Source organism: Pseudomonas sp. Irchel 3F3, from assembly GCF_900187545.1.
Classification (GTDB): Bacteria; Pseudomonadota; Gammaproteobacteria; order Pseudomonadales; family Pseudomonadaceae; genus Aquipseudomonas; species Aquipseudomonas fortuita.
Window position 1 is genome coordinate 1 of sequence record NZ_FYDS01000010.1, and the last position, 55828, is coordinate 55828.

Sequence of the window (55828 nt, forward strand, 5' to 3'; positions counted from 1 at the left end):
ACTCACCTTTTCGCCCTTACGGCGAGTCACTTTTTGTCAGACGCGACAAAAAGTAACCAAAAAACGCTGCGCTCCGATCATCCGGCCCCTGCGCTGCGCTCCGGGGTCCCCTCACTCCGGCCTCGCTCCCGGGAGGATGGCGCTGCAGGCCCCATCCTGGGGCCCAGCGCTTGACGGGCATCCATGCCCGTCACCTCCCTTCGCAAGGCCTGCGTTCGGCCTCCTGAAGTCGCGAAGATCCAAGATCAAGATCAAGATCAAGAGCTGGGCCGGGGGGGGCGCAGCTGGGCATTTCTCAAGCGGTGCTTGGACCGCGTCGCGCTATGCGCGACAATGGCGATCATTTTCGGAGCCCCCCATGACCGATTTCACCCCCGACGCCATCCTCGATGCAACCGGCCTGAACTGCCCGGAACCGGTGATGATGCTGCACCAGCACGTGCGTGGCCTGGCCGCTGGCGGCCTGCTGAAGGTCATCGCCACCGACCCGTCGACCCGCCGCGACATTCCCAAGTTCTGCAACTTCCTCGGCCACGAACTGCTGCAACAGCAAGAGGACGCCGGTACTTTCTTGTACTGGATCCGCAAGAAAGCCGACTGAAGCGCTCTGGAACACGCCCGACGTTGCGCCTACACTGCGTTCCCCAGACAGGAGAGCGCCATGCTGATAGTTGCCGACGAGAACATCCCGCTGCTCGATGCCTTCTTCCAGGGTTTCGGTGAAATCCGCCGTTACCCCGGCCGAAGCCTCGATGCCGCCAGCGTCAAGGACGCCGATATCCTGCTGGTGCGCTCGGTAACCAAGGTCGACCGCCAGTTGCTCGAAGGCAGCCGTGTACGGTTTGTCGGCACCTGCACCATCGGCACCGATCACCTGGACCTGGACTACTTTGCCCAAGCCGGCATTCGCTGGAGCAGTGCGCCGGGCTGCAATGCCCGCGGTGTGGTCGATTACGTGCTAGGCAGCCTGCTGACCCTGGCCGAGCTGGATGGAGCAGCACTGCCCGAACGCGTGTACGGGGTAGTGGGTGCGGGTGAGGTGGGTGGCCGCCTGGTGCGGGTGCTGCACGGCCTGGGCTGGAAGGTGCAGGTGTGCGACCCGTTGCGCCAGGCCGCCGAGGGCGGCAACTACGTTAGCCTGGAAACCATTGTGCAACAGTGCGATGTGATCAGCCTGCATACCCCGTTGCAGCACGGTGGCGAGCACCCGACCTGGCACCTGTTGGGCCAGGCGCAGCTCGCGCAGTTGCGCCCGGGTGCCTGGCTGATCAATGCCAGCCGAGGCCCGGTGGTGGACAACGCCGCCTTGCGCGAGCTGCTGCTGGACCGTGAAGATGTGCATGCGGTGCTGGATGTGTGGGAGGGCGAGCCACAGGTCGACCTGCAATTGGCCGACCTGTGCACCTTGGCCTCGCCGCACATTGCCGGCTACAGCCTCGACGGCCGCCAGCGTGGCACGGCGCAGATCTACCAGGCGCTGTGCCGTTTCCTGGGGGTGCATGAGCAGGTGCAGCTGGCAGACTTGCTGCCCCGACCGCCGCTGGCGCAGATCGAGCTGGATGCCAGCACTGACCCGGCTTGGGCATTGGCGACCCTGTGCCGCGCCGTGTACGACCCACGACGCGACGATGCCGACTTCCGTCGCAGCCTGAGTGATGCCCCGCAGCAGCAGCGTGCGGCGTTCGACCAGTTGCGCAAACAGTACCCGCCTCGGCGCGAGATCGAAGGGCTGGCGGTGCGCTTGCGTGGGGAGTCGCCGCAGTTGGCGCAGCTGGTCAGTGCCTTGGGGGCTGAGTTGGTCTGACAAGTTGGCAATTCCCCAGGTTTTTGCAGTCCCCTGTAGGCGCGGCGTACACCGGCTGTCAGGCAATAAAAACCCGGCGCATGCGCCGGGTTGCAAAAAATCCGCCGATTAACCTTTGCGTACGCGCTCGACCCGGCTTTCTTCCAGAGCCTTGCAGGCCTGCTGGATCATCTGCTCGGTGATAGGCACTTCGCGCCCCTTGCCGTCGATGATCGAACCGCACGCCTGTGATTGCGGGATGGTCTGGGGCTTCTGGTTGTCATTGCCATGCTGCAAGCTCATGCACTGTCTCCTCTTCAGGTTCAAGGTCAGGGTAGCCCTGCGCCGTGACTGGCCTGTGACAGCTTCTGTGTCACGGCAGCAACAGTCCAACAGAAACCCTGTGAAAGCTCCATGATCTGTTTAGACCAATGCGTTATAGCAACCTGCGTACACTCCACCGACCCGGATGAATGATAGTCTGCGGTTTCCCCGCCATTGTGGTCGCTGCCATGCCAGAATCGGTTTCTCCTCGCCAACGCCGTGCCTTGCGCCTGGCTTGGCAGTTCGTCCGTCCGTACCGCCGCCAGGTGCTACTGGCCTTGTTGGCCCTGGTGGTCACTGCCGCCATCACCCTGTCCATGGGCCAGGGCATCCGCCTGCTGGTAGACCAGGGCTTCATGACCCGCTCCGCGCACCAACTCAACCAGACCATCGGGCTGTTCCTGCTGCTGGTGCTGGCTTTGGCAGTGGGCACCTTCAGTCGTTTCTACCTGGTGTCGTGGATTGGCGAGCGCTGCGTGGCCGATATCCGCCGTGCCGTGTTCGACCACCTGATCGGCCTGCACCCCGGTTTTTTTGAAGACAACCGCAGCTCCGAGATCCAGTCGCGACTGACCTCCGACACCACCTTGCTGCAATCGGTCATCGGCTCCTCGTTGTCGATGTTCCTGCGTAACGCGCTAATGGTCATTGGCGGTGTGGTGCTGCTGTTCATCACCAACCCCAAGCTCACCAGCATCGTGGTGGTGGCCCTGCCGCTGGTGCTGGCACCGATCCTGTTGTTCGGCCGGCGGGTGCGCAGCCTGTCGCGCCAGAGCCTGGACCGGGTGGCCGATGTGGGCAGCTACGTGGCCGAGACCTTGGGGCAGATCAAGACAGTACAGGCCTACAACCACCAGGCACATGACCGCGAGCGTTTCGCCGACACGGTCGAAGCCGCATTTGGCGTCGCCCGCAAGCGGATTGCCCAGCGTGCCTGGCTGATTACCTTGGTGATCGTGCTGGTGTTGGGGGCGGTGGGGGTGATGCTGTGGGTCGGCGGCATGGATGTAATTGCCGGGCGTATTTCCGCAGGCGAGCTGGCGGCTTTTGTGTTCTACAGCCTGATCGTCGGTAGCGCGTTCGGCACCCTGAGTGAGGTGATCGGCGAGCTGCAACGTGCGGCGGGTGCGGCCGAGCGTATCGCCGAACTGTTGGCGGCGCGCAGCGCGATCCTGCCACCCACCGTGGCGCAGGCGCTACCGCAGCAGCGGGCCAGCGGGCATATCGAGCTGCAGCAGTTGGTATTCGCCTACCCGTCACGGCCCTCGGTGGCGGCTGTCGATGGCCTGAGCCTGGTCATCGAGCCTGGGCAGACCGTGGCCTTGGTTGGCCCTTCGGGGGCGGGCAAGTCGACCCTGTTCGATTTGTTGCTGCGCTTCTACGACCCCCAGCAAGGGTGCATCCTGCTCGATGGGCTGCCGGTTACCGAGCTGGATCCCGACCAATTGCGACGGCAGTTTGCCCTGGTGGCGCAAAACCCCTCACTGTTTCGTGGCACGGTGGAGGCCAATATCCGTTATGGCCGGCCCGAGGCGACCCTGGCGGAGGTCGAAGCAGCGGCGCATGGCGCCTATGCCGACGAATTTATCCGGCAGCTGCCGCAAGGCTACCAGACGCCCTTGGGCGAGGGCGGCATCGGCCTTTCCGGTGGCCAGCGCCAGCGCCTGGCGATTGCCCGTGCGTTGCTGGTCGATGCACCGATCCTGTTGCTGGATGAGGCCACCAGCGCGCTCGATGCGCAGAGCGAGCACCTGATCCAGCAGGCATTGCCCAGCCTGATGGCCGGGCGTACCACGCTGGTGATCGCCCATCGCCTGGCCACGGTGCAGCACGCCGAGCGCATCGCGGTCATCGACAAGGGGCGGGTGGTGGCGGTGGGCACCCACCGCCAGTTGATCGAGGAAAGCCCACTGTATGCGCGGCTGGCGGCCTTGCAATTCACAAGCGGCTAACGCGTCGTAAGCTTGTAACAATTTTGTAGCAATTGCCTGAGAGTATCTGGCTCAACTGTTGCGTAAGTGCTCGACCTGGCTGCCATTGCTTGATGGCAGCTTTTTTTTGGCCTGCCAACAAGGACATGGAATGTCTTACCTGGTGTTGCGGATGCGCGCCATTCCTTTCCTTCCGGTTTCGAGATCCACGATGTTGCGTAAATCCCTCAGAGTGCAAATTCTCTCGCTGCTTGGCGGTAGCCTGGTGGCGATGCTGCTGATCGCACTGGTGTGTTTCCAGTTTTTGTCGTCCAGCGTGCGCGGTTATGCTGAGTTGGTCGACGGGCCGCTTCGGGCCTCGCAACTGATTGACGAAGCCAACCTGCAGTTCAAGATCCAGGTGCAGGAATGGAAGAACGTGCTGCTGCGCGGGCGTCAGCCGGCTGAGCTGGACAAGTACTGGCAGCAGTTTCAGGCGCGCGAGCAACAGGTGCAGCAACTGCTCGGGCAATTGATCGACAGCAGCGACGCCAGGCTCAAGGCGCCGTTGCAGCAATTGCGTGATAGCCACCGACAGTTGGGCCAGGCCTATGCGCAGGGCCGTCAGGCCTTCGTCGCCGCGGGTGGCGACCCGGTCGCCGGCGATCGGGCGGTCAAGGGCGTGGATCGCGCCGCCAGTGAGCAGATGAGCGAACTGGTCGAGCAATTGCGTGCCGATGCCCGCCAGCGCGCGGCCAGTATCAGCGCCAGCGCCGAGCGCACGGTATGGCTGGGCCTGCTGGTGATGCTGGCCTCGGCGGTGACAGTGGGGCTGCTCAGCCTGTGGCTGGTGAACCGCAGCCTGATCGAGCCGATCCGCCAGCTGATCGAGTATGTTGCGCAGCTGAGCCAGGGCCGTTTTGCCGCCCGGGTGGACAGCCGCCGGGAGGATGAACTGGGGCGCCTGGCGCGGGCCGCCAATACCCTGCGCGACTTCCTCGCCGACACCGTCGGCCGGCTGAAGGACAATGCCCAGGAGCTGGAAGGTGCCAGCGGCCAGTTGCGCAGCATTGCCGGCGACATGGCCCGCGGCACCCATGACCAGTTCCAGCGTACCGACCAGGTGGCCACGGCCATGCACGAGATGTCTGCCACCGCTCAGGAAGTTGCCCGCCATGCTGCAGAAGCTGCCCGTGCGGCGGATGACGCCGACCACAGTGCCCAGGCCGGTGAGCAGGTCATGCAGCAGACTATCGACATCATTGGCGTGGTCAACCGCGAAATCGCCGGTACCGCAGCGGTGATCCGCGACCTGGAGCATGACAGCACCCGTATCGGCAAAGTACTGGAAGTGATCCGCGGTATTGCCGAGCAGACCAACCTGCTGGCGCTCAACGCGGCGATCGAAGCGGCCCGCGCTGGTGAGGCCGGGCGGGGCTTTGCGGTAGTGGCCGATGAGGTGCGCAGCCTGGCCCAGCGCACGGCAGCCTCGATTGCCGAGATCCATCAGATCATCGAAGCGGTGCAGTCGGGCGCGGTGGAAGCGGTGAAGGCCATCGAAAGCGGCCAGCAGCGAAGCGAAGAGGGGGCCGAGCAGGTGCAGCAGGCCGGGCAGATGTTGCAGCGCATCACCCTCGCGGTAGAGGCGATCCGCGACATGAACCGGCAGATCGCCACGGCGGCCGAAGAACAGACCAGCGTGGCCGAAGACATCTCGCGCAACCTCATCGAAATCACCCGTATTGCCACGGCCAACCAGGCGTCTGTGCAGTACACCGAGCAGGCGGGGCAACGCCTGCATGGGTTGTCGGGGCAACTGGGTGAAGTGACCTCGCGCCTGAGCGCCTGACAATTTCAGCGCAACAAAAAGCCCGCGCAAGGCGGGCTTTTTAAAAGGATCTGGTCGGAGAGACAGGATTCGAACCTGCGGCCTTCTCGTCCCGAACGAGACGCGCTACCTGGCTGCGCTACACTCCGATGAACAAAATCCTACTGCATCCGGTTTTTGCCCGCAAGCCCTTGTTGTTTAAAGGGCCATTGGCAAAAAAAGGTGTTTTTCACAGCTCTTTGACGGTGCGGATCTGGTCCTTGTTCAGGCGCGTGCGCTTACCGTCGAGCTGCTCGAATTCGTAGAAACCGGAGTCTTCGTCAAAGGACGGTTTGTCGGTTGCCTGGATCTCCCGGCCATCGTTCAGGGTGATGACGGTAGGGGTCGAGCAGCCAGCGAGGGCGCCCAGGCCCAGAGCGAGCAGGAAGGCGGGTAGGGTCCGTTTGATCATCGTGTTTCTCCAAGTGCGATGGTGCTAGATGACATTTATGACGCAGGACTTTAGTGCAAGTTCACTGCAAGTGCAGCATAGCGACAAATCTGTCCCCTTGATCCAGGGCAAGGCTGATGGGCGCAACGCCGGAAAAGGTACGCTGTGATATAACTGCGGCCATCTCATCCTGTTGTGACGGACACCCATGAAAGCCAAGGCAGATACCCCCTTCGTGGCGCTGAACATCGCCGTGCTGACGGTCAGCGACACCCGTACCTTCGACACCGACACCTCTGGCCAGCTGTTCGTCGACCGCCTGAGTGCCGCGGGCCACCACCTGGCCGAGCGTGTGCTGCTCAAGGACGACCTGTACAAGATTCGCGCCCAGGTCGCCACCTGGATTGCCGATGACAGCGTGCAAGTGGTGCTGATTACGGGCGGTACTGGCTTTACCGGCCGTGACAGCACGCCCGAGGCGGTGGCCTGCCTGCTGGACAAGCAGGTCGATGGCTTTGGCGAGCTGTTCCGGCAGATCTCCGTGGCCGATATTGGCACCTCCACCGTGCAATCGCGCGCCTTGGCCGGGCTGGCCAACGGCACGTTGGTCTGCTGCCTGCCGGGCTCTACCAATGCGGTGCGCACGGGCTGGGATGGCATCCTGGCCGAGCAGCTCGATGCACGCCATCGCCCCTGCAACTTCGTGGCACACCTGAAGCAGGCAGCGGCCTGTGACAGCCGTGGCTGAGGTCAGCCAGGCCCGGCCGCTGATGCCGGTGGAGCAAGCCCTTGGGCAACTGCTGGCGCTGGCCGAAACGGCGCCAATCCGTGACATCGAGAACCTGCCGTTGGCCGAGGCCGAGGGCCGCGTACTGGCCACCGGACTGGTGGCCTCGCTCGACCTGCCGCCCTGGCCGAACAGTGCCATGGACGGCTATGCCTTGCGCAAGGCCGACTGGCAAGGCGAGCCTCTGCCGGTCAGCCAGCGGATCTTCGCCGGCCATGCGCCGCACCCGCTGCAGCCAGGCACCTGTGCGCGCATTTTCACCGGGGCGCCTGTGCCCGAAGGTGCCGACTGCGTCGAAATGCAGGAAAACACCGAAGTGGTCGACGGCGGTCGGGTGCGCTTTCTCGCACCTTTGCAGGCTGATCAGAACATTCGCCCCCAGGGCCAGGAAACCCGCAAGGGCGAGCAGGTGATGAGCGCCGGTACCCGGCTGGGGCCGATCGAACTGGGCTTGGCGGCGACGCTGGGTCACGGCCGCCTGGACGTGGTGCGCAAGGTGCGGGTGGCGGTGCTGTCCACGGGAGACGAACTGGTCGAGCCTGGTCTGCCCTTGGGGCCGGGGCAAATCTACAACAGCAATCGTCGGCTGCTGGTCAGCTGGCTGCAGCGGCTGGGCTGCGATGTTGTGGATGCAGGCATCCTGCCGGATGACCTGGCGCTGACCCGCGCATGCCTGGCTTCGCTGGGCGACGTTGATTTGATCTTGTCTACCGGTGGTGTTTCGGTGGGCGAGGCCGACTACCTGGGCGCGGCGCTGCGCGAAGCCGGCGAACTGGCCTTGTGGAAGCTGGCGATCAAGCCGGGCAAGCCACTGACCTTCGGCCACTTCCAGGGCGTACCGGTGATCGGCCTGCCGGGTAACCCGGCCTCGACCTTGGTCACCTTTGGCCTGCTAACCCGGCCTTACCTGTTGCGCCGCCAGGGTGTGCCGGATGTCACGCCGCTGCGCTTCGACATGCCGGCAGGCTTTGACTGGCCCAAGCCTGGCACCCGGCGCGAGTACCTGCGTGCACGCATCGAGCACGGCCAGGTGCGTATCTACAAGAACCAGAGCTCCGGCGTGCTGCGTAGCGCGGCGTGGGCCGAGGGGCTGGTGGAAGTGCGTGAGGGCAGCACACTGAAACAAGGTGACAGCGTGCCGTTCATTCCCTTCAGCGAGCTACTTGGCTGAGCGGCCCAGCCAGGCACTGCCCAGTGGGGCAGCCTCTGACGGTGCTGCCTGGGTCAGGCGCATGTGCACATTCTCCAGCTGCTGTGCGGCTACGCTCCAGTCATGACGCTGGCGGGCCAACTGGCGCCCGGCAGCGCTCAACTGGCTCATGCGCCAGGGCTGGTTGAGCAGTTGGGTGATCAGCAGGGCCAGCTGGTCGCCGTCATCACTGCCCAGGTAGTGCTCACCATTGTTTGCGCTCAGGCCCGATACGCCTTTGCCGGTTGTGATTACCGGTAGGCCTGCTGCCATGGCCTCGAGGATTTTTACCTTGGAGCCGCCGGCATAGCGCAGCGGCGCGAAGAACAGTGCCGAACGTTTTTGCAACTCACGCAGGTCAGGGCGGTAGCCGAACCATTCGATGCGCGGGTCGTTCCAGTGCAGTTTCCAGCTAGCCGGCAGGGCGTGCCCGGCTATTGCCAGGCGCACTGCCGGGTTGCTCATCCACACCTGCGGCATGATGTCCTCCAGCGCCCACTCGATGGCCTCCAGGTTGGCGCCATATTCGAAGTTGCCGACGAACAACAGGCGCTGGCTGTGTAGCGCGGGTTCCACGTGCTGGTAGAAATCACAGTCAACCCCATTGACCACTACGTTTACCGGCCGTCCGCTGATCTGCGCGATCAGCTCGGCATCGTGGGCGCTGACTGCCACCAGTTCGGTGGGCTGGCGGAGCACCCTGTGTTCCCAGCGGCGGTAGCGCCAGCGGTCGAAGGCGTTGAGAGGACGCAGCCACAAGGGCAGCCGGTCGTGGCAGGCCCCGCCCATCACCGACTCCAGCGTGTGTTCGCTTAGCATGTAGGGCAGCCCGCGGGCCTGCAGCGCTTTTTCGAAGGGTTGAAAACTGTAGCTGTGCTCGATCTGGATCACGTCCCAGGGTTCGTCCAGCAATTGCTCGAAACGGTGCCGCAGACAAGGCGAAAGGCCGTTGATGATGGCCCGCATGGGGTAGTCGATGATTGGCGAAGCCAGCAGGTTCAACGGGCTGTGCAATGGCCGACGGGGTATTACGATCAGGCGTTCGAGCAGTGGCTCCAAGGCTTCGCGGGCTGCGTAGCTGAGGGGTATTTTTGACTGCGCCAACAGGGTAATGCGATGGCCCTTCTGCGCCAGTGCGCGTATCAGGTGGTATTGCCGGGTCTTGCTGCCACTGGTGGTTGGCCAGGGTAGATAGGGCAGTGTCCAGAGAATGCGCATGACCCGGAATCCTCGCTAAAGGCCGCGGATGTAAAGACGCGCCCATCGCCAGTGTGCTGAGTACCACTGCCGGGGCGCGTCCATGGCTAGGGTTCGGAGCCCCACACACAAGCGTCAAAAGACTGACTTGCCAGGGGGCGTTGTTTGCCTAGGTCAAAAACTTGTCAAATGTTCATTTTCTGAGCATAGCGCGCATTGTCGGGTGTGGGAAAAAGACCACGCACGCTTCGGTATTTTTTTGTGGGCATGCAACGATCCGCGGCCGTGTGTGGTCGAGATCTGGGTCGGTCAATTTCTCGGAGACGCGCGATGCAAGGGCGCAAGGCAATGCTGATTCTGCACGGCAAGCAGGCGATGAATGAAGAGCTGCGCAGCGCCGTGCTGGATCTGCGTGATACAGGCTGGGTGCTGGATGTGCGGGTCACCTGGGAGGCAGGTGACGCGCAGCGCCTGGTCGGCGAGGCGCTGACGGCTGGCTACAGCCATATCGTCGCTGGCGGTGGGGATGGCACTTTGCGGGATGTGGCCGAGGCCATGGGGCTGGCGGGCGCCGAAGCCAGCCTGGCGTTGTTGCCGCTGGGCACGGCCAACGATTTCGCCAAAGCCGCCGGCATACCCTTGGAGCCCGCTGCGGCACTGGCGCTGCTGAATGCGCCCGCGCAGGCCATTGACCTGGGCCAGGCCGGCGACCAGTTGTTCCTCAACATGGCCACGGGTGGGTTTGGTAGCCAGGTCACCGCCAACACCTCCGAAGACCTGAAAAAAGTGCTGGGTGCTGCGGCCTACCTGTTCACTGGCTTGTCACGTTTCAGCGAATTGCAGGCCGCTTCTGTTGAGCTGCAGGGGCCTGACTTCCATTGGCAGGGGAGCTTGCTGGCACTGGGTATCGGTAATGGTCGTCAGGCTGGGGGCGGTCAGGTGCTATGCCCCGACGCGGTGGTGAACGACGGCTTGCTCGACATCGCCATCCTGCCAGCGCCACAAGAGGTGGTTGGGGCGCTGCGTGACCTGCTGGCGGGTGACGGCCTGTTCGTTCGGGCCAGGTTACCTTGGGTCGAGATCAAGAGTGCCCAAGGGCTGGACATGAACCTTGACGGCGAGCCTTTGCAGGCCGACAACCTACGCTTCCAGGCCAGGCCTGCCGCGTTACGCCTGCACCTGCCGGCCGGGTCGCCATTGCTTAGTCATCCAGGCTGATGATTTTCTCGCGTACGGCGAACAGCACAAGCCCGGCCACGTCATGAATCTGCAGGCGCTTCATGATTTGCGAGCGGTGGGTTTCGACGGTCTTGATCGACAGGCCCAGGCCAGTGGCGATTTCCCGAGTGGCCTTGCCGCGTACGATCAGGCGCAGGATTTCCAGTTGGCGAGCAGTGAGGTTGTGCCGCTCGCCAGCAGCTTGCTTGCCATTCTTGGTGTGCCGTAGGGCCTGGTTGATGACCGTATGGGCGATGGCCGGGCTTAGGTAGCGTTCGCCGTTGCGTACCGCACCAAGGGCTTGTTCCAGCTCGGTGGCACTGGTGTCTTTGAGCAGGTAGCCGTGGGCGCCGCTTTCCAGAGCTCGCATGATCAGGTCCGGGTCAGTGTGCATCGACAGGATCAGTACCTTGCACGGACTGCCGCTTGCCCGCAGTTGGGTAAGTGCATCCAGGCCGCTGGTCGAACGCATGGAGATGTCCAGCAAAACGATGTCGGGCGCCAGCGCGCGCACGTTGTCGAGCAGTTGGCTGCCGTCGTCTGCTTCCCCGATGACGTCATACCCAGGAATGTCGCAGACCAGTGCGCGCACACCGGCGCGGATCAGCGAGTGGTCGTCTACCAGCAAAAGTCTACAGATCATGGGTGTTCGTACTCCCGGCACGTTGCTGAGTACGCGCAGGCCAAGGGAACACTGCCTCGATACGCGTGCCAAGGCCGCGCTGGCTGGTGATGTCGAGGCTACCCTGCAATGCGGTGACCCGCTCCTGCATGCCGGCCAGGCCACGCTGGCCAGCTGCGGCGGGGTGCCGCGTCGGGACGAACCCACAGCCATCGTCCTGAATCGACAACGCCAGCCCCTCTGGGGTGCGCTGCAGCTGGATGATCAGGTTGCCTGCCTGGGCGTGGCGCAGCATGTTGGTCACCGCTTCCTGGGTAATGCGAAACACCGCCATGGCCACTGCCTCGTCGATGCCGCCCAGGCGTTGGTTGCACGCCAGGCTCCAGTGCACGTCGCTGTTGGCCAGGGTGCGCACCAGGTGCGCGCGCAGGCTGGCTTCAAGGCCAAGACTGGCCAATTGCCGAGGGTTGAGCAGGGCGGACACGTCGCGCACGTTGCCCAAGGTGTCATCCAGTGTGCTGCGCAGGGTGTTGCAGTGGCTCTGCAGTTCGTCTGGCATGCGCCGTTGCAACCACTGCAGTTGCAGCTTGGCAGCGGTCAGCATCTGACCGATGTCGTCATGCAGTTCGCGGCTTAAGTGCTGGCGCTCGTCTTCCTGGACCTTGAGCATGCGCTCGGCCAGTTCCGCCGGGCGCAGGCTGATCGACCTTGCGCCCAGGGCCAGATAGGCGACAGTGGCCAGCGTAGCGGCCAGTTGCAGAGCCAGCAGGCTGGCCGGGATTGCCTGCTGGGTAAAGTAGAGCACCAGATTGGCGACCAGCGAGGCCACGCATAGCGCGGCCGTGGCCCAAGGCAGCAGGGCAACGCGGGACCAGCAACGCAAAGAAGTCTTCAAGCGTGGGAGCATAGGTAGGGAAGCCACTGAAGTATTGCTGATGGAGGCCTTGCACAATGCTGCTCAGAGGCTTTGGCGCAGTACTTTCGATTTCTTTTCTGACACGTGATCGTTCAACCTTTATTCAGGTTGCAAGCGTTTGTGGGGGCGCATATTACCACTTCGCACTGTATCGGTCGCGGCTGGGTAACGCCTTGAAACGCCTGCGGGTGGGGCATTTGGCGGGTAGCAAAGTGCCACCCTTTGATCGCGCACTATGCACTTGTCGCTTAACTCGTGCGGTAATCATTCAACGTCGCCCCCGAGCATTTTTAGAACTATTCAAGTTTGATCTTGGCGGGGCCTGAACGAGCAGGCTTAGTTGCCTTTTGTGTCTGGTTAATACGGTGGATTCGACCGGCCGGGGCGTGTGCCGGCTGCCACAGTGGTGTGCGAGTGCAGGCACACGCTGCCTTGCTCGTCGCAGGAAGCACAGGATGGCGCAATGGGTTGCTGCACGACCTCGGCCAGGTTTTTCAGCAACACCAGTTGTTCGCCGATGTCCAGGTTCAGCCGCCCGGTACGGGCATCGACCAGTTCCAGTTGCCAGGCCAGCAAGGTCAGGCAGGCCTCTAGCGCGGGCAGGGCTTCACGTTGCAGGCGACCGCGGTGACAGGCGGGGGCGAGCAACTGTTGCAGGGCGTTGGTGTAATGGGCGACTTCACGCAGGCCCAGGCGCGTGGCCTGCCGGGCAAGGTTATCGAGGGTACTGTCCAGGCAGCGGCAGGCATCCGGATCATTGTCGATCAGTTCCAGATGCTGCAGGCATTCCTGAGCCTGGGTCAGCAATATCTGTGCATCCAGCAGGTAATTCTGCAGGGCTTCATCGAACGATAAGGCAGTGTCCATGATCAGGTCCCCGCGCGTGGTGCAGGCGCAGGGGGCGGGCACGCCGAAACGATAGCTAGCAAAAGCCTGACTCCATTCATGCATTGAGAATGGCGTCACATTAATGGCTAAAGGATATCGCGAACATCAGGTTACACCCGATTGCAGCTAAGGGTTTCCCTGATGCCGGGCTAAGGTGGGGAACTTTTGTAGCACCCGCTGAATTCCCATGGAATGCCCGCAGTAAAGCATGATGGTAAAGTGATATCAATTGCCTTCACGGCATTTTCCCGCAAGGGTCAAGGTGCACGTGAAGCCGCCGATACAGGGTGGATGTTTTCACTTTTTTGACTCAAGCCTGGGGGTTTTCCAATGGCTGGCATTCTCGACACAGTAGACCAACGCACGCAACTGGTGGGTGAGAACCGCCTGGAAATTCTGATGTTTCGCCTGGCCGGCCGCCAGTTGTTCGCGATCAACGTGTTCAAGGTGCAGGAGGTGCTGCAAATGCCCAAGCTCACCCTGATGCCCCAGCGCCACGCCTTCGTCTGCGGGGTGGTCAACCTGCGTGGCCAGACCCTGCCGGTGATCGACCTGTCCCAGGCGATCGGCATGCGCCCGCTGCAGCCGGGGCCGGACAGCACCATCATCGTCACCGAGTACAACCGTTCGGTTCAGGCCTTCCTGGTGGGCGGTGTCGACCGCATCGTCAACATGAACTGGGAGTCGATCATGCCGCCGCCTGCCAGCGCCGGGCGCCAGCACTACCTGACTGCCATCACCAAGGTCGATGAAAAGCTGGTGGAGGTGATCGACGTGGAGAAGGTGCTGGCCGAGATCGTGCCGTACAACGCCCGGGTCTCTGGCGATAAACTCGCCGACCCGGTGCTGGCCCGTGCCCGTGGCCGCGAGGTGCTGCTGGTGGACGACTCCAGTGTGGCCCTGGCGCAGTTGCGTGACACCCTGTCCCAGCTGGGCATGAAGCTACATGTGGCCAGCGATGGCCTGAAGGCGCTGCGCATGCTCAAGGCCTGGGCCGATGCGGGTGAGGACGTGTGCGAGAAGCTGCTGATGGTGTTTACCGACGCCGAAATGCCGGAAATGGACGGCTACCGGCTGACCACCGAGATCCGCAGTGATGCGCGGCTGCGCCAGCTCTATGTGGTGCTGCATACCTCACTGTCAGGCAGCTTCAATGAATCCATGGTGAAGAAGGTGGGGTGCGACAACTTCCTGTCCAAGTTCCAGCCCGACCGCCTGGTCGATGTGGTCAAGCAACGCCTGCTGCTGGATACCGCCACTGCGTGAACGTTGGGCCGGCCAGGTATAAGCTTGGTGTTTGGCATGATGCGAGGCTGCAGGGATGTTTCTCAGTGAGTTGTATCGATACCCGGTGAAGTCGGGGCAGGCGCAAAGCCTGCAGGCTTCACGGGTGGGTTTGCTGGGGTTGCAAGGCGACCGCCGCTGGATGGTGGTCGAGGAAGAAAATGGACGCTTCCTGACCCAGCGGGCCTGGCCGCACCTTGGCCAGCTCCAGGCGTGCGACGACGACGAGGGCCAGTTGTTGCTGCAGGCGCCCGGGCGGGTGCCGTTGCGGGTGCCCGTGCCCGCTACCGATGAGGCCCTGCGCGGCGTGACGATCTGGCGCGACACCCTGCGGGTGCCGGATGCCGGCGACGCGGCAGCCGCCTGGTTGACCGCGTTGCTGGGCAAGCCCGTGCGCCTGGTGTATTGCCCGGAGCAGCGCGCACGTTACCTGCCCAATGGTTATGGCTTCAACAGTGATCGGGCGGCGTTTCCCGACGGTTTCCCCTTGCTGCTTATCGGGCAGGGCTCGCTGGACGAGCTCAACCGGCGTATTGGCCGGCCCATGGAAATGTTGCGCTTTCGACCCAACCTGGTGGTGCGGGGGGCTGAACCATTTGCCGAGGATGGCTGGAAGCGAATCCGCATCGGCAACCTGGAATTTCGCGTGCTCAAGCCCAGTGTGCGGTGCATCTTTACCACGATAGACCCGGCAACCGGGCAGCGCAGTGCGGACCGCGAGCCGATGGTCACGCTCAAGACCTTTCGCGAGAAGGAGGGGGATGTACTGTTTGGCCAGAACCTGGCAGTGGATGGCAGCGGGTGGCTTGAAACAGGAATGCAGGTGGAAGTTCTGGAGTGAATGTGCCGCCTGAACCGGCCCTATCGCTGGCTTGCCGGCGATAGGGCCGGTTCAGGTTCAGCAGGCCTTACATGTCATCGAAATACCGCTCATGCCAATCTACCAGCGGCTGCGGCGAATTCAGCTTCTGCCCGTAGATCACCGAATACGACAGCACGTTCTGCACATATTGGCGCGTTTCGTCGAACGGGATCGATTCCACCCACACATCGAAGCTCAGGTGTTTGGCGCCTTTCAGCCACTGCCGAACGCGCCCGGGCCCGGCGTTGTAGGCCGCCGAGGCCAGCACCCGGTTGCCGTTGAACTGGCCGTGCACCTGGCTCAGGTAGGCCGCACCCAGCTGGATATTCTTGTCCGGGTTCAGCACCTGCGCCGGTGATGCCAGCGGGATGCTGAACTTGCGCGCGGTTTCTTTGGCGGTGGCCGGCATAAGCTGCATCAGGCCGCTGGCGCCCACCGGCGAGCGCGCATCCTCCATGAATGCGCTCTCTTGGCGGGTGATGGCGAATACCCAACTCGAATGCAGGCCGCGGACTTTGGCTTCGCGCACCAGGGTGTCGCGATGGGCCATCGGGAAACGGATGTCCAGGTCGTCCCAGTATTGCGCCTGGCTGATCGTGCGGATGGCCGGGAAGTACCAACGCAGCTCATAGCCCAAGCGAGCCTGGGCAACCATTTCGTCGCGGGTGAAGTGGCGGCTGACGTGGTACCACTCGCGACGGCCCTCCACGATCTGGCCGCGGGCGTGGAACTCCAGGGCACGCTGAATGCCGGGTGTGTTGCGGACCTTCTTGACCAGTTGCGGGCTCAGCAACAACGGCTTGTTGTTCAACTGGTACGGCGTCTGTGCCCGGTCGGCGGCGAGGAAGCCGTAGAAGTCCCGCTCACGTGCCACGGTCTTGTACAGCAGGGGGATCTGCGGGTTGTTCGGCTGGGCCAGTTCCAGGCTGCGTGCCTGCCAGTATTTCCACCGGCTGCTGCTGGCCAGGTCCTGGGGCAGGCGCTTGGTCAGCTCGTAGGCGTCTTCCCAGCGGCCCAGGCGCAGCAGCAGGCGCAGGCGCCATTCGCTGACGGTGTTGTCGCGAAGCTCGGGGTCGTAGCGGGTCATCAGGTCGAGCGCGCGCGGGTCGTAGCGACGTGCCAGGGTCAGGCCGATCTCGCGGGCGATGGCAACCTTCTCATCGCGGGAAAAGTGCATGCGCTGGGCGTAATCGTCGAGCAGTGCCATGGCCCGGTCCGGGTCTTGCCGTGCAAGACGGCGCAGGCCGAGGCTGACGACGTCGGACATGGCGTCGTTGGCCGGGGTAAAGCGCGACGGCTGGCCGAGCAGCTCAGGCTTCTGCGCCACATCGACCAGCAGGCGCCCCTGCGGGCCGAGCGTGGTCAGCGTCTTGACCAGGTTGTTGGCCAGGGCGTAGTTGCGGGCCTGGGCCGCCAGCTTGGTGCGTTCCCAGCGTTTGGCCTCGGTCAGTTGGCCTTCCGCCGCCCACATGCCGAACAGCGTGTCGCAGGCGGCAGGCTGGGACTTGCCGACGTTCCACAGTTTGTCGGCTGTGGCGTAGCCCTCGGCGCGCAGGCCATGGCTGAGCTGATACTGGCCATTGAGGCAGTCCAGTTCGGTGAAGTTGAGTTTTGGATCGTAGTATTTGACGAAAGTATCCCATTCGCCGCGTTCGGCCAGCCAGCGTAGCCAGCGCAGTTTCATCCAGTTGGCCTGGGGCAGGTCGCCATGCTTGGCGAGAAAGCCTTCGATCTCCTGGTTGCTGGCGCTTTTGAGGCGGGCGGTAAGCTCGTCGTAGGCCAGGTACGGTGTGAGCGGGTAGTCGCTCAGGGCTTGCGCATAGCGCAAGTACGGGCCTTTGTCGCCTTTGGCCAGCGCACGCTTGGCCTCGTCGTAGTACTGGCGTTGCTGGGTGAGGTCGGTGGCCTGCGCCGCGCAGGTGGCAGCGGTGAGCAGCAGGCATGATGCGATGTGTAACAGGCGGCTGCGCATGATACGTCCGGGCAGTAGAACCATGGGGAAGTGACGGCGGAGCCAGCACTGTTGGAAGCGATTGCCCTTAGCTTAGCTGTTTGCCGGCGGCGGGTGAAAGCACTGTGCTTGTATCGGGATATTAACTTCGACCAGATGTCGCAAAGCGGTCGCCGGGTGGCCAAGCGGATGCCGTCGAGGGCCAAGTCAGGTAGAATGCGCGCCCGATTTATGGAGACCAACATGACCCTGCTCAAATTCAGCGATGTGTCCCTCGCATTCGGCGCCATGCCGCTGCTGGACAAAGTGTCCTGGCAGATCGCTCGTGGTGAGCGGGTGTGCATCATCGGCCGCAACGGTACTGGCAAGTCCAGCATGCTGCGCCTGGTCAAGGGCGAGCAGAAGGGTGACGACGGTGAAGTCTGGCGTGCCCCGGGCCTGAAGATCGGCGAGCTGCCGCAGGAACTGCCGGTGGCCGACGAGCGCACGGTGTTCGATGTGGTTGCCGCAGGCCTGGATGGCGTCGGCGAGCTGCTGGCGCAGTTCCACCACCTGAGCATGAATATCCAGAACGACGAAGACCTGGAAAAACTCATGCACGTCCAGCACGAGCTGGAAGCCCGTGATGGCTGGCGCCTGCAACAAGTGGTGGAGAGCACCCTGAGCCGCCTGCAGTTGCCGGCCGACAAGACCCTGGCCGAGCTGTCCGGTGGCTGGCGCCGCCGTGTGCTGCTGGCCCAGGCGCTGGTGTCCGAGCCCGACCTGCTGCTGCTCGACGAGCCGACCAACCACCTGGACATCGGTGCGATTGCCTGGCTCGAAGAGGCCCTGCGCAGTTTCAACGGCGCGGTGTTGTTCATCACCCACGACCGGTCCTTCCTGCAGAACCTGGCCACCCGCATCCTTGAACTGGACCGCGGCGGCCTGATTGACTGGAACGGTGACTACGCCAGCTTCCTGGTGCACAAGGAGGCCGCACTGGCCGCCGAAGAAACTGCCAATGCGCTGTTCGACAAGCGCCTGGCTCAGGAAGAAGTGTGGATTCGCCAAGGCATCAAGGCACGCCGCACCCGGAACGAAGGGCGTGTGCGGGCATTGAAAGCCTTGCGTGTGGAGCGTGGCGAGCGCCGCGAGCGCCAGGGCAAGGCCAACATCCAGATCGAGGCGGCGGAAAAATCCGGCAAGCAGGTGATGGTGCTGGAAAACGTCAGCTTCCATCACGCCGACGGGCCGATGCTGGTCAAAGACTTTTCCATGGTCTTGCAGCGTCAGGACCGGATCGGCCTGCTGGGGGCCAACGGCACTGGCAAGACCACCCTGCTCAAGCTGATGCTCGGCGGCCTGGAGCCCACTTCGGGCAAGGTCGAGCGCGGCACCAAGCTGGAAGTGGCCTACTTCGACCAGATGCGCCACCAGCTCGAGCTGGAAAAGACCGTGATCGACAACCTGGCCGAAGGCCGTGATTTTATCGAGATCGACGGCCAGAACCGCCACGTGCTGAGCTACCTGGGCGACTTCCTGTTCAGCCCTCAGCGTGCCCGCACGCCGGTCAAGGCACTGTCGGGTGGCGAGCGTGCCCGCCTGCTGCTGGCAAAGCTGTTCAGCAAGCCGGCCAACCTGCTGGTACTCGACGAACCGACCAACGACCTGGACGTGGAAACCCTCGAGCTGCTCGAGGAAGTGCTGTCCAACTACAAGGGCACCGTGCTGATGGTCAGCCACGACCGGGCCTTCCTCGACAACGTCGTCACCAGCACGCTGGTGTTCGAAGGCGAGGGCAAGGTGCGTGAGTACGTGGGCGGCTACGAGGACTGGATTCGCCAGGGCGGCTCGCCAAAGCTGCTGGGCGTGACCGAGAGCAAGGGCGGCAAGTCCGAACTCAACAGCGCAGTGGTGGAAAAAGTCGAGGACAAGCCCGCGCCTGTTGCTGCGCCGGTGGCGGAAGAGGCGTCGAAGAAGAAGCTCAGCTACAAGCTGCAGCGTGAGCTGGAGATGCTGCCAGGGCAGATCGACGAAGTTGAGCAGCGTATGGCTGAGGCCCAGGAAGAAGTGAATGCGGCGGGCTTCTATCAGCGGCCGATTGCGGAAACTTCGGCAGTGCTTGCGAAGATCGAGAAGCTACAGGGTGAGCTGGATGCGCTGGTAGAGCGCTGGGCCGAGCTGGAAGGCTGATCGGCTTTAACCTGTACCGGCCTCTTCGCGGGGCAAGCCCGCCCCCACAGGTATCGCGGCGCGGTCACTGTGGGAGCGGGCTTGCCCCGCGAAGAGGCCGGTACAGGTTAAGTCATTCTTTCTTCTGCAACCGCACCGCCAGCACATCGCACGGCGCACCATGCAGCACGTCATTGGCGGTGGAACCCAGCAGCAGCGCCAGGCCATGGCGGCCATGGCTGCCGACCACGATCAGGTCGCAATTCTGTTCCTTGGCCAGTTGGTGGATTTCCTGGCGCGGTTGGCCGTAGGTCAGGTGGGAATCGCCGCGCTGGATGTCCGGGTATTTGTTGAACAGCCGGTCCATGCGCTCCTTGGCCTGGTCGAACTGTTGCTGTTGCAACTGCGACAGGTCCATCGGTACGTCACCGCCGAATGCCATGGCCATCGGCTCGACGATGTGCACCAGGGACACCTTGGCGCCTGAGGGCTCGGCGAGCTTCATGGCACGCTTGATCACCGGGTCGCATTCTTCGGTCAGGTCGACGGCGACCAACAAATGTTCATATTGCATGAGCGGTACTCCTGGCAATCGCGATAGAAGAAGTATGGTCGCTTTCGGGCGGGTCTACCGTGAAAAATGGCTAACCAGCTCATTTGCAACGCTTTATGGGAACTACTGATATGACGGTATTGCTGGTGGTGTCAATCCTTGCGCTGATTCTCAGCCCGCTTTCCTGGCTGCGAGGCTCGCGCAAGCAGAGCGAGCAGATGAAGTTGCGGCTGGAGGCCCGGCGCATGGGGTTGGCCATGCAACTGGCGCCGCAGCAGTGGCCGCACTGGCTCGAAATGGAGCCGCCAAGCCCTTGCCCGCAATACCACCGGGCGCGGCGTCGCGGGCATGAGGACAGCTTCAGCTTCTGGCAGGTCACCCCAGGGGTGTGGTGGAACCAATGGCGCGAGCCCTGCGAAGATCCTCGCTTCATCGAGGCCTTGGCGCGCTTGCCGGCGAGCGTCTACAAGGTCGAAGCCGACGCGCGGATGATCGCCCTGTACTGGACTGAACGGGGTGATACGGCTGTATTGCAGGATGTTGCCTACGTCCTCGAAACCCTGGCCTGAAACCTCGTGGGGCCACGTCGTACCCGTAGGAGCAGCCTTGTGCTGCGAAGAGGCCGGTATGCCTGATAGTACTGTTCCGGGCGTATCGGCCTCTTCGCCGCACAAGGCGGCTCCCACAGGAACGGCGTAGGCGTTCAGGGCTTTAAACGACAAAGCGGCGGCTTGGCAGAACCCTGAAGGGGTGGGGTGCCAAGTCGCCGCTTTGCGTTTCTGCTACGCAGAAAAGGCCAGGCAGGCCGGGTATTCATTCAAGCAAGTGCCAGTGTAGCCGCACTGGGGTGCCGCGCAAGCCGAAAGATGCAGCACTGTCCAACCGGGCGTGGTCAATCGCTGACGTGAATGGTCGGCGATCACTGTCATCATGTTTTGCACCCGGACGATACAAAGTGACTGGAAAGTCGCGTTTTCGTCGTGCTCCTGAGCATTTGACAACGCCGATCTTTTCGGAGAATGTGTGCACACCCAAATCAAACGGGCGTATGAATTGAGCGTTTGTATGTCATGACGCCAAGCCATACTTCCGACTAGCGCGCTGACGGGTGTGCCTGGGGCAGGGCAGCTAGGCCTGCTTCTGCTGCAGCGATCGGCGTGTACAGTTCAGCTTCCATATCGTGGAGATCAGTTGATGATTTACGAAGGTAAAGCCATCACGGTTAAGGCTCTTGAAAGTGGCATCGTCGAGCTCAAATTCGACCTCAAGGGTGAGTCCGTCAACAAGTTCAACCGCCTGACCCTGAACGAGCTTCGCCAGGCCGTCGACGCCATCCAGGCCGACGCCTCGGTCAAGGGCGTGATCGTCAGCAGTGGCAAGGACGTGTTCATCGTCGGCGCCGACATCACCGAGTTCGTCGACAACTTCAAGCTGCCCGAGGCCGAACTGGTCGCCGGCAACCTGGAAGCCAATCGCATCTTCAGTGCCTTCGAAGACCTCGAAGTGCCGACCGTTGCTGCCATCAACGGCATCGCCTTGGGCGGCGGCCTGGAAATGTGCCTGGCCGCCGACTACCGGATCATGTCCTCCAGCGCCAAGATTGGCCTGCCCGAAGTCAAACTGGGCATCTACCCCGGCTTTGGCGGCACCGTGCGCCTGCCGCGCCTGATCGGTTCGGACAACGCTATCGAGTGGATCGCCTCCGGCAAGGAAAACCGTGCCGAGGACGCCTTGAAAGTGGGCGCTGTTGACGCCGTGGTCGCCCCTGAGTTGCTGCAGGCCGGTGCCTTGGACCTGATCAAGCGGGCCATCAGCGGCGAGCTGGACTACAAGGCCAAGCGTCAGCCGAAGCTGGAAAAGCTCAAACTCAATGCCATCGAGCAGATGATGGCCTTCGAGACCGCCAAGGGCTTCGTTGCCGGCCAGGCCGGCCCGAACTATCCGGCCCCGGTCGAAGCCATCAAGACCATCCAGAAGGCCGCCAACTTCGGCCGCGACAAGGCCCTGGAGGTCGAAGCCGCGGGCTTTGCCAAGCTGGCCAAGACGTCGGTTGCCGAAAGCCTCATCGGCCTGTTCCTGAACGACCAGGAACTCAAGCGCAAGGCCAAGGCGCATGACGAGATTGCCCACGACGTGAAGCAGGCCGCCGTGCTCGGCGCCGGCATCATGGGTGGCGGCATCGCTTACCAGTCGGCGGTCAAGGGCACCCCGATCCTGATGAAGGATATCCGCGAGGAAGCTATCCAGCTGGGCCTGAACGAGGCCTCCAAGCTGCTCGGCAACCGCGTCGAGAAGGGCCGCCTGACCCCGGCCAAGATGGCCGAGGCACTCAACGCCATTCGCCCGACCCTGTCCTATGGCGACTTCGCCAATGTCGACATCGTCGTCGAAGCTGTGGTCGAGAACCCGAAGGTCAAGCAAGCTGTGCTGGCTGAAGTGGAAGGCCAGGTGAAGGACGACGCGATCCTCGCTTCCAACACCTCGACCATCTCCATCAACCTGCTGGCAAAAGCGCTCAAACGCCCGGAAAACTTCGTCGGCATGCACTTCTTCAACCCGGTGCACATGATGCCGCTGGTTGAAGTGATCCGTGGTGAGAAGTCCAGTGAAGTGGCGGTGGCCACCACCGTGGCCTACGCCAAGAAAATGGGCAAGAACCCGATCGTGGTCAACGATTGCCCGGGCTTTTTGGTCAATCGCGTGCTGTTCCCGTATTTCGGCGGCTTTGCCAAGCTGGTCAGTGCCGGTGTCGACTTCGTGCGCATCGACAAGGTCATGGAAAAGTTCGGCTGGCCAATGGGCCCGGCTTACCTGATGGACGTGGTTGGCATTGACACCGGCCACCACGGCCGTGACGTGATGGCCGAAGGCTTCCCGGACCGCATGAAGGACGACCGCCGCTCGGCCGTCGACGCGCTGTACGAGGCCAACCGCCTGGGCCAGAAGAACGGCAAGGGCTTCTACGCCTACGAAACCGACAAGCGCGGCAAGCCGAAGAAGGTCTTCGATGCCACCGTGCTCGACGTCCTCAAGCCGATCGTGTTCGAACAGCGTGAAGTCACCGACGAAGACATCATCAACTGGATGATGATCCCGCTGTGCCTGGAGACCGTGCGCTGCCTGGAAGACGGCATTGTCGAAACCGCCGCCGAAGCCGACATGGGCTTGGTCTATGGCATTGGTTTCCCTCCCTTCCGCGGCGGTGCGCTGCGCTACATCGACTCGATCGGTGTGGCCGAATTCGTCGCATTGGCCGATCAGTACGCCGATCTGGGGCCGCTGTACCACCCGACTGCGAAGCTGCGTGAAATGGCCAAGAACGGCCAGCGCTTCTTCAACTGAGCGGTCAACGAGCTAGAGCGAGAGATTTGATATGAGCCTGAATCCAAGAGACGTGGTGATTGTCGACTTTGGTCGCACGCCAATGGGCCGCTCCAAGGGTGGCATGCACCGTAATACCCGCGCCGAAGACATGTCGGCGCACCTGATCAGCAAGCTGCTGGAGCGCAACGGCAAGGTCGACCCGAAAGAAGTCGAAGACGTGATCTGGGGCTGCGTCAACCAGACCCTGGAGCAAGGCTGGAACATCGCCCGCATGGCGTCGCTGATGACCCAGATTCCGCACACGTCTGCAGCGCAGACCGTCAGCCGCCTGTGCGGCTCTTCGATGAGCGCCTTGCACACCGCTGCCCAGGCGATCATGACCGGTAACGGCGATGTGTTCGTGGTCGGTGGCGTGGAACACATGGGCCACGTCAGCATGATGCATGGCGTGGACCCTAACCCGCACCTTTCCTTGCATGCGGCCAAGGCTTCCGGGATGATGGGCCTGACTGCAGAAATGCTCGGCAAGATGCACGGCATCACCCGGGAGCAGCAGGACCTGTTCGGCGTGCGTTCGCACCAGTTGGCCCACAAAGCCACGGTCGAAGGCAAGTTCAAGGACGAGATCATCCCGATGCAGGGCTATGACGAGAACGGCTTCCTGAAGGTATTCGATTTCGACGAAACCATTCGCCCGGAAACCACCCTCGAAGGCCTGGCATCGCTCAAGCCCGCGTTCAACCCGAAAGGCGGTACTGTCACCGCCGGTACCTCGTCGCAGATCACCGACGGCGCTTCGTGCATGATCGTCATGTCTGGCCAGCGTGCAATGGACCTGGGTATCCAGCCATTGGCGGTGATTCGTTCGATGGCGGTGGCAGGTGTTGATCCGGCGATCATGGGTTATGGTCCGGTACCGTCGACCCAGAAAGCGCTCAAGCGCGCCGGGCTGACCATGGCCGACATCGACTTCATCGAGCTCAACGAAGCCTTTGCTGCACAGGCCTTGCCAGTGCTGAAAGACTTGAAAGTGCTCGACAAGATGGATGAGAAGGTTAACCTGCACGGCGGCGCCATTGCTTTGGGTCACCCGTTCGGTTGCTCCGGGGCACGCATTTCGGGCACCCTGCTCAATGTCATGAAGCAGAATGGCGGTACTCTGGGGGTGGCGACCATGTGCGTCGGCCTCGGCCAAGGTATCACCACTGTCTTCGAACGCGTCTGATCGCGTTGCGGGACAGCAACCGGGGCCTTGTGCCCCGGTTTTGTTTTTACAGGTTTTATTCAAGAGGGTGGGCAACATGCAGATACAACCAGGCGTATACCGGCATTACAAAGGGCCTGAGTACCGTGTCTTCAGCGTTGCGCGGCACTCCGAGAACGAAGAGTGGATGGTGTTCTACCAATGCCTGTATGGTGATTACAGCTTCTGGGTACGCCCCCTTTTGATGTTCCAGGAGTCCGTCGAGGTTGACGGCGAGCAGGTGCCACGCTTTGCTTTGGTCAAGGCCGAAGAAGGGCTGCCTGGGTTGCTGGGCAAGTCGCACGAGTGATTGTCCGAGCTTGACCTCACACTTTTGCCACTATATATAGCGGTGCCGCGTTTGGTACCTGACGCGTTTTTCATTTTCAGATTCAGGAATACTCCGATCCATGGGCAAATCGCTGGTCATTGTGGAATCCCCGGCCAAGGCCAAGACCATCAACAAGTACCTGGGCAACCAGTACGTGGTGAAGTCGAGTATCGGCCATATCCGAGACCTCCCCACCAGCGGTTCGGCCAGCGCAAGCAAAGAGCCGGCCGCCAAGCGTGGCAAGGCCGCGGGTGAGGCTCCGGCCCTGTCGCCGAAAGAAAAGGCCCGTCGCCAGCTGGTGGCACGCATGGGCGTCGACCCGGATCACGGCTGGAAGGCCAAGTACGAGATCCTGCCTGGCAAGGAAAAGGTGATCGAAGAACTGCGTCGCCTGGCCAAGGATGCCGACACCATCTATCTCGCAACCGACTTGGACCGCGAAGGGGAAGCCATTGCCTGGCACCTGCGCGAAGCCATCGGTGGTGACGACACACGCTACAAGCGCGTGGTGTTCAACGAAATTACCAAAAAGGCCATCCAGGAAGCCTTCTCGCAGCCAGGCGAGCTGGACATCGACCGGGTCAACGCTCAGCAGGCGCGGCGCTTCCTCGACCGTGTGGTTGGTTACATGGTTTCGCCGCTGTTGTGGGCCAAGATTGCTCGCGGCCTGTCTGCTGGCCGTGTGCAGTCGGTCGCGGTGAAGCTGGTGGTGGAGCGCGAGCGTGAAATCCGTGCATTCATCCCGCAAGAGTACTGGGAGATTCATGCCGACCTCGGTACCGCCAAGAACGCCAAGGTGCGTTTCGAGGTGGCGCGCGAGAAGGGCGAGGCCTTCAAGCCGCTGAACGAAGCCCAGGCCATGGCTGCGCTGGAGAAGCTCAAGGCTTCCAGCTACAGCGTGGTCAAGCGTGAAGACCGCCCGACCAGCAGCAAGCCGTCGGCGCCGTTCATTACCTCCACCCTGCAGCAGGCGGCCAGTAACCGCCTGGGCTTCGGGGTGAAAAAGACCATGATGATGGCCCAGCGCTTGTATGAGGCCGGCTACATCACTTACATGCGTACCGACTCGACCAACCTGTCGGTCGATGCCCTGGACATGGCGCGTAGCTACATCGAGCGCGAGTTCGGCAAGCAGTACCTGCCGGATGCGCCACTGGTTTACGGCAGCAAGGAAGGGGCCCAGGAGGCGCACGAAGCGATTCGTCCTTCCGATGTGAATACGCACCCGACCAAGCTCAGCGGCATGGAGCGCGACGCCGAGCGCCTGTACGAGCTGATCTGGCGCCAGTTCCTGGCCTGCCAGATGCCCCCGGCGCAGTACCTGTCCACCAGCGTCACCGTGGCTGCGGGCGACTTCGAGCTGCGTGCCAAGGGCCGTATCCTCAAATTTGACGGTTATACCCGCGTGCTGCCGCAACAGAGCAAGCCGGGCGAAGACGACGTGCTGCCTGAGATGGTCCAGGGCGAAGCGCTGAAGCTGATTCAGATCGACCCGAGCCAGCACTTCACCAAGCCGCCGGCGCGCTTCACCGAGGCCAGCCTGGTCAAGGAAATGGAAAAGCGCGGCATTGGTCGCCCGTCGACCTATGCGGCGATCATCTCGACCATTCAGGACCGTGGTTATGTGACCTTGCATAACCGCCGTTTCTATTCCGAGAAAATGGGCGACATCGTCACCGAGCGCCTGTCGGAAAGCTTCTCCAACCTGATGGACTACGGCTTTACCGCCGATATGGAGGAGAACCTCGACGACGTGGCCCAGGGTGAGCGTGACTGGAAAAACGTACTCGACGAGTTCTACGGCGACTTCAGCAAGAAGCTGCAGACTGCAGAGTCCAGCGAAAACGGCATGCGCGCCAACCAGCCGACCATGACCAACATTCCGTGCAAGGAATGCGGCCGGCCGATGATGATCCGCACCGCTTCCACGGGTGTTTTCCTGGGTTGTTCGGGTTACAGCCTTCCGCCAAAAGAGCGCTGCAAGGCCACCGTCAACCTGGTGCCGGGTGACGAGATTGCCGCTGATGACGAGGGTGAATCGGAATCCCGCGTGCTGCTGGGCAAGCACCGTTGCCCGATCTGCGCCACAGCGATGGACGCCTACCTGCTGGATGAGAAGCACAAGCTGCACATTTGCGGTAACAACCCCGATTGCGTTGGCTACGAGATCGAAGAGGGCAGCTACCGCATCAAGGGTTACGAAGGGCCGAGCCTGGAGTGCGACAAGTGTGGCAGCGAGATGCAGTTGAAGACCGGCCGTTTTGGCAAATTCTTCGGCTGCACCAACCCGGCGTGCAAGAACACCCGCAAGCTGCTCAAGAGTGGCGAGGCGGCGCCACCGAAGATGGACAAGGTGGACATGCCGGAGCTCAAGTGCGAGAAGGTGGACGACACCTACGTGCTGCGTGACGGTGCTTCGGGGTTGTTCCTGGCTGCCAGTCAGTTCCCGAAAAACCGTGAAACCCGTGCGCCGCTGGTGCTTGAAATTGTGCCGCACAAGCACGAGATCGATCCGAAGTACCACTTCCTCTGCGATGCGCCACAGAAAGATCCAGAAGGCCGCCCGGCAGTTATCCGCTACAGCCGCAAGACCAAGGAGCAGTACGTGCAGTCCGAGGTCGATGGCAAGCCGACCGGCTGGAAGGCCTTCTACGACGGCAATGCCTGGAAGGTTGAAGACAAGCGCTGATCTTTCGGTGCTTTAATTGGGGCCGCTTTGCGCCCCTTCGCGGCACAAGGCCGCTTCTGCAAGGAATCGCGTTCTCTTGCAGGAGGGCCTTGTGCCGCGAAGGGGCGCAAAGCGGCCCCAATCATTTATGATGCATGTATTCGCCTTGCAGCCTGATGGGAGGGCAAAGAAATGGCCCAGGAAACCTACACTCGCACCAACCAGAAACTGTTCTTCGCCGGCCTCGCTCTGGAGTCCATGGCCAAGGCTGAACAAAGCCAGGCCATGAATGCACAGGGCCTGGTTCAGGCTGAGCGCGAATCGGCGCTGTTCCACCTGTATGGCGCGCTGCTGGGCCTGTGCCATGAAATCGGGGTGTTCTACCGCCTGCCGGTGGTTGCAACTGTCGAGCAAGCGCTGGCCGACGACGCGCTGAATGGCATCGCTATCCCGGAAGTGGCCGAGCTGCTTGAGCTTGCCCGTCAGCGCGAAACCTGGCTGGCGCAAATGCTGGGTGCTTATGCCGATTTGTTCCGACCACCGGTCGCCAGGAAAGCGCCGAAAACCGATGTCACGCAGCCTCTGATCCAGGCCGTCAATCTCGATGAGCCCGAGCATCCGGCGCTATCGCGTACCGAGCTGGAAAGCTGGCGCAACAACCTCAAGGGTTTGGTGAGACGTTTCCGCGATGCGTTGAGTGAGTGCTGATAGCCGTTACGGCTGGTACAATACGGACCTTTCGCGGAGAACTGCCATTTATGTCTACGTCGTTTCTGGAAATTGTCGAGTTGCCTGATGGCCGCATCGAACTGCGTCGCGCTGAGGATGAGGGCTCTCTGGTAACCCTGGATTTCTCGGAAGACGCCAAGGTGTTCCTGCAGGGCCAGCATGTAGAAGTGGCCAAGGCCATGCTTAGCGTGGGCGTGCAGATGGCCGGCCGCCTCATGGATGGTGAGCTCGAACGTGATGAAGGGCCGCGTGTGCTGCACTGACCGTGCAGCAGCCAGCAGGTTTTTCGAATGACAGGCAAAGCCTGAGCATCAGCCGAGGCGGATGTTCAGGCTTTGTGCGTTTCCGACACTGGCGGCGCGCAGCAATTGCTGGCGAGCGGTGGCGTTGACGTTGCCCAGCCAACTGACCACCGTGTGGCTGCGGCCCAGGCGCAAAGCTTCGCAGGCCAGTTGCAGCGGGGTTTGGTTGCCACGAGGTTGCAGCAGCAAGATGCGTTCACGGTTGAGGCCGGCATCGCGCAGCCAGGCCTGGGTCAGGCTCGACGGCGGGGCGATCAGGGTCAGCCAGCGGGCCGCGTCCTCTTCGCTCAGTTCGCGCAGTACCGGTGCCAGCAGGCTTTGGCAGTGACCGGGCGCGCCGCGCAGCGACAATTCGCTGAACAGTTCAGGCTGGTTGTGCTTGCGCGCCAGTTCGCTGGCTTTCAGGCCAGGTAGCACGGGCTGGGCGAGAAATGCTTCGAACAGGGGCAACTGGGCTTGCTCGGGTGCGTGAATGAACTGCTGCATGACGCCTCCTGGATCAGCGGCGAATGACGCCGACGCTCAAACCCTCAATCACCAGTTCCTGTTCTTTCAGGTCGACTTCGATGGGGGCGAATTCGGGGTTTTCGGCAAGCAGCCAGACCTTGCTGCCTTCACGCTTGAAGCGTTTGACGGTCACTTCGTCGCCGATGCGGGCGACGACAATCTGGCCGTTGCGGGCTTCGCGGCAGGTGTGAACTGCCAGCAGGTCGCCGTCGAAGATGCCGACGTCCTTCATGCTCATGCCGTGTACGCGCAGCAAATAGTCGGCCTGGGGGTGGAAGAAGGCGGGGTTGATATTGCAGGATTGCTCAATGTGCTGTTCGGCAAGAATCGGCGCACCGGCAGCAACCCGGCCAATGATAGGCAGGCCGCTTTCTTCTGCCTTGGTTTCCAGGCCGGGAATGCGGATGCCACGGGAGGCGCCCGGGGTCATCTCGATTGCGCCCTTGCGGGCGAGGGCCTTGAGGTGCTCCTCGGCGGCGTTGGGCGATTTGAAGCCCAGCTCCTGAGCGATCTCGGCGCGTGTCGGCGGGAAGCCGTTGTCTTCGAGGCAGCGCTTGATGAACGCGAGAATTTCGGCTTGGCGTGGCGTCAGTTTCAACATGGTGAGCGCTCTGTCTTTTTGTACAGTGACTGGGATTATATACAGTACTGGATGCGCTGCAAGCCAAAAGGCGCATTAAACCTGAACGCTGGCACTTGCAGCACGCCGGCTGGGGCTTTTAAATGGCGACCGCCCGGTCACCGAGCCTTGACAGAAGCAGGACTGAAACGTATGTTTCAAACACCTGTTTGTCTGGCGGAGTACGCGGAGTAGTCATGGCCCAATCGGAAACCGTTGAACGCATTCTCGATGCTGCCGAGCAGCTGTTCGCGGAAAGGGGGTTTGCCGAAACCTCATTGCGGCTGATTACCAGCAAGGCCGGGGTGAACCTGGCGGCCGTCAACTATCATTTCGGCTCCAAGAAAGCGTTGATCCAGGCGGTGTTCTCGCGCTTCCTCGGGCCGTTCTGCGCCAGCCTGGAGCGCGAGCTGGAGCGTCGCCAGGCCAAGCCGGAGCACAAGCCCAGCCTCGAAGAGCTGCTGGAGATGCTGGTGGAGCAGGCGTTGGTCGTGCAACCTCGCAGCAATAACGATCTGTCGATCTTCATGCGCCTGCTGGGCCTGGCATTCAGCCAGAGCCAAGGCCACCTGCGGCGTTACCTGGAAGACATGTACGGCAAGGTGTTCCGCCGCTACATGCTGCTGGTCAACGAGGCTGCGCCGCGTATTCCACCACTGGAACTGTTCTGGCGCGTGCACTTCATGCTCGGCGCCGCCGCCTTCAGCATGTCCGGCATCAAGGCGCTGCGTGCGATCGCCGAGACTGACTTTGGCATCAACACCTCGATCGAGCAGGTGATGCGCCTGATGGTACCGTTCCTGGCTGCAGGCATGCGTGCCGACAGCGGCGTCACCGACGAAGCCATGGCCACGGCGCAGCTGCGACCACGCAGCAAAGCTACCGCTATTACCGCCAAGGCCTGAAGGCTGGGCGGGGCAGGGCGCTTCGGCTAAGCTAGCGCCATGCCCGATCTCGACCTGCTGCACATTTCCCTTGCCGACCAATGCCTGTATGGCTTTGCCTGTGGCCAGCTGCGCGTGCGCGTGCCGGTTTCCACGTCGCGCAACGGTGCGGGCGAGCGCTACGGTTCGGGTTGCACACCGCGTGGCCTGCATCAAGTGCGGGCAAAAATTGGCGCGGGCCTGCCGCTTGCTGCAGTGCTGGTCGGGCGGCGCTGGGCGGGTGAGGTGTGGTCGCCGGTATTGCACGCGCAATACCCGGGCCGTGACTGGATACTCACCCGCATCCTCTGGCTCAGCGGCTGTGAGCCGGGGCTTAACCGCCTGGGCGCGGTCGACACCTTCCGCCGCTACATCTACCTGCACGGCACCCCGGATACGGAACCCATGGGCGTAGCGTTGTCCCATGGCTGCATACGCCTGCGCAACACTGACTTGCTAAGCCTGTTCGAGCGGGTGCCGGCCCATTGCCCGGTGCGTATCGAACAGGCCGCCTGCCCCCAGTGGGCCTCTCTTTGTCTTCAATGAAGGATTACCCATGACCGTCAGCCTGCAAGGCTCCCTGATGGTGGATATCGCCGGTAAATGGCTGACCGCCGAAGACCGTCACTTGCTGCGCCAACCCGAAGTGGCCGGCCTGATCATTTTTGCCCGCAACATCGACAGCCCGCGCCAGGTGCGTGAGCTGTGCGCATCGATCCGCGCCATACGCCCTGACCTTATTCTGGCGGTAGACCAGGAGGGCGGCCGCGTGCAGCGCCTGCGCCAGGGTTTCGTGCGCCTGCCAGCCATGCGTGCGCTGGCCGACAATGACAACGCCGAGTACCTGGCGGAGCAGTGCGGTTGGCTGATGGCGACCGAGGTGCTGGCGGTTGGCCTGGACCTCAGCTTTGCACCCGTGCTGGACCTGGACCACCAGCGCAGCGCCGTGGTCGGCAGCCGTGCCTTCGAGGGCGACCCCCTGCGTGCCACGCAACTTGCGGGGGCGTTCATCCGCGGTATGAATGCGGCGGGCATGGCTGCCTGTGGCAAGCACTTCCCCGGCCATGGCTGGGCCGAGGCTGACTCGCATGTGGCCATTCCCACCGATGAGCGCAGCCTTGAGCAATTACGCCAGGCCGACCTGGTGCCGTTCACGCGCCTGAGCGGCCAGCTGGCGGCGGTGATGCCGGCGCATGTCATCTACCCGCAGGTTGACAACCAGCCAGCCGGTTTTTCGCGGCGCTGGCTGCAGGACATCCTTCGCGGCGAGCTGGGCTTTGACGGGGTGATCTTCAGTGATGACTTGTCGATGGCCGGTGCGCATGTGGTGGGTGATGCGGCCAGCCGTATCGAGGCAGCGTTGAGCGCCGGCTGTGACATGGGCCTGGTGTGCAATGACCGGGCGGCAGCGGAGCTGGCACTGAGTGCGGCGCAACGTATGAAGGTCAAGCCATCGCCGCGGATTGCGCGGATGCGCGGGCAAGGGTTTGCGCGGACCGATTATCGCCAGCAGCCGCGCTGGCTGGAGGCGTTGGGGGCGTTGAAGGAAGCTCAGCTGGTCGATTGACTGCCTCGGCCGCTTCGCGGGCATGCCCGCTCCCACAGGTACTGCGCATGCCAGATAGCGGTGCGGTCACTGTGGGAGCGGGTTCACCCGCGAAGAGGCCAGCTTGGGCAGTGAAAGTTGATGGTTTACCGCCCACGCTTGCCTGGCAATGGCGCAAACAGTGCCTCGATTTCTTCATCGCCCATGCGCCATTGCCCAGCCTGCCCGCCATCCAGCAAGCTGGCTGCCAATGCCGCTTTCTCCTGCTGCAACATCTGGATCTTCTCTTCCACCGTACCCCGGGTAATCAGCTTGAACACGAACACTGGCTTGTCCTGGCCAATCCGGTACGCCCGGTCGGTGGCCTGGTTTTCGCTGGCCGGGTTCCACCAGGGGTCGTAGTGGATCACCGTGTCTGCGGCCGTCAGGTTCAAGCCCACCCCGCCTGCCTTCAAGCTGATCAGGAACACTTCGCTGTCACCCTGCTGGAACTGCCGCACTGGCGTGCGCCGGTCGCGCGTGTCGCCGGTCAGCAAGCTATAGCGGATCTTGCGTTTCTGCAGCTCCTGCTCGATAAGTGCCAGCATCGAGGTGAACTGCGAGAACAGCAGTACCCGGCGCCCTTCGCTGAGCAGCTCCTCGAGCATTTCCAGCAGCGCGCCCAGCTTGCCCTTGTCGGCCTGGTTCCCATGGCTTTCCACCCCTTTTACCAGGCGCAGGTCGCAGCACACCTGGCGCAGCTTGAGCAGGGCGTCGAGGATGACGATCTGGCTGCGCGCGGCGCCATTGCGAGCGATTTCGTCGCGGACTTTCTGGTCCATGGCCACTCGCACGGCCTCGTAGGTGTCGCGCTGGGCGTCGCTGAGCTCGACCCAGTGCACCATCTCGGTCTTGGCGGGCAACTCGGTGGCCACCTGCTCCTTGGTGCGGCGCAGCAGGAAGGGGCGAATACGCGTGACCAGGTGGGCCAGGCGCTCAGCGTCGCCATGGCGCTCTATCGGGACGCGGTAGTCCTGGTTGAACCGTTTGAGGTCGCCCAGCCAGCCGGGCATGAGGAAGTGGAAGATCGACCACAGCTCGCCCAGGTTGTTTTCCATCGGCGTGCCGGTGAGGCACAGGCGCTGGCCGGCCTGTAGCTCGCAGACGGCGAGGGCGGCCTTGCTGGTGCTGCTCTTGATGTTCTGTGCCTCGTCCAGCACCAGCATGTGCCAGGCTTGGGCGCGCAGGTGTTTCAGGTCGCGTGGCATCAGGGCGTAAGTGGTCAGGACCAGGTCGTATTCGTGCAACCGGGTGAAATGCTTGCTGCGCCCTGGGCCATGCAGTGCCAGTACGCGCAGGTCAGGGGCGAAACGCTGGGCTTCGTCCAACCAGTTGGGTATCAGGCTGGTGGGCATGACCGCCAGGGCCGGTGCGCCCAAGCGCCCGGACTGTTTTTCCAGCAGCAGGTGTGCCAGGGTCTGCAGGGTCTTGCCCAGGCCCATGTCGTCGCCGAGGATGCCGCCGGTACCCATCCCGCGCAGTGCCTGCAGCCAGTTCAGGCCCTGCTGCTGATACGGCCGCAAGTTGGCCCGCAGCCCGGCGGGGGGTGGCACTTGCAGCTCGCGGGCATCGCGCAGGCGGCGGCCCAGGTCGCGTACGTGCTCGCCCCCTTCCCAGTGCAAGGGCAGGCCCTCGATTTCGTTCAGGCGCGCGGCGTCGGCGCGCTCCATGCGCAGGCTCGGGCCAGCGGTGTCTTCGTGCAGGTACAGCTCACCCAAGGTGCCCATCACGGCCTTGATGCGGCCGTAGGGCAGGGCGACGCGCAATGCCGGTGTGTCCAGGCGGCCGCGGTTGAGGTCGATCAGCAGGTGTTCATCGTCACTGCGCCGGGCCAGTTCGCTGGGGCGCAGCAGCTCTGGGCTGCTGCGCAGCAGTTGCAACACGATGGGCAACAGGCTGTGACGCTGGCCATCGACCACAATGCCCAGCTCCAGGTCGAACCATTCATGGCCGGGCGCCTCGTCGATGGTCGCATACCAGTCGTCCACCTCCTGCAAGTTGAAGGCGAAATCGCGGTGTATGTCGATGTTCCAGCCGGCTTCGCGCAGGCGCGGCAGACCTTCGCGTGCAAAGCGCAGCCAGGCTTCGTCGTCGGGCAACTGATACATTTCGCCGGCACTGTCGGGCAGGGCCTTGCTCTGCCGAGTGGCGGGTTTGAAGCCCAGGTCGCGTAACGCATTGCGCAGGGCTAGCTCGGCTTGCGGCTGTCGGCGAATTCGCTGGCTGGTGCTGCCCGCCAGGCGGGTCAGCGGCTTCTCGTCGGTGCCGCTGACCTGCAAACCGTCATAGTTGAATGCCAATGCGGCGCGGTGTTGCATTTGCCGTTGCATGCGACCGGTTTTCGGCATGTAGGCGGTGTATTCAAGGCTGCCGAGCGCAAGAATGGGCTTGGGCTGGATGTGATCGAGCAACTGCTCCTGCACTGGCGTCGGCGTCGGCACCTTGTGGCTGAGGGCATTGAGTTTATGGCTGAGGGGTACGACCAGGTGCTCGGGTACATCGGGGGCAATAGTCAGCTGCACGGCGACATGCGGATCCAGGCTGTGCTCAACCTTGCCCACTTCACTGGTCAGCAGATCGAAGTAGTAAAGTGGCAGCAGCGGGATGACGCAGCGCAGCATTTCCTCGCCGCTGTACCACAGTCCCCGGTAGTTTCCGTTGTCCAGGCGTACCCAGCGGAACTCGGCATGGCGCACCGGGCCTTGATGAAGCGGTGGGAAGCCGACATCGTAAAACATGCGCCCGGTTTCGAGTGCGCGCTGGAACAACTCGCCACCTTCCTGGCCCTTCAGTTTATAGCCGCGGTCCTGGCCGCCGCCCTGATTCAGGGCCGAGAGCAGGCGCAGAATGCGGGTGTCTTCTTCCGTCACGAAGCGCGGTGGCTCGTAGAGAAAGTCGTACAGTGACTGGACGCGGCTGAAGCGTATGCCGTCCTCGGTTCGCGTGCCCTTGCGTACCAGCAGGGCGCAGCCGGCATCATCGGTGAGGTCGAGCTGGTAGCACACCATGCGTCCGCGTTTGTCTTCGGCTGCGTTGGGCTTGGGCGGGGCCTGCTCCAGGCCGCTCAACCAGTGCTGCAGTTCCGCGGACAACGTTGCCGGGTCGGCTTGCGTGGCCTCATGATTGGACCAAGGGTCGCTTATGCAGAACAGTGCAGCGGCGCAATGCTTGCAGTTTTGCCCTACAGGGCAATCGCATTCACCGTGCACATGGCAACGGCCGCCGGCTACGTGCAACTCGATGCTTTGCCGATAGTGGTTGTCGCCACTCCCTTGGCAATTGGCCGTGATGGTCGGCCCATAGAAGCCTTCCAGTTCGACCCTGCCTTCCTCGGCATAGCGCTCACCGCGTTGCAGGGCAGCTTTGCTGAACGATTGGGTCCAGTTCGGATAAGCGTTCACCATCTCGGCGGCATCTTGCTTCATCGGATTACTGCTCCATCATCTCCGGGTCCATCACCGGCATTTTCGGCGTACCCGGTGGTGTCACCTTCAGCAGCACCGCCAGGTGCCCGCCGTCGAGGAAGGTCAGCTGGCCGGCCTTGACGTTGCTGTTGTTCTGCCTGAACTGCTCGCTTTGCAGCACGCTGCCGTTGCCGTCCAGCTGGTTGACCCAGAAGTTGGCCTCGACCGAGATGAAGCGGCCTTGCGCGATGCTCAGGTTGCCTTCGATAGGGAAGTGGCCGAACTGTTCGGCGCCTTCGCCCAGGGCAATGCGGCCAGGTTCGCTGCCGACCTGCTGCTGCCAGGCCTTGTGCATCAATACGGTGTAGTCGGCGGTGGCTTCCAGGCGGGTGGCTTCGTCTTCCAGCGCCAGTGGGCGCTCTGCGTCTTTTGCCAGGCGTGGGGCGCCAGCGCTCCAGTCTTCCGGGGCGAACGGGCTGGTGAAGGCGGGCACGCTGTTCTGCCGCACCAGAATCATTTCTACCTGATACAGGCCTTCGGCGAAGGCGGCTGGCGCGAACAGCGCCAGCAGCAGGGTCAGGCAACGGATGGCACGCATGGATCTTCCTTAGGCAGGCTGTGGGGTCAGGCGCTCGAACAGCGCCTCCAGGGTGTTGAAACGTTCGTCGGGGCGTTCCATCGGCACAAGGAAGCGGAACTGGGTAGCGCCTTCGAACTTGTAGCGTTTGGGCTGGCCCTGGATCAGCTTGATCAGGGTCAGCGGGTCGACCGGGGTTTCGGCTTCGAACTCGAGCTTGCCACCATTGGGGCCAGCATCGACTTTCTTGATGCCGAGCTTTTCCGCCTGCAGCTTGAGCGAAGTCAGGCGCATCAGGTTCTTGGTCGGTTCTGGCAGCAGACCGAAGCGGTCGATCATTTCCACTTGCAGGTCCTTGAGGCCTTCTTCGTCGGCGGCCGAAGCAATGCGCTTGTACAGGATCAGCCGAGCATGCACGTCAGGCAGGTAGTCCTCGGGGATCAGTGCGGGCAGGCGCAGGTTGATCTCCGGGCCGCCGCCAAGCGGTTGCTCCAGATTTGGCTGGGTACCCTTGCGGATCGCCTTGACCGCGCGTTCGAGCATTTCCATGTACAGGGTGAAGCCCACCGCCTGGATCTGACCGCTCTGGCCTTCGCCCAGCAGCTCGCCCGCACCGCGGATTTCCAGGTCGTTGGTGGCCAGCACAAAGCCAGCACCCAGGTCCTGGGTGTTGGCGATGGCTTCCAGGCGTTTTTCAGCGTCGGCGCTGACTTTCTGTCGGGTTGGGGTCAGCAGGTAGGCGTAGGCCTGGTGGTGGCTACGGCCGACCCGGCCACGCAGCTGGTGCAGCTGGGCCAGGCCAAACTTGTCGGCGCGCTCGATGACGATGGTATTGGCGCTAGGCACGTCGATGCCGGTTTCGATGATGGTCGACGCCACCAGCACGTTGAAGCGCTTGTGGTAGAAATCGCTCATCACCTGTTCCAGCTCGCGTTCGCGCATTTGCCCGTGGCCGATGCCGATACGTGCCTCGGGCACCAGTTCGGCAAGGTCGGCGGCGCATTTTTCGATGGTTTTCACATCGTTGTGCAGGTAGTACACCTGGCCACCGCGCAGCAGTTCGCGCAGCAGTGCCTCCTTGACCGTGCTCTTGTTCTGCTCCATGACAAAGGTGCGCACCGACAGGCGGCGCGCTGGCGGCGTGGCGATGATCGACAGGTCGCGCATGCCGGCCACTGCCATGTTCAACGTGCGCGGGATCGGCGTAGCGGTCAGGGTGAGGATGTCGACCTCGCTGCGCAGTGCCTTGAGCTGCTCTTTCTGGCGCACACCAAAGCGGTGCTCTTCGTCGATGATGGCCAGGCCCAGGTCCTTGAAGCGCACATCGTCCTGCAGCAGCTTGTGGGTGCCGATGAGGATGTCGATCTTGCCTTCGGCCAGGTCGGCGGCGGCGGCGGCCACTTCCTTGGCCGACTTGAAGCGGCTCATCACCTCCACGGTCACCGGCCAGTCGGCAAAGCGGTCGCGGAAGCTGTTGTAGTGTTGCTGGGCGAGCAGGGTAGTGGGCACCAGCACGGCGACCTGGCGGCCACTGTGCACGGCGATGAACGCCGCCCGCATGGCCACTTCTGTCTTGCCGAAGCCGACGTCGCCACACACCAGGCGGTCCATTGGCTTGGGCGCGAGCATGTCAGCCCGCACCGCCTCGATGGCCGTTTGCTGGTCCGGGGTTTCTTCGAACGGGAAGCCGGCGCTGAACGTGGCGTAGTCGGCGGACGGGTCGGCAAACGCATACCCTTTGCGCGCGGCCCGGCGGGCATAGATGTCGAGCAGTTCGGCGGCCACGTCGCGCACCTGTTCGGCGGCCTTGCGCTTGGCCTTCTGCCAGGCTTCCGAGCCCAGCCGGTGCAGCGGTGCCAGGGCATCATCGCTGCCGGTGTAGCGGGCGATCAGGTGCAGGTTGGCCACCGGCACGTACAGCTTGGCGTTCTCGGCGTATTCCAGGGTAAGGAATTCGGCAGCCTGGCCTTCGATTTCCAGGGTGGCCAGGCCCAGGTAGCGGCCCACGCCATGGTCGATGTGTACCACCGGTGCGCCTTCGCGCAGCTCGGTGAGGTTCTTGATGACCGCGTCGTTGGCGGTTTCGCCACGCTTGTCGCGGCGGCGGCGCTGCATCACGCGCTGGCCGAACAGTGGGCTTTCCGCGACCAGGGCCAGGCCTGGGTCGTCCAGCAGCAAGCCGTCATCCAGCGGGGCGATGGTGATCGCCAGGCGCTCGCTTCCGGTGATGAAGTCGGCCCAGCCGTCGACAGTGTGCGGCCGCAGTTTCAATCGTTCGAGCAGCTCCAGCAACACTTCGCGGCGGCCGGCCGATTCGGCGGTGAACAGCACGCGGCCGGGGAACTGGTCGAGGAAGTTGGCCAGCTCGGCCAGCGGCTGGTTGGCCTTGGCCTCGATCGCCAGGTTGGGCAGGGCGCGCGCCGGGAAGCGCTCGCGGCCCGCGCCCGGTTCGATGTCTTCGCTGCTGACCACCACTCGCGGCCACTGCTTGAGCCGGGCGAAGCAGTCCTCCACTGGCATGAACAGCTCGGCAGGCGGCAGCAGCGGCCGGCTGAGGTCGCCACGGCGGTCTTCATAACGGCCGCGCACGTCGTTCCAGAAGTGTTCGGCGGCCTGTTCCACGCCAGGCAGCGAAAACACCTGGGTGTCGGCCGGCAGGTAGTCGAACAGGGTGGACGTTTCTTCGAAGAACAACGGCAGGTAGTACTCGATGCCGGCCGGGATGATGCCGCTGGCCAGGTCCTGGAAGATCGCACTGCGGCGGAAATCCACGTCGAAGCGTTCACGGAAGCGTGCCTTGAAGCGGGTCACTTCCTCTTTTTGCATCGGAAATTCGCGTGCCGGCAGCAGGCGCACCGAATCCACCTTGTCGATCGAGCGCTGGGTCTCGGGGTCGAAGGTGCGCAGTGTCTCGATCTCGTCATCGAACAGGTCGATGCGGTAGGGCAGCTTGCTGCCCATCGGGAACAGGTCGATCAGCGCGCCGCGCACGGCGAACTCGCCATGCTCGTAGACGGTGTCGACGCAACGATAGCCACTGGCCTCCAGGCGTGTGCGCATCTGCTCCACGTCGATGGTCTGGCCCACGTCCAGCACCAGGCTGCTGCCCAGCAGGAAGCGGGTGGGCGCCAGGCGGTGCAGGGCGGTGGTGACCGGCACCACGAGGATGCCATGGCTCAGTTCCGGCAGGCGGTACAGGCTTGCGATGCGCTGGGAAATGATGTCCTGGTGTGGCGAGAACAGGTCGTAGGGCAGGGTTTCCCAGTCGGGGAATGGCAGCACCGGCAGGTCCGGGGCGAAGAAGCGCAGCTCCTGCTCCAGACGGTCGGCGGCCTGGCTGTCGGCTGTCAGCAGCAGGGTGAAGCGGCCAGCGTTGCTGGCGGCCTCGGCGATGGCAAGGCTGAGGGCGGCACCGGGCAGGTTACCCCAGGTTTGTTTGCCGGCCGTGGCCGACATGTGCGGTAGGCGCAGAACTGACACGGGAGATTGCACTCCAAGCGTTGCGGCAAAGACACCGATTGTACCGGTGACCGTGCCGGCTGTCAGGCTCGAAAGGGCGTGAACGCTGGCTTGCGTGACTGCGACAGGCGCTCATTGCCGGTTCCGCGTCGGGGCGTCATAATGTAGCCCCTTTTTTCTGTCCCTACATGTGGAAGGTTCCCGTGACTCAGAAGCCCGACCAGTGTCTTGGTGAGTGGATTGATCGTGAAGCTCTGGCTGAAGCGATGATCCCGCTTATCGGTCAGCTCTACCGCAACAACAACGTGGTGAGCTCGATTTATGGCCGTAGCCTGATCAACCGTTCGGTTATCTCGATCCTCAAGGCGCACCGCTTTGCGCGTCATCGTCAAGCCGACGAAACCGAGCTGTCCGTCCACGAGACATTCCCCCTGCTCAAGGCCATGAGCGAGCTGAAACTGGGCGCCGCTTCGGTCGACCTGGGCAAGCTGGCCAACAAATTCAAGCAGGAAGGCAATGGCCGTACTGCCGAGCAGTTCGTCCGTGAAGAACTGGCCGACGTGGTTGGCCAGCAGAACGCTTCGGCGCGCAAAGGCACCGACGTTGTCCTGTACGGCTTCGGCCGCATCGGCCGCCTGCTGGCGCGTATCCTGATCGAGAAGACCGGTGGTGGCGACGGCCTGCGCCTGCGCGCCATTGTCGTGCGTAAAGGCGCCGAGAACGACCTGGTCAAGCGTGCCAGCCTGCTGCGTCGTGACTCGGTTCACGGCCCGTTCGACGGCACCATCACCATCGACGAAGCCAACAACACCATCACTGCCAACGGCAACCTGATCCAGGTTATCTACGCCAAGAGCCCGAGCGAAGTCGACTACACCCAGTACGGCATCGAAAACGCGTTGATCGTCGACAACACCGGGGTATGGCGTGATGCCGACGGCCTGGGCCAGCACCTGGCCTGCCCGGGCGCTGCCCGCGTGATCCTCACCGCACCTGGCAAGGGCGCGCTGAAGAACATCGTGCACGGCATCAACCACGGTGACATTGCTGCCGATGACAAGATCATCTCGGCGGCCTCCTGCACCACCAACGCCATCGTGCCGGTGCTCAAGGCTGTCAACGACAAGTACGGCATCGTCAACGGCCACGTCGAAACCGTTCACTCGTTCACCAACGACCAGAACCTGATCGACAACTTCCACAAGGGCAGCCGCCGTGGTCGTGCCGCGCCGCTGAACATGGTCATCACCGAAACCGGCGCAGCCACTGCTGCCGCCAAGGCGCTGCCAGTGCTGAAGGGCAAGCTGACCGGCAACGCCATTCGCGTACCGACGCCGAACGTTTCGATGGCCATCCTGAACCTGAACCTGGAAAAGGCCACCAACCGCGACGAAATCAACGAGTACCTGCGCCAGACCGCCATGCACTCGGAACTGCACAAGCAGATCGACTACGTCAGCTCGCAGGAAGTGGTTTCGACCGACTTCGTTGGCTCGCGCCACGCCGGTGTGGTTGACGCTGAAGCCACCATCGCCAACGACAACCGCGTTGTCCTGTACGTCTGGTACGACAACGAATTCGGTTACAGCTGCCAGGTGGTTCGCGTGATGGAAGACATGGCCGGTGTGAACCCGCCAGCGTTTCCACGCTGATTCGCTTGTAAGGCAATGAAAAAACGGGAACCTTCGGGTTCCCGTTTTTTTTGCTTGCCGTGGGTTGTGTGGTGCCTGTGAGATCGAGCGCCGCCCGCGCGGCGCTCGATATGCGCCATACCCCAAAGCCCAAGCCAAGCACCCAGGAACCGAACCTTGCGCACAGCCTTACTGTTCATTTTCCTGCTGCTCACCGCCTGCAACCAGGGCCCCACCCTTGAGCGCCTGGGCGGCCCGACCATGGGTAGCAGCTACAGCATCCAGTACGTTCGCGAGCCTGGCGGCCCGGCGCCGGCCCAGGTGCAGGCAGCGGTCGAAACCATTCTTGGTGAAATCGACCGGCACTATTCGACCTACCGCGGCGACTCTACCGTCAGCCGGTTCAACCAGTTGCCCGCCAACCAGTGCCTGGCCCTGCCACCCGACATGCTTGAACTGGTTGCCCTTGGCCAGCACCTGGCCGAGCAGAGTGAGGGTGCCTTTGACCTCACCGTTGAACCCTTGCTTGACCTGTGGGGTTTCGGCCCCCAGGCCCGCCATGAGCGGGTACCCGACCCGCAAGCCGTGGCCCAGGTTCGTCAGCGTGTGGGTTACCGGCACTTGCATATCGAAGACCAGGCCCTGTGCAAGGACGCCCCGGTGCAGCTCGACTTCAATAGCATCGCCGCCGGCCATGCCGTGGACTTGATCGCTGCGCGCCTGCGCGCCATGGGTATAGCCAGTTTTGTCGCCGAAGCCACTGGCGAGCTCAAGGCGGTTGGCCGCAAGCCCGATGGCAGTCCCTGGCGCATCGCCCTGGAGTTGCCCCGTGAAGACCGCCAGATCGCCCGGCAGATCATTGCAGTCAATGAGCTTTCAGTCTCAACCTCGGGTGACTATCGGCACTATTTCGAGGAGAATGGCCGGCGTTATTCGCACACCTTCGATGCCCGCCTCGGGCGCCCCGTGCAGCACGACCTGGCTGCAGTCACCGTACTGGACGCCTCGGCGTTGCAGGCCGACGGCTATTCGACACTGCTGCTGATCCTTGGCCCTGAGCGTGGCTGGGATTTTGCCGTGGCGCACGGCTTGGCCGCGGTATTGGTGACTCGGGCCGAGGGTGGCTTCGTCTCTCGAGCTACGCCCGCATTCGAACGGGCGGTGAAAAGCGATTGAAAGCGCAGGCAGGGATGATGGCCGCCAGGGAATGGGTGAACCAAATGTAGTGCGGGCAAAATTGGCCTACGACGCGACCAAGGGTTAATGTGCGCGGCGTTCAGGCTTGATTAGACTGCACCCGAATTTTCTCATGACGCCCCGGCGGCATGATCGCGTCCCGCGAGCGACCGTGGCTTGCGGGCCAGTTCTGAAGGAGTACGCATGGCTGTCTACAACTACGACGTAGTGGTGCTGGGTTCCGGCCCGGCCGGTGAAGGCGCGGCAATGAACGCCGCCAAAGCAGGGCGCAAGGTAGCGATGGTCGATGACCGTCGCCAGGTCGGTGGCAACTGCACGCACCTGGGTACCATCCCGTCCAAGGCACTGCGTCACTCGGTGCGGCAGATCATGCAGTTCAACACCAACCCGATGTTCCGGGCGATCGGTGAGCCGCGCTGGTTCTCGTTCCCGGACGTGCTGAAAAGCGCCGAGAAGGTGATTTCCAAGCAAGTTGCATCGCGCACCGGCTACTACGCCCGCAACCGTGTTGATGTGTTCGTCGGCACCGGCAGCTTTGCCGACGAGCAAACCGTTGAAGTGGTGTGCCCGAACGGTGTAGTTGAAAAGCTCAACGCCAAGCACATCATCATCGCCACCGGCTCGCGCCCTTACCGCCCGGCCGACATCGACTTCCACCATCCGCGGGTCTACGACAGCGACACCATCCTCAGCCTCAGCCACACCCCGCGCAAGCTGATCGTGTACGGCGCCGGTGTGATCGGTTGCGAGTACGCGTCGATCTTCAGCGGCCTGGGCGTGCTGGTAGAGCTGGTGGATAACCGTGGCCAACTGTTGAGCTTCCTGGATTCGGAAATTTCCCAGGCACTGAGCTACCACTTCAGCAACAACAACATCACCGTGCGCCACAACGAAGAGTATGAGCGTGTCGAAGGCCTGGACAACGGGGTGATCCTGCACCTGAAGTCGGGCAAGAAGATCAAGGCCGACGCCTTGCTGTGGTGCAACGGCCGGACCGGCAACACCGACAAGCTGGGCCTGGAGAACATCGGCATCAAGGTCAACAGCCGTGGCCAGATCGAGGTCGACGAGGCTTATCGCACTACCGTGCCGAACATCTACGGCGCCGGTGACGTGATCGGCTGGCCGAGCCTGGCCAGTGCCGCCCATGACCAGGGGCGTTCTGCGGCTGGCAGCATCGTCGACAATGGCAGCTGGCGCTTCGTCAATGACGTACCGACCGGCATCTACACCATTCCGGAAATCAGCTCGATCGGCAAGAACGAGCAGGAACTGACCCAGGCCAAGGTGCCATACGAAGTGGGCAAGGCCTTCTTCAAGAGCATGGCGCGTGCGCAGATCGCCGGCGAGCCGCAGGGCATGCTGAAGATCCTGTTCCACCGTGAAACCCTGGAAATCCTCGGCGTGCACTGCTTCGGCTACCAGGCTTCGGAGATCGTCCATATCGGCCAGGCGATCATGAACCAGCCGGGTGAGCAGAACAACCTGAAGTACTTCGTCAACACCACGTTCAACTACCCGACCATGGCCGAAGCCTATCGGGTAGCTGCCTACGATGGCCTGAACCGGCTTTTTTGAGCGGCTCCGACCGGTGGCCTGAGCCGGTCGGAGAGACCGATTTCAACCCTACCCGAGGGTGGTCTTGGCCAAACCGGGAAAGTCTGTAATCAGGCTGTCCACGCCAAAGTCCGCGAGCCGGCGCATCAGTGCCGGCTCGTTGACCGTCCACACCGATACGTGCAAACCCTGGCCCTGCGCTTTAAGCAGGCGCTCGGGGGTGCACAGTGTCCAGTTCAATGCCAGCAGTTCACAGCCGTAGTTCTGCGCTACCTTCAACGGGTCGAGCCAGGCGTACTCGGCGACCAGCCCGCGCTTCACGTCTGGCACCAGCTCCAGGGCGGCGCCCAGCACTTCGCGTGAGCTGGAGGTGATGGTGACCTTGTCCAGCAGGCCATGCTGCTGGGCCAATTCGCGAATTGCCAACACGGTGGTGGCAGCACGGGTGCGCGAGGCGCTTTTTACCTCAAGCTGCCAGTGCTCGAACGGGCATTTTTCGAACAGCTCTTCCAGTTTCGGTATAGGGCAGGGCTGCACGTGGCCCGGGCCGCCTTTGCGCGCATCGATCTTCATCAAGTCGGCGGCCGGGTGGTCGACCACCTTGCCGCGTCGGCCAGTGGTGCGCTTGAGGGTGGGGTCGTGGATCACCATCAGCTCGTTGTCGGCCGACAGGTGCAGGTCCAGTTCGCAGCGGGTGACGCCGTGGGACAGGCACTGGCGGAAGCTGTGCAGTGTGTTCTCGGGTGCTTCGCCCTTGGCGCCGCGATGGCCGTAGATCAGGGTCACGTTCGTTCCTTCAAATCAGAGAAAAACAGGGTCATGGGGCGGGATCGTTCTGTTCCAGCTGCTGGCGCCGCTGTTGTTGCTGGCGCTGCAGGATATAGCGAGCCAGCAGTTGACGCTGGGCGTCGGTCATGTCGATGAATTCGGTACCGACCTCGAAGCCGCCCGCGGGGCGCGGGTCGCAATGGGTGACCTTGCCGCGCAGCAGCAAACCGTGGGCGCGGGGCATCAGCACCATCTTCACTTTCACCCGGGTGCCAGGGGCAACCTGCGTGGCCTGGGCGAATTCGATACCGCCTTCGGAAAGCACGACCGGCACCGGCTGGCCTACTTCGCCGAGCAGGGTCTGGGCGACGACTGCACTGAGCAGGTCGAGGCGTTTGTTCTGCGCCCGCAGGAAGGCCGCGAGTGTGCGGTCCTTGTCGCTCAACTGACGCAGCAGGTGCTGCGACTCGAAGTCGGACAGGTGCAGCTCGCTCAGCAGGTTGAACAGCGGAGAATCATCTTGCAATACATCTGGCTCAAGGGCTTCGGCCGCACTGAGGGGGCTGATTTGAAGTGCGACCCGGTCTTCGATGCGGTAGTATTCGCGGCGATCTTCTTCGTCTAATGTCGTCATGGCGAACCCAAGGTAGCGGCGGTGGTCCGAGTGTAAAGCCGCCGTAGGCGCCTCGCCACAAGGACGTTCCCTTTCATCCGAACAAGCCCCGACATGTTCAGACCTCTTTTCGCATTCATAGGCACGCGTTATACCCGTGCCAAACGCCGTAACCACTTCGTCTCGTTCATTTCCCTGACCTCGATGATCGGCCTCGCCCTGGGCGTGGTGGTGATGATCGTGGTGCTGTCGGTGATGAACGGCTTCGACCACGAGATGCGCACCCGCGTGCTCGGCATGATCCCGCATGCCACGCTGGAGAGCGGCCAGCCCATTGCCGACTGGCCGGCCCTTGCCCAAGAAGTAAAGCAGAATCCGCAGGTGGTGGCGGTTGCGCCGTTCACCCAGATGCAGGGGCTGCTGACCCATGACGGCAAGGTGCAGAAGGTGCTGCTCAACGGCATCGACCCGGCCCGCGAGCGCGAGGTGTCGATCATCGACAACTTTGTCCTGCAAGGCCGCCTCGACCAGCTGGCGCCGGGTGAGTGGGGCATCATGATCGGCGACAAGGCTGCGGCCAAGCTGGGGGTGGGCATTGGCGACAAACTCACCTTCGTCGCCCCCGAGGTCAGCGTGACGCCGGCCGGCATGTTCCCGCGCATGAAACGCTTCACCGTGGTTGGCACCTTTCACGTCGGCGCAGGGGAGATTGACGGTTACCTGGGGCTGACCAACATCAGCGACCTTTCCCGCCTGCACCGCTGGAAGCCCGACCAGGTGCAGGGCCTGCGCCTGAAGTTCGACGACCTGTTCCAGGCGCCGCGCGTGGCCTGGAGCATCGCACAGCAGCTGGGCGACCAGGAGTTCTACAGCCGTGACTGGACCCGCACCCACGGCAACCTGTACCAGGCCATCCGCATGGAAAAGGCCATGATCGGCCTGCTGTTGCTGCTGATCGTGGCGGTGGCGGCGTTCAACATCATTTCTACCCTGGTGATGGTGGTCAACGACAAGCGCGGCGACATTGCCATCTTGCGCACGCTGGGCGCCACGCCCGGCCAGATCATGCTCATCTTCATGGTCCAGGGCACGGTGATCGGGGTGATCGGTACCCTGATCGGCGCCGTGGTCGGGATCGTTGCTGCGCTGAACGTGAGTGCGGCGATCGCCGGCATCGAGAAGCTGATCGGGCACAAGTTCCTGAACGCCGACGTGTACTTCATCGATTACCTGCCGTCGCAGATCCAGTCCCAGGACGTGTACATGGTCTGTGGTGCGGCGCTGGTCCTGAGTTTCTTCGCCACCCTGTACCCGGCCTGGCGTGCGGGCCGCACCCAGCCTGCAGAGGCGCTACGTTATGAGTGAGTCGCGCATGAGTGATAAAGCCGTTCTGAGTTGCCGCAACCTGGGCAAGTCTTACGACGAAGGCCCGGAATCGGTGAAGGTACTGTCCGGGCTCAACCTTGAGCTGCATGCCGGTGAGCGGGTGGCCATTGTCGGTAGCTCCGGTTCGGGCAAGAGTACCTTGCTCAACCTGTTGGGCGGCCTTGATCGGCCCACACAAGGCAGCGTATGGCTGGCTGGCGAAGAGCTGTCGGCCCTGGGTGAACGTGCCCGTGGCCTGCTGCGCAACCGTGAGCTGGGCTTTGTCTACCAGTTCCACCACCTGTTGCCGGAATTCACCGCCATCGAGAACGTGTGCATGCCGCTGCTGATCGGCCGCACGCCCATCCCTGAGGCCCGGGAACGTGCCGAGGCGCTGCTCAAGCGGGTGGGCCTGGGCCACCGCCTGAACCACAAGCCGGCCGAATTGTCTGGTGGTGAGCGCCAGCGGGTGGCGATTGCCCGGGCACTCGTCAACCGCCCCGGCCTGGTGATGCTCGATGAGCCTACCGGCAACCTCGACCACCATACCGCACAAGGCATCCAGGAACTGATGCAGGAGCTGTCCAGTTCGTCGCGCACGGCGTTCCTGGTGGTGACCCATGACCTCAACCTGGCGCGGCAGATGGACCGTGTATTGAAGCTCGACGACGGCCACCTGGTGGCGATCTGATCGACTGCTCGGGGTGGCAGGTGCCGCCCCGTTTTCCTGTTTTCATTGGGTGATTTCGTACATGTTCAGACCCTTGCCCATCTTCATCGGCGCGCGCTACACCCGAGCCAAGCGGCGCAACCACTTCATCTCGTTCATCTCGATGACCTCGATGATCGGCCTGTCGCTGGGCGTGCTGGCGATGATCGTGGTGCTGTCGGTGATGAACGGCTTCCAGCGCGAAATGAGCTCGCGCATTCTCGGCCTGGTACCGCATGCCGCCATCCTCGGCGTGCAGCCGCTGGACGACTGGCACAAGGTGGCCGACGCAGCCTTGCAGAACCCGGCGGTGATGGCGGCTGCGCCGATTACCGAAATGGAGGGCATGCTGTCGTACAAGGGTGCGATGCAGCCGATCCAGGTGGGCGGTATCGACCCGGCCGAAGAGGGCAAGGTCTCGATCGTTGGCCAGCACATTGTCCAGGGCCGCCTGCAGGACCTGCAGCCGGGTGAGTTCGGTGTGGTCATTGGTGAATTGACCGCACGGCGCTTCCGCCTGAACACCGGCGACAAGCTGACCCTGATCGTGCCGGAAATCAGCAAGGAGCCGGGTGGCATTACCCCGCGCATGCAGCGCCTGACCGTGGTCGGTATCTTCAAGGTCGGTGCCGAGCTGGATGGTTCGCAAGCCTACATCCACGTCGCCGATGCCGGCGAGATGCAACGTTGGGCACCGGGCCAGGTGCAGGGCGTGCGCCTGAAGCTGCATGACCTGTATGCCGCGCCGCAGGTGTCCAAGGCGATTGCAGCCGGGCTGGGTGACGCCTACCGCGCCGATGACTGGTCGCACACCCAGGGCAGCCTGTTCAGCGCCATGAAGATGGAAAAGACCATGATCGGCCTGCTGTTGATGATGATCATCGCCGTGGCGGCCTTCAATATCATTGCCACCTTGGTAATGGTGGTGAACGACAAGGGGCCGGACATTGCCATTCTGCGGACCTTGGGCGCCACGCCCGCGCAGATCATGGGCACGTTCATGGTCCAGGGCAGCCTGATTGGTGTTGTCGGGACGCTGATCGGCGGCGTGCTGGGCGTGATTGCGGCGTTCAATGTCAGCCAGATCGTGGGTTGGCTGGAGCGGGTGAGCGGGCAACACATCTTTACTTCGGATGTGTACTTCGTCAGCAGCTTGCCGTCGCAATTGCAGTGGGGCGATGTGGTGATGATCTGCACGGCGGGGTTGGTGATGAGCTTCCTGGCGACCATTTACCCGGCTTATCGGGCGTCGCAGGTGCAGCCGGCGATTGGCCTGGCGGTTTGAGGTAGGTTCCAGGGCCTTATCGCCGGCAAGCCAGCTCCCACAGGTACCGCGCAGGCTCTCGGCTTGATGCGTACCCGTGGGGGGCGGCTTGCCGGCGATGGGCCGCGAAGCGGCCCCATTTTCACCGATCCTGGCTGAACTCGATCACGAACCGTGTCCACCCATCTTCACATTCCGCCCGAATGCCCCCGCCATGGGCCTGCACGATCGACCGGGTAATCGCCAAGCCCAACCCAGCATGCTCGCTACTGCCTTCGCGCCGTGCCGGGTCCACACGGTAAAAGCGGTCGAACAACCGCGGCAAAGCAGCTGGCTCGATGGCCGGCCCGGTATTGGCCACGCTGATTCTCGGCCCAGGCGCCAGCGTCACCCTTATCTGCCCGCCCGCCGGGGTAAAGCGCATGGCGTTATCCAGCAGGTTGGACAGCGCCCGGCGCAGCATATGCCGGTCACCGTGCAACACGGCCTCCCCCTCGCGCAGCATCTGCACATTGTTGTCTTCGGCCAGCGGCGCGTAGTACTCCAGCAGCGCATCCACCTCGTCATGCAACGCCAACGGCGCTTGCCCCGGTACCAGCAAGCCGTGATCGGCCTTGGCCAGGAACAACATGTCGTTGATCATTTGCGCCATCCACTGCAGTTCTTCCAGGTTGCCATGCAGCGCTTCGCGGTACTCCTCAAGGCTGCGTGGGCGGGTGAGGGTAACCTGGGTATGAGTTAGCAGATTGGACAGCGGCGTGCGCAACTCGTGGGCTATGTCGGCAGAAAATGCCGACAGGCGCTGGAAGGCATCGTCCAGGCGCTGCAGCATGGCGTTCATGCTGGTGGCCAGTTCGGCCAGCTCTTCGGGCATTTGCGCCACCGGCAGGCGTGTGGTGAGCGAGCGTGCCGACACGCTGGCGGCCACCTGGCCCATCTGCCGTAACGGGCGCAGGCCGCTGCGTACCGCCCAGGCGCCGAGCAGCGCGGTGGCCAGCGCTGAAAGGCCGACCGTCAGCCAGATCAGGCGTTGCATGCCCTGCAGGAAATGCTGGTGGTGGGTGATGTCGAGGTACAGGGCCAGTTGTGGCGACTGCACGGCGCCCTGCGCCAGGTGCACAGCCAGGCTGCGGTAGTCGGTGCCTTGTGCATGCAGGGTGGCCAGCCCGGCGGGCAGCGGTGCCTGCGGTAGCCCGGTGCGGCTTTCGAACCAGGTGGTGCCGTCGCTGCCGCTGATGCGCAGGGCCAGGTCGGCCTGGTGGCTCAGCTCATCGCGCAGGGCGGGCAGGCGTGCCTGCAGCTCGGTTGGGGTGGCGATGCCAGCCAGTTGCGTACGGAACAGTGACAGGCGCGAGTCCAGCAGTTGCTGGTCGAGTTCGACGAAGTGCTGCTCGCTGGCCCGGCTGAACAACACGCCGGCGCCCAGCGAAACGGCGGCGGTGCAGGCGGCGAACAACAGGGCCAGACGGCTGCCGAGGGAAACCCTGCGCATCATTCCGTGCGCTCTTCGAGCACATAGCCCATGCCACGTACGGTGTGGATCAGCTTGTTGGGGTGCGGGTCGTCGATTTTCAGGCGCAGGCGGCGGATCGCCACTTCGATCACGTTGGTGTCGCTGTCGAAATTCATGTCCCACACCTGCGAGGCGATCAGCGATTTTGGCAATACCTCGCCTTGGCGGCGCAGCAGCAGTTCGAGCAGGGCGAACTCCTTGGCGGTCAGGTCGATACGCTGGCCGGCGCGCTCGGCGCGGCGGCGGATCAAGTCCAGGCGCAGGTCGGCCAGGTTCAGGGTGGTGTCCTGGCTGGGGCTGGTACCGCGGCGCAACAGGCTGCGCACCCGGGCCAGCAGTTCGGAAAAGGCGAACGGCTTGACCAGATAGTCGTCGGCGCCCAGCTCCAGGCCATGCACGCGGTCCTCGACGGCATCGCGGGCGGTGAGGAACAGTACTGGCGTATCCAGGCCGGCCTGGCGCACGGCCTGGAGGATCTGCCAGCCGTCACGTCCAGGCAACATTACGTCGAGGATCAGCAGGTCGTGGTCGCCGGTCAGGGCCAGGAACTGGCCGGTTTCGCCATCGGTGGCCAGCTCAGTGGCGAAGCCGGCCTCGCTCAAGCCCTGGCTGAGGTACTGGCCGGTGCGGGCCTGGTCTTCGACGATCAGCAGTTTCATGCACTGTCCATAATCTGAAAGTTTGTGCCTGCCCTGTGGAAGCGGGTGATGTAGTGGCTGAAATGATACGTGACGAAGCGCAGGCACGCCCAAGCTGACAAAGTTGTAATCTCCCTGTCAGGTAGCTGCCAGTCGCCCGTGACTAAGGTGGCCTCATCCTGTTGTACATTTCCGGAGTCATCATGAAACGCCTGTTCATCGCCGCCCTTGCCTTGGCCAGCCTGCCGACCTTTGCCGGCGAGGCGCAAACTTTCGCCTTTGGCGAGCCGGCCCCGGCGAACAAAGCCACCCGCACGGTCAACGTGGTGCTCAAGGACATCGCCTTCGAGCCCAGAAACCTGCAGGTAAAAGCCGGCGAGACGGTGCGCTTCGTGCTGGTCAACGAGGGTAAGCTGCCGCATGAATTCAACCTGGGTGACAAGGCCATGCATGCCGAGCACCAGAAGGAAATGGTCGCCATGCAAGGCAAGCTGTTCACCGAGGCCATGAACCACGAAGGCATGGACCACGGCCAGATGATGGGTCACGGCGGCGGCCATGGCCACGGTGGCGGCAACACGGTGCTGGTCATGCCAGGCCAGCGCGCCGAGCTGACCTGGACCTTCCGCAAGTCGGCGCCCATCGAGTTCGCCTGCAACGTGCCGGGGCATTATCAGGCTGGCATGGTCGGGGCGTTGACCATCGAGTGACTTGCGCTCCAAGGCAGGGTGCAAAACCGGTAGACTAGGGGCAATTTCGAACCTCTAGGTCAGTTTCCATGCATCCTGCTGCCGAACACTCGCCGCTGGGCAAGTCCAGCGAATACATTGCCACCTACTCCCCGGAGCAGCTCTTCCCGATCCCGCGTACCGCCAAGTGGGCTGAGCTGGGCGTCACTGCACAGACCTTGCCCTGGCAGGGCGTGGATTACTGGAACTGCTTCGAATTGAGCTGGCTGCTGCCGTCGGGCAAACCGGTGGTGGCGATCGGCGAGTTCGCCATCCCGGCCGATTCGCCGAACATCATCGAGTCCAAGTCGTTCAAGCTGTACCTCAACTCGCTGAACCAGACGGTGTTTGCCTCGCTGGGCGAATTGCAGGCCTGCCTGGAGAAAGACCTGTCTGCCGCGGCCGGCAAGCCGGTGGGGGTGAAGGTACGTACCTTGACTGAAGTCGAGGGCCAAGGCGTGGAGGCCTTGCCTGGGCTGTGCATCGATGCGCTGGACGTTGCCATCAGCAACTACGAGCAGCCGCAGCCTGAGCTGCTGCGCTGCACCCCGGAGCGAGTGGTAGAAGAAACCTTGCACAGCCACCTGCTGAAGTCCAACTGCCCCGTTACCGGCCAGCCGGACTGGGGCAGTGTGGTGGTCGAGTACAAGGGCAGGGCGCTGGACCACGCCAGCCTGCTGACCTATCTGATCAGCTTCCGCCAGCATGCCGACTTCCATGAGCAGTGCGTAGAACGCATTTATCTGGACTTGAAGAACCTGCTGCAGCCCGAGCACCTGACGGTGTATGCGCGGTATGTGCGCCGGGGTGGGCTGGATATCAACCCGTACCGTAGCACTGGGGCGATCAGCCCGAAGAATGTGCGTCTGGTGCGTCAGTAACTCTGACCGGACTGGGGCCGTTTCTCGGCCCATTCGCGGGGCAAGCCCGCTCCCACAGGTGCCGCACTGCCCTCAAGTGCAGCGAATAGCCTGTGGGAGCGGGCTTGTCCCGCGAATGGGGCGCGAAGCGGCCCTTGCTGTATCAGATACCCATGCTGTGCAGCGAGTTGGCAATGCTGCGCAGGGTGGCGGTAAGGTCTGGGTGGTCAGCCTCGAAGCGTTCGATTGCCAGGTTCACGCCATCCACCAGGTTGTTGTCTGGCGTGGCTTCCTCCAGTTTCAGTTGCGCCTCGATCTGGCGCGCTTCTTCGTGCAGCGCAGCCAGTTCGTCTTCCGAAAGCGGTACGTTGCGGTCCAGTTGCTCGCGCAGGCTGTTCAGGCGCTTTTGCAATTCGCGGGCAGGCATGGGTAGTTCTCCATCAATGGCTTGGCAAACCATGGACCTTAGCGAAGCGGCAAAGGTTCTGGTCTGCCTTCAGCGTAATCCACCTGAAGCTGCTTTGCATGATCCGCATCAAGGGTGCTGTATCAAGGTTTTTCACCTTTGCGCCGGCGCTGGGTGATGTCCTGCAGGCAGGTATCCAGCGCTTCCAGGTGGTCGATGACCGAGTGCACCCCCAGGCCGAACAGTTCCAGCGTCGCCTTGCCACGGGCCGCGTCCTGTTGCTGTGAGGTCATGGCTTGCCATTGCCGAGAGCTGCGATCGCAGAATGGGCTGCAGGCGGCCAGGCCAACTGTCCACAAGCCGGCGTTAAGGCCGGACTGCAGCAGTTGTGGGTTGCCGCTGACCAGTACGCAGCCGTCCAGGCGTTCGCTTTCCAGGGTCATCAACGCCTGCCAGCAGGCGTTGGGCGCCGGCCAGCGTACGCCGTTTACCGAATGCCCCGGCAGCCAGTCGGGCAGTACGTGTGCCAGGCGCTTGCTTTGGGTGGCGCTGAGGTCATCCAGCCAGATGCACGGCACCTGGTGCTGGCGCAGGCTGGCGAGGGTAGCCAGGGCGCCGGGGGCGGGCGAGGGGGCGCTACCATTGGCCGCCTGCACCAGGCAGCCGCGCAAGCCGAACAGCACAGCAGTGAAGGCGGGTGCAGCGTCCATGGCAACTTCCCCCAAATAGTCCGCAGGCTATTCGTTGATTGTTACCGCCCTGTGACATCGGCCCTTGTGCAACAGTTGTTCACAAAATATTGAACAAACATGTGTAAAGCTGTTTATCAGCCCGCAAGCCTCTATACTGCCGCCTTACCAGCAGCGCGACCCGTTGCGCTTGCGGCCGAGAAATTCGATGGAGAGACATCTATGCGTAGGATCGGTGCCAGTGTGATCGAACGAGTCACCCAGGCCTGTGTCTGCGCCAGCATGCTGCTGGCGCCCGTGGCAGCCACCCAGGCAGCCACCGAGGAAGATCCCTGGGAAGCGGTCAACCGGCCGATCTTCCGCTTCAACGATACCCTCGACACCTATGCCCTCAAGCCGTTGGCCAAGGGCTATCAGGCGGTCACGCCGCAGTTCCTTGAAGATGGCATCCACAACATCTTCCGCAACCTGGGCGACGTGACCAACCTGGCCAACGACGTGCTGCAGTTCAAGCCTCATGCGGCGGGTGTGGACACTGCGCGGCTGATCGTCAACACCACCTTCGGCCTGGGCGGTTTCTTCGATGTGGGCACCAAGATGGGCCTGCAGCGCAATGACGAGGACTTCGGGCAGACCTTGGGTTACTGGGGTGTGCCGAGCGGCCCTTACGTGGTTATCCCGCTGCTGGGGCCAAGCACGGTGCGTGATGGCGTGGCCAAGTACCCCGACAGCTACACCAAGCCTTACCGCTACATCGACCATGTGCCGACGCGCAACTCGATATTCGCCCTGGACGTGATCGACACGCGTGCCGACCTGCTGTCCGCCGAGAAGCTGATTCAGGGTGACAAGTACATCTTCATTCGTAACGCCTACCTGCAGAACCGCGAGTTCAAGGTCAAGGATGGCGAAGTCGAAGACGACTTCTGATCTGTGAACAGGGCCGCAATCGGCCCCTGTTCAATGCATGGCCAGCACGCGCAACCCGAACTTCTGCTGCCCACCCGGCTGGTCGGCAATCCATACCACCTCAGTGCTGGCGTGCAGCCCTTTCAACGCCGGGTGGTCGGAATCGATGCGCACCTCAATCTGATCGCCCACCTGGAAGCGTTGCGGGGCCTGCACCTGCATGCCGCTGCTGGACAGGTCCAGGCACACGGCGGAAATCACCTGGCCTTCATGCAGCAGGCTCACCGCAGTGTCGATGCGCATGCGGATGAAATCGCGTTTTTCACTATGGCTGGAGGGCGTGTGGGGCATGCTGCATCCTTCCCATTGGGGTGCGCTAGTCGACTTTCTTATAACTCCCGGTGATTTGCCCTGTAAAGAGCGGCGAGGTCGACCGTTGCATGCTTGAAACGCCTGCCGGATGGGAGTACCGTCTGCGCCTTACAAGGTACCTTTGACAGTTGCCGGGCAGGTGTTCTTGTCCTACAACTCAAGTAGAGTGTGACCACCAAGAATTCCCGTAGCTGGCCGTCTGCTTTGCCGACACCGCTGCACCAACCCAAATCGGCGCCGTTCGCCCACATGCAGAAAACCAGTGCAACGCTGCTGATTATCGATGATGACGACGTGGTCCGTGCGAGCCTCGCCGCCTATCTCGAAGACAGTGGCTTCAGCGTCCTCCAGGCCGGTAATGGCCAGCAGGGGCTTCAGGTCTTCGAAGAACACCAGCCCGACCTTGTGATCTGCGATTTGCGCATGCCGCAGATGGGCGGCCTCGAACTGATCCGTCAGGTCAGCGACCGTGCGCCGCAGTTACCGGTGATCGTGGTGTCTGGTGCCGGCGTCATGAGCGATGCGGTGGAAGCGTTGCGCCTGGGCGCCGCCGACTACCTGATCAAGCCGCTGGAAGACCTGGCCGTCCTTGAGCATTCGGTGCGCCGTGCCCTCGACCGCTCGCGTCTGGTGCTGGAAAACCAGCGCTACCGCGACAAGCTCGAAGCGGCCAACCGCGAGCTGGAGGCCAGCCTGCACCTGTTGCAGGAGGACCAGACCGCCGGTCGCCAGGTGCAGATGAACATGCTGCCGGAAAGCCCCTGGGTAGCTGGCGAGTTCGCGTTCGAGCACCAGATCATCCCGTCGTTGTACCTGTCGGGTGATTTTGTCGATTACTTCCGCGTGGACGAGCGGCGCATCGCCTTCTACCTCGCTGATGTTTCCGGGCATGGCGCCTCGTCGGCCTTTGTCACCGTCCTGTTGAAATTCATGACCACGCGACTCATGTTTGAGCTCAAGCGCAGCAAAATGCGCGAGTTCAAGCCGTCCGAAGTGCTCAGTCACATCAACCGCGGCCTGATCAACAGCAAGCTGGGCAAGCACG

Annotated in this window: 50 protein-coding genes, 1 tRNA gene and 1 pseudogene (1 of these 52 cut by a window edge); 31 read left to right on the forward strand and 21 right to left on the reverse strand. The window is 62.8% G+C overall.

Going from position 1 to position 55828, the window contains the following annotated elements; genetic code table 11:
- Positions 1-358 precede the first annotated feature (358 nt).
- The gene (tusA, locus tag CKW35_RS21215; protein WP_016485619.1) at positions 359-601 is read left to right on the forward strand and encodes a sulfurtransferase TusA; all 243 of its coding nucleotides are present in this window, start codon (positions 359-361) and stop codon (positions 599-601) included.
- A gap of 60 nt (positions 602-661) precedes the next feature.
- The gene (gene pdxB, locus CKW35_RS21220; protein WP_016485620.1) at positions 662-1804 is read left to right on the forward strand and encodes a 4-phosphoerythronate dehydrogenase PdxB; all 1143 of its coding nucleotides are present in this window, start codon (positions 662-664) and stop codon (positions 1802-1804) included.
- Between the two features lie 108 nt (positions 1805-1912).
- On the opposite strand, the gene CKW35_RS28400 is transcribed toward pdxB, so the two are convergent.
- On the reverse strand, positions 1913-2086 hold the full coding sequence (locus CKW35_RS28400) for a PA1571 family protein (protein WP_016485621.1): 174 nt from the start codon (positions 2084-2086) through the stop codon (positions 1913-1915).
- Between the two features lie 209 nt (positions 2087-2295).
- On the opposite strand from CKW35_RS28400, the gene CKW35_RS21225 reads away from it, so the two are divergent.
- The 3 genes and pseudogenes from CKW35_RS21225 to CKW35_RS28925 all read left to right on the forward strand — a co-directional run bounded on the left by CKW35_RS21225 (position 2296) and on the right by CKW35_RS28925 (position 5866).
- Complete coding sequence (locus CKW35_RS21225; protein ID WP_024717342.1) at positions 2296-4059, forward strand: ABC transporter transmembrane domain-containing protein; 1764 nt, start codon at positions 2296-2298, stop codon at positions 4057-4059.
- A gap of 763 nt (positions 4060-4822) precedes the next feature.
- Positions 4823-4933: pseudogene (locus CKW35_RS28920) on the forward strand (hypothetical protein); the annotation flags it as partial.
- 228 nt (positions 4934-5161) lie between these two features.
- Positions 5162-5866 carry a methyl-accepting chemotaxis protein gene (locus tag CKW35_RS28925; protein WP_371855230.1) on the forward strand — a complete coding sequence of 235 codons (705 nt, stop codon included), beginning with the start codon at positions 5162-5164 and terminating at the stop codon, positions 5864-5866.
- Positions 5867-5917: 51 nt separating this feature from the next.
- On the opposite strand, the gene CKW35_RS21235 is transcribed toward CKW35_RS28925, so the two are convergent.
- Together CKW35_RS21235 and CKW35_RS21240 are read right to left on the reverse strand one after the other, a co-directional pair.
- A tRNA-Pro gene (locus CKW35_RS21235) sits at positions 5918-5994 on the reverse strand.
- A gap of 80 nt (positions 5995-6074) precedes the next feature.
- Positions 6075-6296 (reverse strand): YgdI/YgdR family lipoprotein, encoded by a 222-nt coding sequence (locus tag CKW35_RS21240; RefSeq protein ID WP_016485624.1) that lies wholly within the window; start codon positions 6294-6296, stop codon positions 6075-6077.
- A gap of 187 nt (positions 6297-6483) precedes the next feature.
- Between CKW35_RS21240 and moaB the strand changes: the two genes are divergently transcribed.
- Both moaB and glp read left to right on the forward strand, forming a co-directional pair.
- Positions 6484-7023, forward strand: coding sequence for a molybdenum cofactor biosynthesis protein B (gene moaB, locus CKW35_RS21245; protein ID WP_016485625.1), 540 nt, complete (start codon positions 6484-6486; stop codon positions 7021-7023).
- Positions 7007-8233, forward strand: a complete 1227-nt coding sequence (gene glp / locus CKW35_RS21250; RefSeq protein ID WP_016485626.1) for a gephyrin-like molybdotransferase Glp — start codon at positions 7007-7009, stop codon at positions 8231-8233. Before moaB ends, glp begins: the two co-directional genes overlap by 17 nt.
- Here glp and CKW35_RS21255 read toward each other — a convergent pair.
- On the reverse strand, positions 8222-9469 hold the full coding sequence (locus tag CKW35_RS21255) for a glycosyltransferase family 4 protein (RefSeq protein WP_095116814.1): 1248 nt from the start codon (positions 9467-9469) through the stop codon (positions 8222-8224). The genes glp and CKW35_RS21255 overlap by 12 nt on opposite strands.
- Before the next feature lie 309 nt (positions 9470-9778).
- On the opposite strand from CKW35_RS21255, the gene yegS reads away from it, so the two are divergent.
- A complete protein-coding gene (gene yegS / locus CKW35_RS21260) occupies positions 9779-10666 on the forward strand; it encodes a lipid kinase YegS (RefSeq protein ID WP_016485628.1) in 888 nt (295 codons plus the stop codon).
- On the opposite strand, the gene CKW35_RS21265 is transcribed toward yegS, so the two are convergent.
- The 3 genes from CKW35_RS21265 to CKW35_RS21275 all read right to left on the reverse strand — a co-directional run bounded on the left by CKW35_RS21265 (position 10650) and on the right by CKW35_RS21275 (position 13071).
- Positions 10650-11309, reverse strand: a complete 660-nt coding sequence (locus CKW35_RS21265; protein ID WP_016485629.1) for a response regulator transcription factor — start codon at positions 11307-11309, stop codon at positions 10650-10652. The genes yegS and CKW35_RS21265 overlap by 17 nt on opposite strands.
- A complete protein-coding gene (locus CKW35_RS21270) occupies positions 11299-12195 on the reverse strand; it encodes a sensor histidine kinase (RefSeq protein ID WP_016485630.1) in 897 nt (298 codons plus the stop codon). The genes CKW35_RS21265 and CKW35_RS21270 overlap by 11 nt, the downstream gene beginning before the upstream one ends.
- 366 nt (positions 12196-12561) lie before the next feature.
- Positions 12562-13071: a histidine kinase gene (locus CKW35_RS21275; protein WP_095116888.1), complete on the reverse strand. Its 510-nt coding sequence runs from the start codon at positions 13069-13071 to the stop codon at positions 12562-12564.
- Between the two features lie 351 nt (positions 13072-13422).
- On the opposite strand from CKW35_RS21275, the gene CKW35_RS21280 reads away from it, so the two are divergent.
- Positions 13423-14358 (forward strand): chemotaxis protein CheV, encoded by a 936-nt coding sequence (locus tag CKW35_RS21280; RefSeq protein ID WP_016485632.1) that lies wholly within the window; start codon positions 13423-13425, stop codon positions 14356-14358.
- 55 nt (positions 14359-14413) lie between these two features.
- A complete protein-coding gene (locus tag CKW35_RS21285; protein WP_016485633.1) occupies positions 14414-15217 on the forward strand; it encodes an MOSC domain-containing protein in 804 nt (267 codons plus the stop codon).
- 67 nt (positions 15218-15284) lie between these two features.
- Here the strand turns inward: CKW35_RS21285 and CKW35_RS21290 are convergent, their stop codons facing one another.
- Positions 15285-17210: a transglycosylase SLT domain-containing protein gene (locus tag CKW35_RS21290; protein ID WP_016485634.1), complete on the reverse strand. Its 1926-nt coding sequence runs from the start codon at positions 17208-17210 to the stop codon at positions 15285-15287.
- A 222-nt stretch (positions 17211-17432) separates the two neighbouring features.
- Between CKW35_RS21290 and CKW35_RS21295 the strand changes: the two genes are divergently transcribed.
- A complete protein-coding gene (locus CKW35_RS21295; protein ID WP_016485635.1) occupies positions 17433-19361 on the forward strand; it encodes an ATP-binding cassette domain-containing protein in 1929 nt (642 codons plus the stop codon).
- Positions 19362-19473: 112 nt separating this feature from the next.
- Here the strand turns inward: CKW35_RS21295 and CKW35_RS21300 are convergent, their stop codons facing one another.
- Positions 19474-19914 carry a universal stress protein gene (locus CKW35_RS21300; protein ID WP_016485636.1) on the reverse strand — a complete coding sequence of 147 codons (441 nt, stop codon included), beginning with the start codon at positions 19912-19914 and terminating at the stop codon, positions 19474-19476.
- A gap of 110 nt (positions 19915-20024) precedes the next feature.
- On the opposite strand from CKW35_RS21300, the gene CKW35_RS21305 reads away from it, so the two are divergent.
- The 7 genes from CKW35_RS21305 to CKW35_RS21335 all read left to right on the forward strand — a co-directional run bounded on the left by CKW35_RS21305 (position 20025) and on the right by CKW35_RS21335 (position 28451).
- A complete protein-coding gene (locus tag CKW35_RS21305) occupies positions 20025-20462 on the forward strand; it encodes a hypothetical protein (RefSeq protein WP_016485637.1) in 438 nt (145 codons plus the stop codon).
- A gap of 625 nt (positions 20463-21087) precedes the next feature.
- Entirely contained in the window at positions 21088-23235 is a 2148-nt protein-coding gene (gene fadB, locus CKW35_RS21310) for a fatty acid oxidation complex subunit alpha FadB (RefSeq protein WP_095116817.1), read from the forward strand.
- 31 nt (positions 23236-23266) lie between these two features.
- Positions 23267-24442, forward strand: coding sequence for an acetyl-CoA C-acyltransferase FadA (gene fadA / locus CKW35_RS21315; protein WP_012271343.1), 1176 nt, complete (start codon positions 23267-23269; stop codon positions 24440-24442).
- A 76-nt stretch (positions 24443-24518) separates the two neighbouring features.
- Positions 24519-24770: a DUF1653 domain-containing protein gene (locus tag CKW35_RS21320; RefSeq protein ID WP_016485639.1), complete on the forward strand. Its 252-nt coding sequence runs from the start codon at positions 24519-24521 to the stop codon at positions 24768-24770.
- A 100-nt stretch (positions 24771-24870) separates the two neighbouring features.
- Positions 24871-27480 (forward strand): type I DNA topoisomerase, encoded by a 2610-nt coding sequence (topA, locus tag CKW35_RS21325; RefSeq protein ID WP_016485640.1) that lies wholly within the window; start codon positions 24871-24873, stop codon positions 27478-27480.
- Positions 27481-27651: 171 nt separating this feature from the next.
- Positions 27652-28167, forward strand: a complete 516-nt coding sequence (locus CKW35_RS21330) for a DUF6586 family protein (RefSeq protein WP_016485641.1) — start codon at positions 27652-27654, stop codon at positions 28165-28167.
- Positions 28168-28217: 50 nt separating this feature from the next.
- On the forward strand, positions 28218-28451 hold the full coding sequence (locus CKW35_RS21335; RefSeq protein WP_003248777.1) for a hypothetical protein: 234 nt from the start codon (positions 28218-28220) through the stop codon (positions 28449-28451).
- A 48-nt stretch (positions 28452-28499) separates the two neighbouring features.
- Here the strand turns inward: CKW35_RS21335 and sulA are convergent, their stop codons facing one another.
- Together sulA and lexA are read right to left on the reverse strand one after the other, a co-directional pair.
- Positions 28500-28976 (reverse strand): SOS-induced cell division inhibitor SulA, encoded by a 477-nt coding sequence (sulA, locus tag CKW35_RS21340; RefSeq protein WP_016485642.1) that lies wholly within the window; start codon positions 28974-28976, stop codon positions 28500-28502.
- 13 nt (positions 28977-28989) lie between these two features.
- On the reverse strand, positions 28990-29598 hold the full coding sequence (lexA, locus tag CKW35_RS21345) for a transcriptional repressor LexA (RefSeq protein WP_012271348.1): 609 nt from the start codon (positions 29596-29598) through the stop codon (positions 28990-28992).
- Between the two features lie 215 nt (positions 29599-29813).
- Between lexA and CKW35_RS21350 the strand changes: the two genes are divergently transcribed.
- Genes CKW35_RS21350 through nagZ form a run of 3 tightly spaced genes read left to right on the forward strand, consistent with a single transcriptional unit; the run spans position 29814 to position 32106 of the window.
- Positions 29814-30521 (forward strand): TetR/AcrR family transcriptional regulator, encoded by a 708-nt coding sequence (locus CKW35_RS21350; protein ID WP_023048969.1) that lies wholly within the window; start codon positions 29814-29816, stop codon positions 30519-30521.
- Between the two features lie 39 nt (positions 30522-30560).
- Entirely contained in the window at positions 30561-31085 is a 525-nt protein-coding gene (locus tag CKW35_RS21355; RefSeq protein ID WP_023048970.1) for a L,D-transpeptidase, read from the forward strand.
- A gap of 22 nt (positions 31086-31107) precedes the next feature.
- On the forward strand, positions 31108-32106 hold the full coding sequence (gene nagZ / locus CKW35_RS21360; protein WP_172455937.1) for a beta-N-acetylhexosaminidase: 999 nt from the start codon (positions 31108-31110) through the stop codon (positions 32104-32106).
- A gap of 125 nt (positions 32107-32231) precedes the next feature.
- Here nagZ and CKW35_RS21365 read toward each other — a convergent pair whose 3' ends face one another.
- The 3 genes from CKW35_RS21365 to mfd are packed head-to-tail and all read right to left on the reverse strand — an operon-like array spanning position 32232 to position 39585.
- The gene (locus tag CKW35_RS21365) at positions 32232-35549 is read right to left on the reverse strand and encodes a DEAD/DEAH box helicase (protein WP_095116821.1); all 3318 of its coding nucleotides are present in this window, start codon (positions 35547-35549) and stop codon (positions 32232-32234) included.
- 4 nt (positions 35550-35553) lie between these two features.
- Positions 35554-36126, reverse strand: a complete 573-nt coding sequence (locus CKW35_RS21370; protein WP_016485648.1) for a CsiV family protein — start codon at positions 36124-36126, stop codon at positions 35554-35556.
- A gap of 9 nt (positions 36127-36135) precedes the next feature.
- Positions 36136-39585, reverse strand: coding sequence for a transcription-repair coupling factor (mfd, locus tag CKW35_RS21375; protein WP_031311939.1), 3450 nt, complete (start codon positions 39583-39585; stop codon positions 36136-36138).
- A 167-nt stretch (positions 39586-39752) separates the two neighbouring features.
- Here mfd and CKW35_RS21380 point away from each other — a divergent pair, with 167 nt between their 5' ends.
- From CKW35_RS21380 to sthA, 3 genes are all read left to right on the forward strand, one after another.
- Entirely contained in the window at positions 39753-41216 is a 1464-nt protein-coding gene (locus CKW35_RS21380; protein WP_016485650.1) for a glyceraldehyde-3-phosphate dehydrogenase, read from the forward strand.
- Positions 41217-41372: 156 nt separating this feature from the next.
- Positions 41373-42371 carry an FAD:protein FMN transferase gene (locus tag CKW35_RS21385; RefSeq protein ID WP_095116823.1) on the forward strand — a complete coding sequence of 333 codons (999 nt, stop codon included), beginning with the start codon at positions 41373-41375 and terminating at the stop codon, positions 42369-42371.
- Positions 42372-42575: 204 nt separating this feature from the next.
- Positions 42576-43970 carry a Si-specific NAD(P)(+) transhydrogenase gene (sthA, locus tag CKW35_RS21390; RefSeq protein ID WP_016485651.1) on the forward strand — a complete coding sequence of 465 codons (1395 nt, stop codon included), beginning with the start codon at positions 42576-42578 and terminating at the stop codon, positions 43968-43970.
- Positions 43971-44018: 48 nt separating this feature from the next.
- Here sthA and CKW35_RS21395 read toward each other — a convergent pair whose 3' ends face one another.
- Together CKW35_RS21395 and CKW35_RS21400 are read right to left on the reverse strand one after the other, a co-directional pair.
- Positions 44019-44735 carry a glycerophosphodiester phosphodiesterase gene (locus tag CKW35_RS21395; RefSeq protein WP_016485652.1) on the reverse strand — a complete coding sequence of 239 codons (717 nt, stop codon included), beginning with the start codon at positions 44733-44735 and terminating at the stop codon, positions 44019-44021.
- 31 nt (positions 44736-44766) lie between these two features.
- Positions 44767-45351 (reverse strand): PilZ domain-containing protein, encoded by a 585-nt coding sequence (locus CKW35_RS21400; protein ID WP_095116825.1) that lies wholly within the window; start codon positions 45349-45351, stop codon positions 44767-44769.
- A gap of 93 nt (positions 45352-45444) precedes the next feature.
- On the opposite strand from CKW35_RS21400, the gene CKW35_RS21405 reads away from it, so the two are divergent.
- From CKW35_RS21405 to CKW35_RS21415, 3 genes are all read left to right on the forward strand, one after another.
- The gene (locus CKW35_RS21405) at positions 45445-46695 is read left to right on the forward strand and encodes a lipoprotein-releasing ABC transporter permease subunit (protein ID WP_095116827.1); all 1251 of its coding nucleotides are present in this window, start codon (positions 45445-45447) and stop codon (positions 46693-46695) included.
- 7 nt (positions 46696-46702) lie between these two features.
- Positions 46703-47386, forward strand: a complete 684-nt coding sequence (lolD, locus tag CKW35_RS21410; protein ID WP_172901731.1) for a lipoprotein-releasing ABC transporter ATP-binding protein LolD — start codon at positions 46703-46705, stop codon at positions 47384-47386.
- 61 nt (positions 47387-47447) lie between these two features.
- A complete protein-coding gene (locus CKW35_RS21415) occupies positions 47448-48689 on the forward strand; it encodes a lipoprotein-releasing ABC transporter permease subunit (protein WP_024717337.1) in 1242 nt (413 codons plus the stop codon).
- A 121-nt stretch (positions 48690-48810) separates the two neighbouring features.
- On the opposite strand, the gene CKW35_RS21420 is transcribed toward CKW35_RS21415, so the two are convergent.
- Both CKW35_RS21420 and cinR read right to left on the reverse strand, forming a co-directional pair.
- Positions 48811-50163, reverse strand: coding sequence for a heavy metal sensor histidine kinase (locus CKW35_RS21420; RefSeq protein ID WP_016485657.1), 1353 nt, complete (start codon positions 50161-50163; stop codon positions 48811-48813).
- Positions 50160-50840: a two-component system response regulator CinR gene (gene cinR / locus CKW35_RS21425; protein WP_016485658.1), complete on the reverse strand. Its 681-nt coding sequence runs from the start codon at positions 50838-50840 to the stop codon at positions 50160-50162. Before cinR ends, CKW35_RS21420 begins: the two co-directional genes overlap by 4 nt.
- Positions 50841-51022: 182 nt before the next feature.
- On the opposite strand from cinR, the gene CKW35_RS21430 reads away from it, so the two are divergent.
- Together CKW35_RS21430 and queF are read left to right on the forward strand one after the other, a co-directional pair.
- A complete protein-coding gene (locus CKW35_RS21430; protein ID WP_016485659.1) occupies positions 51023-51529 on the forward strand; it encodes a plastocyanin/azurin family copper-binding protein in 507 nt (168 codons plus the stop codon).
- 68 nt (positions 51530-51597) lie between these two features.
- On the forward strand, positions 51598-52428 hold the full coding sequence (gene queF, locus CKW35_RS21435; protein ID WP_095116828.1) for an NADPH-dependent 7-cyano-7-deazaguanine reductase QueF: 831 nt from the start codon (positions 51598-51600) through the stop codon (positions 52426-52428).
- 142 nt (positions 52429-52570) lie between these two features.
- On the opposite strand, the gene CKW35_RS21440 is transcribed toward queF, so the two are convergent.
- Both CKW35_RS21440 and CKW35_RS21445 read right to left on the reverse strand, forming a co-directional pair.
- Positions 52571-52834, reverse strand: coding sequence for a DUF4404 family protein (locus CKW35_RS21440; RefSeq protein ID WP_016485661.1), 264 nt, complete (start codon positions 52832-52834; stop codon positions 52571-52573).
- Positions 52835-52956: 122 nt separating this feature from the next.
- A complete protein-coding gene (locus tag CKW35_RS21445; RefSeq protein ID WP_016485662.1) occupies positions 52957-53523 on the reverse strand; it encodes a hypothetical protein in 567 nt (188 codons plus the stop codon).
- A 201-nt stretch (positions 53524-53724) separates the two neighbouring features.
- On the opposite strand from CKW35_RS21445, the gene CKW35_RS21450 reads away from it, so the two are divergent.
- Positions 53725-54432: a VacJ family lipoprotein gene (locus tag CKW35_RS21450; protein WP_016485663.1), complete on the forward strand. Its 708-nt coding sequence runs from the start codon at positions 53725-53727 to the stop codon at positions 54430-54432.
- Positions 54433-54462: 30 nt separating this feature from the next.
- On the opposite strand, the gene CKW35_RS21455 is transcribed toward CKW35_RS21450, so the two are convergent.
- Complete coding sequence (locus CKW35_RS21455) at positions 54463-54762, reverse strand: PilZ domain-containing protein (RefSeq protein ID WP_016485664.1); 300 nt, start codon at positions 54760-54762, stop codon at positions 54463-54465.
- Positions 54763-55032: 270 nt separating this feature from the next.
- Between CKW35_RS21455 and rssB the strand changes: the two genes are divergently transcribed.
- Positions 55033-55828 carry the 5' portion of a two-component system response regulator RssB gene (rssB, locus tag CKW35_RS21460; protein WP_095116890.1) on the forward strand. Its footprint extends 386 nt past the window's final position, so only the first 796 of its 1182 coding nucleotides appear in the window; the start codon lies at positions 55033-55035; its stop codon lies off the right edge, out of view.

What these genes read in the sequence shown, in the direction of transcription:
- tusA (WP_016485619.1), top strand. Translation starts at nt 359, where the DNA reads ATGACCGATTTCACCCCCGACGCCATCCTCGATGCAACCGGCCTGAAC.
- pdxB (WP_016485620.1), top strand. Translation starts at nt 662, where the DNA reads ATGCTGATAGTTGCCGACGAGAACATCCCGCTGCTCGATGCCTTCTTC.
- CKW35_RS28400 (WP_016485621.1), bottom strand. Translation starts at nt 2,086, where the DNA reads ATGAGCTTGCAGCATGGCAATGACAACCAGAAGCCCCAGACCATCCCG.
- CKW35_RS21225 (WP_024717342.1), top strand. Translation starts at nt 2,296, where the DNA reads ATGCCAGAATCGGTTTCTCCTCGCCAACGCCGTGCCTTGCGCCTGGCT.
- CKW35_RS28925 (WP_371855230.1), top strand. Translation starts at nt 5,162, where the DNA reads ATGTCTGCCACCGCTCAGGAAGTTGCCCGCCATGCTGCAGAAGCTGCC.
- CKW35_RS21240 (WP_016485624.1), bottom strand. Translation starts at nt 6,296, where the DNA reads ATGATCAAACGGACCCTACCCGCCTTCCTGCTCGCTCTGGGCCTGGGC.
- moaB (WP_016485625.1), top strand. Translation starts at nt 6,484, where the DNA reads ATGAAAGCCAAGGCAGATACCCCCTTCGTGGCGCTGAACATCGCCGTG.
- CKW35_RS21255 (WP_095116814.1), bottom strand. Translation starts at nt 9,469, where the DNA reads ATGCGCATTCTCTGGACACTGCCCTATCTACCCTGGCCAACCACCAGT.
- yegS (WP_016485628.1), top strand. Translation starts at nt 9,779, where the DNA reads ATGCAAGGGCGCAAGGCAATGCTGATTCTGCACGGCAAGCAGGCGATG.
- CKW35_RS21265 (WP_016485629.1), bottom strand. Translation starts at nt 11,309, where the DNA reads ATGATCTGTAGACTTTTGCTGGTAGACGACCACTCGCTGATCCGCGCC.
- CKW35_RS21270 (WP_016485630.1), bottom strand. Translation starts at nt 12,195, where the DNA reads ATGCTCCCACGCTTGAAGACTTCTTTGCGTTGCTGGTCCCGCGTTGCC.
- CKW35_RS21275 (WP_095116888.1), bottom strand. Translation starts at nt 13,071, where the DNA reads ATGGACACTGCCTTATCGTTCGATGAAGCCCTGCAGAATTACCTGCTG.
- CKW35_RS21280 (WP_016485632.1), top strand. Translation starts at nt 13,423, where the DNA reads ATGGCTGGCATTCTCGACACAGTAGACCAACGCACGCAACTGGTGGGT.
- CKW35_RS21285 (WP_016485633.1), top strand. Translation starts at nt 14,414, where the DNA reads ATGTTTCTCAGTGAGTTGTATCGATACCCGGTGAAGTCGGGGCAGGCG.
- CKW35_RS21290 (WP_016485634.1), bottom strand. Translation starts at nt 17,210, where the DNA reads ATGCGCAGCCGCCTGTTACACATCGCATCATGCCTGCTGCTCACCGCT.
- CKW35_RS21295 (WP_016485635.1), top strand. Translation starts at nt 17,433, where the DNA reads ATGACCCTGCTCAAATTCAGCGATGTGTCCCTCGCATTCGGCGCCATG.
- CKW35_RS21300 (WP_016485636.1), bottom strand. Translation starts at nt 19,914, where the DNA reads ATGCAATATGAACATTTGTTGGTCGCCGTCGACCTGACCGAAGAATGC.
- CKW35_RS21305 (WP_016485637.1), top strand. Translation starts at nt 20,025, where the DNA reads ATGACGGTATTGCTGGTGGTGTCAATCCTTGCGCTGATTCTCAGCCCG.
- fadB (WP_095116817.1), top strand. Translation starts at nt 21,088, where the DNA reads ATGATTTACGAAGGTAAAGCCATCACGGTTAAGGCTCTTGAAAGTGGC.
- fadA (WP_012271343.1), top strand. Translation starts at nt 23,267, where the DNA reads ATGAGCCTGAATCCAAGAGACGTGGTGATTGTCGACTTTGGTCGCACG.
- CKW35_RS21320 (WP_016485639.1), top strand. Translation starts at nt 24,519, where the DNA reads ATGCAGATACAACCAGGCGTATACCGGCATTACAAAGGGCCTGAGTAC.
- topA (WP_016485640.1), top strand. Translation starts at nt 24,871, where the DNA reads ATGGGCAAATCGCTGGTCATTGTGGAATCCCCGGCCAAGGCCAAGACC.
- CKW35_RS21330 (WP_016485641.1), top strand. Translation starts at nt 27,652, where the DNA reads ATGGCCCAGGAAACCTACACTCGCACCAACCAGAAACTGTTCTTCGCC.
- CKW35_RS21335 (WP_003248777.1), top strand. Translation starts at nt 28,218, where the DNA reads ATGTCTACGTCGTTTCTGGAAATTGTCGAGTTGCCTGATGGCCGCATC.
- sulA (WP_016485642.1), bottom strand. Translation starts at nt 28,976, where the DNA reads ATGCAGCAGTTCATTCACGCACCCGAGCAAGCCCAGTTGCCCCTGTTC.
- lexA (WP_012271348.1), bottom strand. Translation starts at nt 29,598, where the DNA reads ATGTTGAAACTGACGCCACGCCAAGCCGAAATTCTCGCGTTCATCAAG.
- CKW35_RS21350 (WP_023048969.1), top strand. Translation starts at nt 29,814, where the DNA reads ATGGCCCAATCGGAAACCGTTGAACGCATTCTCGATGCTGCCGAGCAG.
- CKW35_RS21355 (WP_023048970.1), top strand. Translation starts at nt 30,561, where the DNA reads ATGCCCGATCTCGACCTGCTGCACATTTCCCTTGCCGACCAATGCCTG.
- CKW35_RS21365 (WP_095116821.1), bottom strand. Translation starts at nt 35,549, where the DNA reads ATGAAGCAAGATGCCGCCGAGATGGTGAACGCTTATCCGAACTGGACC.
- CKW35_RS21370 (WP_016485648.1), bottom strand. Translation starts at nt 36,126, where the DNA reads ATGCGTGCCATCCGTTGCCTGACCCTGCTGCTGGCGCTGTTCGCGCCA.
- CKW35_RS21380 (WP_016485650.1), top strand. Translation starts at nt 39,753, where the DNA reads ATGTGGAAGGTTCCCGTGACTCAGAAGCCCGACCAGTGTCTTGGTGAG.
- sthA (WP_016485651.1), top strand. Translation starts at nt 42,576, where the DNA reads ATGGCTGTCTACAACTACGACGTAGTGGTGCTGGGTTCCGGCCCGGCC.
- CKW35_RS21400 (WP_095116825.1), bottom strand. Translation starts at nt 45,351, where the DNA reads ATGACGACATTAGACGAAGAAGATCGCCGCGAATACTACCGCATCGAA.
- CKW35_RS21405 (WP_095116827.1), top strand. Translation starts at nt 45,445, where the DNA reads ATGTTCAGACCTCTTTTCGCATTCATAGGCACGCGTTATACCCGTGCC.
- lolD (WP_172901731.1), top strand. Translation starts at nt 46,703, where the DNA reads ATGAGTGATAAAGCCGTTCTGAGTTGCCGCAACCTGGGCAAGTCTTAC.
- CKW35_RS21415 (WP_024717337.1), top strand. Translation starts at nt 47,448, where the DNA reads ATGTTCAGACCCTTGCCCATCTTCATCGGCGCGCGCTACACCCGAGCC.
- CKW35_RS21420 (WP_016485657.1), bottom strand. Translation starts at nt 50,163, where the DNA reads ATGATGCGCAGGGTTTCCCTCGGCAGCCGTCTGGCCCTGTTGTTCGCC.
- cinR (WP_016485658.1), bottom strand. Translation starts at nt 50,840, where the DNA reads ATGAAACTGCTGATCGTCGAAGACCAGGCCCGCACCGGCCAGTACCTC.
- CKW35_RS21430 (WP_016485659.1), top strand. Translation starts at nt 51,023, where the DNA reads ATGAAACGCCTGTTCATCGCCGCCCTTGCCTTGGCCAGCCTGCCGACC.
- queF (WP_095116828.1), top strand. Translation starts at nt 51,598, where the DNA reads ATGCATCCTGCTGCCGAACACTCGCCGCTGGGCAAGTCCAGCGAATAC.
- CKW35_RS21440 (WP_016485661.1), bottom strand. Translation starts at nt 52,834, where the DNA reads ATGCCTGCCCGCGAATTGCAAAAGCGCCTGAACAGCCTGCGCGAGCAA.
- CKW35_RS21445 (WP_016485662.1), bottom strand. Translation starts at nt 53,523, where the DNA reads ATGGACGCTGCACCCGCCTTCACTGCTGTGCTGTTCGGCTTGCGCGGC.
- CKW35_RS21450 (WP_016485663.1), top strand. Translation starts at nt 53,725, where the DNA reads ATGCGTAGGATCGGTGCCAGTGTGATCGAACGAGTCACCCAGGCCTGT.
- CKW35_RS21455 (WP_016485664.1), bottom strand. Translation starts at nt 54,762, where the DNA reads ATGCCCCACACGCCCTCCAGCCATAGTGAAAAACGCGATTTCATCCGC.